48 protein-coding genes (2 of these 48 only partly in view) are annotated in these 57,671 nt (G+C 49.9%); 34 read left to right on the top strand and 14 right to left on the bottom strand.

Features of this window, described 5'->3' with window-relative positions:
- Positions 1-66 carry the 3' end of an acyltransferase family protein gene (locus tag KDM87_RS06615; protein WP_212678331.1) on the top strand. It extends 984 nt beyond the left edge of the window, so only the last 66 of its 1,050 coding nucleotides appear in the window; its start codon lies beyond the left edge, outside the window; the stop codon is at positions 64-66.
- On the opposite strand, the gene KDM87_RS06610 is transcribed toward KDM87_RS06615, so the two are convergent.
- On the bottom strand, positions 63-1,418 hold the full coding sequence (locus tag KDM87_RS06610; RefSeq protein WP_212678330.1) for an O-antigen ligase family protein: 1,356 nt from the start codon (positions 1,416-1,418) through the stop codon (positions 63-65). The two genes, KDM87_RS06615 and KDM87_RS06610, sit on opposite strands and share 4 nt — an antisense overlap.
- A 68-nt stretch (positions 1,419-1,486) precedes the next feature.
- On the opposite strand from KDM87_RS06610, the gene KDM87_RS06605 reads away from it, so the two are divergent.
- Complete coding sequence (locus KDM87_RS06605; protein WP_212678329.1) at positions 1,487-3,907, top strand: glycoside hydrolase family 5 protein; 2,421 nt, start codon at positions 1,487-1,489, stop codon at positions 3,905-3,907.
- Positions 3,908-3,980: 73 nt separating this feature from the next.
- Here the strand turns inward: KDM87_RS06605 and KDM87_RS06600 are convergent, their stop codons facing one another.
- Positions 3,981-5,201: a hypothetical protein gene (locus KDM87_RS06600; protein WP_212678328.1), complete on the bottom strand. Its 1,221-nt coding sequence runs from the start codon at positions 5,199-5,201 to the stop codon at positions 3,981-3,983.
- Between the two features lie 347 nt (positions 5,202-5,548).
- Positions 5,549-5,767, bottom strand: coding sequence for a DUF6500 family protein (locus tag KDM87_RS06595; protein ID WP_212678327.1), 219 nt, complete (start codon positions 5,765-5,767; stop codon positions 5,549-5,551).
- A gap of 398 nt (positions 5,768-6,165) precedes the next feature.
- Here KDM87_RS06595 and aceA point away from each other — a divergent pair, with 398 nt between their 5' ends.
- Positions 6,166-7,467: an isocitrate lyase gene (aceA, locus tag KDM87_RS06590; protein ID WP_212678326.1), complete on the top strand. Its 1,302-nt coding sequence runs from the start codon at positions 6,166-6,168 to the stop codon at positions 7,465-7,467.
- A gap of 121 nt (positions 7,468-7,588) precedes the next feature.
- Here aceA and KDM87_RS06585 read toward each other — a convergent pair whose 3' ends face one another.
- Entirely contained in the window at positions 7,589-8,401 is an 813-nt protein-coding gene (locus KDM87_RS06585) for a WecB/TagA/CpsF family glycosyltransferase (RefSeq protein ID WP_230407618.1), read from the bottom strand.
- Between the two features lie 121 nt (positions 8,402-8,522).
- Between KDM87_RS06585 and KDM87_RS06580 the strand changes: the two genes are divergently transcribed.
- The 16 genes from KDM87_RS06580 to bamC all read left to right on the top strand — a co-directional run bounded on the left by KDM87_RS06580 (position 8,523) and on the right by bamC (position 25,987).
- Positions 8,523-9,206 carry a phosphoribosylanthranilate isomerase gene (locus KDM87_RS06580; RefSeq protein ID WP_212678689.1) on the top strand — a complete coding sequence of 228 codons (684 nt, stop codon included), beginning with the start codon at positions 8,523-8,525 and terminating at the stop codon, positions 9,204-9,206.
- Between the two features lie 144 nt (positions 9,207-9,350).
- Positions 9,351-10,619 carry a tryptophan synthase subunit beta gene (gene trpB / locus KDM87_RS06575; RefSeq protein ID WP_212678325.1) on the top strand — a complete coding sequence of 423 codons (1,269 nt, stop codon included), beginning with the start codon at positions 9,351-9,353 and terminating at the stop codon, positions 10,617-10,619.
- Positions 10,620-10,869: 250 nt separating this feature from the next.
- Positions 10,870-11,667 (top strand): tryptophan synthase subunit alpha, encoded by a 798-nt coding sequence (trpA, locus tag KDM87_RS06570; protein ID WP_212678324.1) that lies wholly within the window; start codon positions 10,870-10,872, stop codon positions 11,665-11,667.
- A 103-nt stretch (positions 11,668-11,770) separates the two neighbouring features.
- Entirely contained in the window at positions 11,771-12,643 is an 873-nt protein-coding gene (accD, locus tag KDM87_RS06565) for an acetyl-CoA carboxylase, carboxyltransferase subunit beta (RefSeq protein ID WP_186897470.1), read from the top strand.
- Between the two features lie 57 nt (positions 12,644-12,700).
- Entirely contained in the window at positions 12,701-13,990 is a 1,290-nt protein-coding gene (gene folC / locus KDM87_RS06560; protein ID WP_212678323.1) for a bifunctional tetrahydrofolate synthase/dihydrofolate synthase, read from the top strand.
- 66 nt (positions 13,991-14,056) lie between these two features.
- On the top strand, positions 14,057-15,121 hold the full coding sequence (locus KDM87_RS06555; protein WP_212678322.1) for an SPOR domain-containing protein: 1,065 nt from the start codon (positions 14,057-14,059) through the stop codon (positions 15,119-15,121).
- A gap of 14 nt (positions 15,122-15,135) precedes the next feature.
- A complete protein-coding gene (locus tag KDM87_RS06550) occupies positions 15,136-15,624 on the top strand; it encodes a CvpA family protein (protein WP_212678321.1) in 489 nt (162 codons plus the stop codon).
- A gap of 22 nt (positions 15,625-15,646) precedes the next feature.
- Entirely contained in the window at positions 15,647-17,167 is a 1,521-nt protein-coding gene (gene purF / locus KDM87_RS06545) for an amidophosphoribosyltransferase (protein WP_186883453.1), read from the top strand.
- 437 nt (positions 17,168-17,604) lie between these two features.
- Positions 17,605-19,878 carry a TonB-dependent receptor plug domain-containing protein gene (locus KDM87_RS06540; protein WP_212678320.1) on the top strand — a complete coding sequence of 758 codons (2,274 nt, stop codon included), beginning with the start codon at positions 17,605-17,607 and terminating at the stop codon, positions 19,876-19,878.
- A 128-nt stretch (positions 19,879-20,006) separates the two neighbouring features.
- Complete coding sequence (locus KDM87_RS06535; RefSeq protein WP_212678319.1) at positions 20,007-20,861, top strand: 3',5'-nucleoside bisphosphate phosphatase; 855 nt, start codon at positions 20,007-20,009, stop codon at positions 20,859-20,861.
- Positions 20,862-20,925: 64 nt separating this feature from the next.
- The gene (gene htpX, locus KDM87_RS06530; RefSeq protein ID WP_212678318.1) at positions 20,926-21,801 is read left to right on the top strand and encodes a protease HtpX; all 876 of its coding nucleotides are present in this window, start codon (positions 20,926-20,928) and stop codon (positions 21,799-21,801) included.
- Between the two features lie 51 nt (positions 21,802-21,852).
- Positions 21,853-22,476 (top strand): L-threonylcarbamoyladenylate synthase, encoded by a 624-nt coding sequence (locus tag KDM87_RS06525; RefSeq protein WP_186883449.1) that lies wholly within the window; start codon positions 21,853-21,855, stop codon positions 22,474-22,476.
- Positions 22,477-22,533: 57 nt separating this feature from the next.
- Positions 22,534-23,193 (top strand): site-2 protease family protein, encoded by a 660-nt coding sequence (locus KDM87_RS06520; RefSeq protein WP_212678317.1) that lies wholly within the window; start codon positions 22,534-22,536, stop codon positions 23,191-23,193.
- Positions 23,194-23,211: 18 nt separating this feature from the next.
- The gene (locus tag KDM87_RS06515; RefSeq protein ID WP_212678316.1) at positions 23,212-23,769 is read left to right on the top strand and encodes a class I SAM-dependent methyltransferase; all 558 of its coding nucleotides are present in this window, start codon (positions 23,212-23,214) and stop codon (positions 23,767-23,769) included.
- Positions 23,770-23,861: 92 nt separating this feature from the next.
- Positions 23,862-24,746, top strand: a complete 885-nt coding sequence (gene dapA / locus KDM87_RS06510) for a 4-hydroxy-tetrahydrodipicolinate synthase (protein ID WP_186883446.1) — start codon at positions 23,862-23,864, stop codon at positions 24,744-24,746.
- Between the two features lie 80 nt (positions 24,747-24,826).
- The gene (gene bamC / locus KDM87_RS06505) at positions 24,827-25,987 is read left to right on the top strand and encodes an outer membrane protein assembly factor BamC (RefSeq protein ID WP_212678315.1); all 1,161 of its coding nucleotides are present in this window, start codon (positions 24,827-24,829) and stop codon (positions 25,985-25,987) included.
- A 124-nt stretch (positions 25,988-26,111) separates the two neighbouring features.
- On the opposite strand, the gene KDM87_RS18015 is transcribed toward bamC, so the two are convergent.
- Both KDM87_RS18015 and KDM87_RS06495 read right to left on the bottom strand, forming a co-directional pair.
- Positions 26,112-26,330 carry a hypothetical protein gene (locus KDM87_RS18015; RefSeq protein ID WP_370527162.1) on the bottom strand — a complete coding sequence of 73 codons (219 nt, stop codon included), beginning with the start codon at positions 26,328-26,330 and terminating at the stop codon, positions 26,112-26,114.
- A gap of 284 nt (positions 26,331-26,614) precedes the next feature.
- The gene (locus KDM87_RS06495) at positions 26,615-27,748 is read right to left on the bottom strand and encodes a cupin domain-containing protein (RefSeq protein WP_212678688.1); all 1,134 of its coding nucleotides are present in this window, start codon (positions 27,746-27,748) and stop codon (positions 26,615-26,617) included.
- Positions 27,749-27,826: 78 nt separating this feature from the next.
- On the opposite strand from KDM87_RS06495, the gene KDM87_RS06490 reads away from it, so the two are divergent.
- On the top strand, positions 27,827-28,360 hold the full coding sequence (locus tag KDM87_RS06490; RefSeq protein ID WP_212678313.1) for an FKBP-type peptidyl-prolyl cis-trans isomerase: 534 nt from the start codon (positions 27,827-27,829) through the stop codon (positions 28,358-28,360).
- Between the two features lie 69 nt (positions 28,361-28,429).
- Here the strand turns inward: KDM87_RS06490 and mutS are convergent, their stop codons facing one another.
- The 3 genes from mutS to KDM87_RS06475 all read right to left on the bottom strand — a co-directional run bounded on the left by mutS (position 28,430) and on the right by KDM87_RS06475 (position 33,741).
- Complete coding sequence (gene mutS, locus KDM87_RS06485; RefSeq protein WP_212678312.1) at positions 28,430-31,069, bottom strand: DNA mismatch repair protein MutS; 2,640 nt, start codon at positions 31,067-31,069, stop codon at positions 28,430-28,432.
- Between the two features lie 392 nt (positions 31,070-31,461).
- On the bottom strand, positions 31,462-32,847 hold the full coding sequence (locus KDM87_RS06480) for a DEAD/DEAH box helicase (protein ID WP_212678311.1): 1,386 nt from the start codon (positions 32,845-32,847) through the stop codon (positions 31,462-31,464).
- 87 nt (positions 32,848-32,934) lie between these two features.
- The gene (locus KDM87_RS06475; RefSeq protein ID WP_222611449.1) at positions 32,935-33,741 is read right to left on the bottom strand and encodes an inositol monophosphatase family protein; all 807 of its coding nucleotides are present in this window, start codon (positions 33,739-33,741) and stop codon (positions 32,935-32,937) included.
- A 158-nt stretch (positions 33,742-33,899) separates the two neighbouring features.
- Here KDM87_RS06475 and KDM87_RS06470 point away from each other — a divergent pair, with 158 nt between their 5' ends.
- From KDM87_RS06470 to KDM87_RS06460, 3 genes are all read left to right on the top strand, one after another.
- Complete coding sequence (locus tag KDM87_RS06470) at positions 33,900-34,655, top strand: RNA methyltransferase (protein ID WP_212678310.1); 756 nt, start codon at positions 33,900-33,902, stop codon at positions 34,653-34,655.
- A 241-nt stretch (positions 34,656-34,896) separates the two neighbouring features.
- Complete coding sequence (locus tag KDM87_RS06465) at positions 34,897-36,756, top strand: type IV pilus assembly protein FimV (RefSeq protein WP_212678309.1); 1,860 nt, start codon at positions 34,897-34,899, stop codon at positions 36,754-36,756.
- An 86-nt stretch (positions 36,757-36,842) separates the two neighbouring features.
- Positions 36,843-37,490 carry a glutathione S-transferase family protein gene (locus KDM87_RS06460; RefSeq protein WP_212678308.1) on the top strand — a complete coding sequence of 216 codons (648 nt, stop codon included), beginning with the start codon at positions 36,843-36,845 and terminating at the stop codon, positions 37,488-37,490.
- Positions 37,491-37,564: 74 nt separating this feature from the next.
- On the opposite strand, the gene KDM87_RS06455 is transcribed toward KDM87_RS06460, so the two are convergent.
- Complete coding sequence (locus KDM87_RS06455) at positions 37,565-38,365, bottom strand: PP2C family protein-serine/threonine phosphatase (RefSeq protein ID WP_212678307.1); 801 nt, start codon at positions 38,363-38,365, stop codon at positions 37,565-37,567.
- 82 nt (positions 38,366-38,447) lie between these two features.
- Here KDM87_RS06455 and KDM87_RS06450 point away from each other — a divergent pair, with 82 nt between their 5' ends.
- The 4 genes from KDM87_RS06450 (at position 38,448) to KDM87_RS06435 (ending at position 41,901) form a co-directional block, all read left to right on the top strand.
- The gene (locus KDM87_RS06450; protein WP_186883437.1) at positions 38,448-38,648 is read left to right on the top strand and encodes a YdcH family protein; all 201 of its coding nucleotides are present in this window, start codon (positions 38,448-38,450) and stop codon (positions 38,646-38,648) included.
- 48 nt (positions 38,649-38,696) lie between these two features.
- Positions 38,697-40,718, top strand: a complete 2,022-nt coding sequence (locus tag KDM87_RS06445; protein WP_212678306.1) for an ATP-dependent DNA helicase — start codon at positions 38,697-38,699, stop codon at positions 40,716-40,718.
- Positions 40,719-40,763: 45 nt separating this feature from the next.
- Complete coding sequence (locus KDM87_RS06440; protein WP_212678305.1) at positions 40,764-41,177, top strand: hypothetical protein; 414 nt, start codon at positions 40,764-40,766, stop codon at positions 41,175-41,177.
- Between the two features lie 88 nt (positions 41,178-41,265).
- A complete protein-coding gene (locus KDM87_RS06435) occupies positions 41,266-41,901 on the top strand; it encodes a hypothetical protein (protein WP_212678304.1) in 636 nt (211 codons plus the stop codon).
- Between the two features lie 343 nt (positions 41,902-42,244).
- Here the strand turns inward: KDM87_RS06435 and KDM87_RS06430 are convergent, their stop codons facing one another.
- Together KDM87_RS06430 and KDM87_RS06425 are read right to left on the bottom strand one after the other, a co-directional pair.
- On the bottom strand, positions 42,245-44,317 hold the full coding sequence (locus KDM87_RS06430) for a M13 family metallopeptidase (protein WP_408058698.1): 2,073 nt from the start codon (positions 44,315-44,317) through the stop codon (positions 42,245-42,247).
- 121 nt (positions 44,318-44,438) lie between these two features.
- Positions 44,439-46,478: a M61 family metallopeptidase gene (locus KDM87_RS06425; RefSeq protein ID WP_212678303.1), complete on the bottom strand. Its 2,040-nt coding sequence runs from the start codon at positions 46,476-46,478 to the stop codon at positions 44,439-44,441.
- 184 nt (positions 46,479-46,662) lie between these two features.
- On the opposite strand from KDM87_RS06425, the gene KDM87_RS06420 reads away from it, so the two are divergent.
- A complete protein-coding gene (locus tag KDM87_RS06420) occupies positions 46,663-47,349 on the top strand; it encodes an alpha/beta hydrolase (RefSeq protein ID WP_212678302.1) in 687 nt (228 codons plus the stop codon).
- On the opposite strand, the gene recJ is transcribed toward KDM87_RS06420, so the two are convergent.
- Both recJ and KDM87_RS06410 read right to left on the bottom strand, forming a co-directional pair.
- Positions 47,319-49,010, bottom strand: coding sequence for a single-stranded-DNA-specific exonuclease RecJ (gene recJ / locus KDM87_RS06415; RefSeq protein ID WP_212678301.1), 1,692 nt, complete (start codon positions 49,008-49,010; stop codon positions 47,319-47,321). The two genes, KDM87_RS06420 and recJ, sit on opposite strands and share 31 nt — an antisense overlap.
- A complete protein-coding gene (locus tag KDM87_RS06410; RefSeq protein WP_212678300.1) occupies positions 49,007-50,008 on the bottom strand; it encodes a hypothetical protein in 1,002 nt (333 codons plus the stop codon). The genes recJ and KDM87_RS06410 overlap by 4 nt, the downstream gene beginning before the upstream one ends.
- Positions 50,009-50,066: 58 nt before the next feature.
- Between KDM87_RS06410 and KDM87_RS06405 the strand changes: the two genes are divergently transcribed.
- The 6 genes from KDM87_RS06405 to KDM87_RS06380 all read left to right on the top strand — a co-directional run.
- Entirely contained in the window at positions 50,067-51,323 is a 1,257-nt protein-coding gene (locus tag KDM87_RS06405) for a lipoprotein-releasing ABC transporter permease subunit (protein WP_212678299.1), read from the top strand.
- Positions 51,316-52,008 (top strand): lipoprotein-releasing ABC transporter ATP-binding protein LolD, encoded by a 693-nt coding sequence (lolD, locus tag KDM87_RS06400; protein ID WP_212678298.1) that lies wholly within the window; start codon positions 51,316-51,318, stop codon positions 52,006-52,008. The genes KDM87_RS06405 and lolD overlap by 8 nt, the downstream gene beginning before the upstream one ends.
- 13 nt (positions 52,009-52,021) lie before the next feature.
- Complete coding sequence (locus tag KDM87_RS06395; protein ID WP_212678297.1) at positions 52,022-53,341, top strand: MATH domain-containing protein; 1,320 nt, start codon at positions 52,022-52,024, stop codon at positions 53,339-53,341.
- Positions 53,338-54,072, top strand: coding sequence for a polysaccharide deacetylase family protein (locus tag KDM87_RS06390; RefSeq protein ID WP_212678296.1), 735 nt, complete (start codon positions 53,338-53,340; stop codon positions 54,070-54,072). Before KDM87_RS06395 ends, KDM87_RS06390 begins: the two co-directional genes overlap by 4 nt.
- A gap of 175 nt (positions 54,073-54,247) precedes the next feature.
- Entirely contained in the window at positions 54,248-56,134 is a 1,887-nt protein-coding gene (locus tag KDM87_RS06385) for an MFS transporter (protein ID WP_212678295.1), read from the top strand.
- A gap of 4 nt (positions 56,135-56,138) precedes the next feature.
- Positions 56,139-57,671: the 5' end (the start) of an alpha-2-macroglobulin family protein gene (locus KDM87_RS06380; protein WP_212678294.1), read on the top strand. It continues 4,260 nt past the right edge of the window; 1,533 of the gene's 5,793 nt are visible here — the first part of the coding sequence; it begins with the start codon at positions 56,139-56,141; its stop codon lies off the right edge, out of view.

The raw sequence follows: 57,671 nt of genomic DNA, 5'->3' as shown, positions 1-57,671 counted from the left end.
GCTGACTTGTCGTGCCGCTGGATAGAAACGCCGTTTCTACGTTTGGGACGCCGGTATACGCATTAAGAAACAGAAGCCTGGTTTGATGCTGATTCCGATTCTGAATCAGGGGAATCTTTCTCCTGATTCAGTCTGCGTGTGGCCGAAGTGACGGCAACCAGCGCAAAGATAAAAAACACATTCTGAAAACCGAATCCGCGGAACAGACTGCTTTCCGTAAAATTGGTCACCACCACAACGAGCAGCATCGCGCTCCAGAATGCGGCCTGTGTTCTGTCTTTATGTGATAGCAAAACCAGCATTCTGATCTGTACCAGCAAGGTTAATATGCAGAGCGCCAGTCCTGTCAGCCCTTGTTCATTCAATATATCGAGATAGCCGTTGTGCGATTGCAGGGGAATCCAGTTCAGCGCATCAATCACGAATTGCGAGAGACTGTCCGGACCCAGCCAGAAAGCGCCATAACCCAGCCCAAGCACCCAGTGCCGCTCAATTTCCAGCCAGACCAAGTCCCAGATATCAGTGCGGCCAGTCAGATCCGAGCCTTTGCCGAAAATACCTGCGATCGGCGCAGAGATTTCCGGCCAGGTCGGAAAGCGCGATTCCTGCATATAAAAAATGTAGACCGCAACCAGACACACGCAAAGCAGACTCAGCAGCACGCGTGTGATCGAGTAATCAGAACTCAAGCGGCGTTTTCTCAGTAAATGAAAAATAGCGCTGGTCGATAAAGTGATGATCATGCTGGTTGAACTCTTACTCATGACCAGCATAAAAAAGCTGAACAGAATCACGAATAACAGCAGCTTAAAATCCACTTTTTCCAGACAGGCTTTTACCTGCCACAACAAGATAGACATCGCGGCAACCTGGCCTAATTCATTTTTTTGCGAGAGTGCGCCACGCCACGCGCCCCCCAATTCATAATCAATACCAATACTCGGCACGGCCACCGCCATCACCAGCGAGAGCGCCAGCATGCTCATCAGGGTATAAATTAAACAGTTCACAATCAGATGCAAAGGGCGTGGCGCAAGCTGTATGCTGAGACCGATCAGGACAATGCCATACAGTTGTATCGCCCGTTTGAATGTCACGGCAGGTAAGGGCGACCAGATGCTGGACAGCACGCACCAGATCAGCACCAGCACCAGAAAGGGATTCAAGGCACGCAGGTCTTTCACCACTTCCGGCAGATGTTTTGATAAAACGAACAGTGCAACCAGAAACAGACTGCCCCATTCTAATTTCGTGGTCAGCGACCCTTCCATCGTCAATGCAGATGTACCAGCATAATCCCAGGAAATACCGTAAGGCAGCAAAGAAAAGACCGCAAATAAGACCACCATGGCCCGCATGAGCAGGATTTCATAGTCTTGCATAGGATTAAATTGTTCTGAAACCGGCGGAATTGTCATTGACTCATATCTTTGTCATTTGTTTGTGCGATATTCTAATGTCTTGCTCTGTTGTCGCGATTTATTTCATGAACTATTTTCTGCATTTGTCCAAACACGCCTGGCGCTCATTGATTTTTCAGTTAATGCTGATGTCCGCCGCCTGTTCCGTCTTTGCAAGACCTGTCTTTGCCGCAGATACAGAATGGTTTCCGTTCAGCGTGAATGAAGATCAGCTCTCTGCGGTGACGGATTTCAGCGCAATGAATAATCCGCTGACGCACAGTGATCGTTTGTTTGTGAAACAGGCGCACTTTTATCGTATCGGTGCCGACAACAAAATCAATACCGCAGATGATCAGCGCATACGCCTGTTCGGTATCAGCCTCAGCGGTGCAGCGAATTTCCCGCCAGAAGAAGACGCCCCAAAAATCGCGCGGCGTTTGCGGCGTCTGGGTTTTAATGCAGTCAGATTACATCATCTCGATTCTGTGCTGAGCGACAGCGACGTACAGCCGCAGGGCATATTAAACAGCGGCGCATTTCCCAGCTTTAATCCGGTTGCTTTGCAGCGCTTGCACACACTGATCGAAGCGTTCAGGCAAGAAGGTATTTACGTTAATCTGAATCTGCATGTCGGCTACACCTTTCGCTATGCGGTTGACCGGCTGACACCGATGTTGCCAGGTGAAACCATGCCGTACGCGAGCCACCCGCTGCATGTATTCGAGCCGCGCATGATTGCGCTGCAAGTCGAATATGTGCAACAACTGATCCGGCGTTTGCAGCTCAATGATGACCCTGCGCTGGCGATGATAGAAATTAATAATGAATCCTCGCTGGCAGGCGCGTGGCAACGCAAAGAACTTGATGGACTCTCCGGCGAATACGAACGTTTGTTGCAGCAGCAATGGCAGCACTGGATTACGCGCCAGCATGGCAGTCTGAAGCAGGCATGCGAACTCTGGCGCAGTTGCGGTCTTACCAAACAAGGCGCCTTACTCGTCAAAAGCGATGAGGCGCGTGTTCTGGCGCATGGCGAAGGCTGGTTTGCGCGGTTTAAATATTTTTTGCAGCGTGTTGCCAGCAAATTAGGCTGGTCTTCGTCTGCGTTCTTTGAACAAGAGTATGAAATTCATGAGCAGGGTGCCGGTCGTCGTGTCCTCGATTTCACCCGCTTTCTGGTCGAGATGGACAAACAATATCTGGCGACCATGCGCAAAGCAATACGCGCAGAAGTAGGCCCGAATCTGCCGCTGACCGGTACGCAAGTGTACTTTGGCGGCTTGCTCAATACCGATGCTCAGCAGGAAATGGATTACGTCGACGAGCATTTTTATGTTGATCATTACGATTTTCCGCATCAGGCCTGGGACAGAAACGACTGGCGCATCCGCGATCACTCTGCCATGCGTGAAGGTTGGGAGCCCTTGTTGAAAAGGGCGTTTTATCGTGACGCCAGAAAACCATTTGTCGTCAGTGAATTTAATCAGGCGTATCCGAATCGCCAAAGCGCAGAAATTATTCCCGTCATGACCGCGATCGCCAGTGCGCAGGATTGGGACGGATTATTTTTCTTCCATTATGTCGATGGCAATAGCTGGCAAGCCTTGCCGGATAGCTTTGGCCTCAGCGGGCAGAGCGGGCAACTCGCCACAGTGGGCATGTCTGCCGCCATGTTCCGCTATTTTCAGATTCCGGTTTTGCGTGAACAGTTACGCATTCCCATCAGCGCAGAACAGCGGCAACTGTTTGGTGCGCTGGGCGATGGTGTCTCGTCTGCGGCGTATACCGATTATTTGAAAAGCAAACGTAACATCGATATCAAAGACGCTTTTTTCAAGCGCATTGCCGTCAGCGATGCGGCAGGTAACAATGAACAAACCTCGCAGCCGAAAGCAGAAACCACGGCATCAACCACGGACACTTCCGCAGTCTGGTCTGCCGCTGGTGGCGCTTTGCAGTTTCACACTGACGACCCGAATTTGCGCGTCACGACACCATACAGCGGCCTGTTTGCCGGGTTTAGCACAGCGGATAAAGCAGTTGCAGAACAATGGATGTCGCCCGTTTTTGCCAAAAACACGCGGCGGTTTGGTGTGATGCTGGCGATGAGCAGAGACGGCAAGCCTTTAAGTGTATCGCGCCGTGTCTTGCTGAGCCTGAGCGGCGCAACGATGGGCAGCCAGCCCGATGAAATTCCTACCCGCCCCAAGAAACTGGTGCCGTATGCCGGTGATCATCAATGGTGGACGCTTGAGCCGGACAGCCGCAATGCAGGCAAACCCTCAGGCCCGCGCGACGCCATCGGCCCGGTCTGGCAGGAACGGGTTGCAGCGACCATTTTCTATCCAACCAAAGCACATAAAATTCAGGTTTACCCACTCGACGGCCAGGGCCAGCGCCTGAGCGCGATTGCGGCAAACGACATCAGCCGTGTTGCTGGCGGTTTTCAGATCACGTTGAATAAGTCAACGGTGTGGTATGAGGTGTTGATTGAGGGGCGGTGAGGTTAAGAAAAACTACATTGGAGCGGAAATATCTGAATGTGCCAACAGCTGAAAGCCATTGGCTCTGGAATACTTAAGCTGTTGTGCTAGCTTCGACAAGACCTTCAAGCCATTCAGAACAAGTTTCAAGCGTATCATCGGAAAACCAAAGTACGCCAATATCAAGCCATTCAAGCAATTTTTTTATATCTTCATCAGGTTGGCTCGGAACGAGTATTGCAAGATGAGGATCCGACTCTCCATTTGTTCTAAGCCAATAATCAAATACCTGTCCAATAGCCATTCTTATGTGAGCGATTTCTGAAGAGCTTTTAACCTCAATAAGGAGGTCGTTTTTATCTTCGTCATAGTTCTTCACTAGCACATCAAACATCGCATGTTTGTCGCAACCCTCAAATAACGTGTAGTTGGAAAGCGAGTGTTTAATCTTATTTGTCAAGATATTATGCAGACGTTTATTTGTGATTGATCTGGCCTCTTGGATAGAGACTATATCCGACTCATCTTTTAGCGGCAGTTCGGTTTCGTTAGAAGATGGCTTGTTTTCTAAAATTTTTTTTGTGGCCTTCTTTCCTCCAATATTTACAAAATCAGGAAGATCTCTTCCAATTTGATCAAGGTCTGCGGCATCATTGATTCCACCTGTCCCATACAGGCTAATCATGCTCATGTACTGCTCTTTAAGTGGGGCATTATTTACATTGAGTTTGGATAATAGATTTTTAACGCCCTCATTCCCATTGATTAAAGGAAACCTAATTCGACTGTCCAGCGCAAAGAATGCAGGAGTAATTAGATATTCTGGCCGCATTCCTTGATCTTCATGATTTGCTTTTGGAATCAAGGGTAACCTTCCTACTTTATCTATCAGCGCCAGACCTTGCTCGTCACTAGATAGCAAGAAGGCTTCTTTAAATAATGGCAGAAGTGTTTTTATATTGTCGTCTATCCATACTGATGAGCTATTTCTATAGGCTTTATAAAAGTTTGTGAAACCGGTTGGTAAATTAATAAGCTCGTTAACATCATTATCAAGAATGTACGATATTTTTTTTGCTACTTTTTCTATGGGAACCTCAGAAAAATCCGTTTGAAATATTGAGGATAGAGCTGGAATTTTTGTACTTTTAATGTATGCAGGATTTGTTCCGCTATAACTATTTGTGATCCATGTCAATTTGCATAGGCCATAGATCTGTTCTGATAAAATAGACTCTTGTTTAAAAATATACTCTGCCACTATTCTTGCGAGTCGATTCGTGCGGCGCTGACGTTCTGCCCAATTTTCTGACATGTAGTGATAACCTTTTTAAGAGAGTTAACTTTTGGCTAAATTAAAAATTAGTAATCGAAGTTAACATGTTTGTGTAAAAGTAACAACTTGGTTTTAATACCGCACTCGTCGGTGTATCAATTTTTTTTTCTCGCAGATCGTCCCATATAAGCGGTTTTTTGAAAAATAGAGGAGTATGTTCAGTTTTCACTCTATTCTCAGCGTATTCATTGGGCTTTTAAATATACTCCCCCCCCAGTATATTTTGGCCGTTAACAGGCAAAAAAACGATGAAGCCGGTGCCATTGCCAAACTGAGCGGCTTTTCAGGCAGGTGTGTGGATTGTGGATTGACAAGCGCAGGCGTACTCAGAGCGTTGCCTCAACCATGCGTTTGATCTTTGCTGCTTTTTCAAAGTGATCTAGTTTGTTTTCCAGTATCCACCACTTTGCCGCCTCCATGAGCAGTTCAGGGTCGTCGTTTTTGTTGGCAAAGAAAGCATAAAAGGACAGGCCAACACTGTCGCCTTTACTCTCGATCTTCTCATCACAGATTTTGATGATCTTTCTTTTCAGTGCGTCTCTCATGTGCTCAGTATTCCTGCGTGTGTTTGGCTGGCCGGGTTAGCGGTGAAGAGATCGACGTTAACACGCTTGTGTGAAACTGACAACGCAGTCCACGCTGATACAAAAGGCTGGCATGCATGACTTGCTGTTATTTAGTTGACCGCACGATCTGTGGCGTGCAGAAATACCGTGATATGAAATCGGCGTGCCGCATTATGGGAAGCTCTGTTCTGGCGCATCAATTTGCTTTCTCATTTTGAGAAAAACAATTCCGCATCGCGAAATTAAAAATGTAGATCATTGATTTTAAACGGGTAAATATATGTTTTCTGTCTTATATAAGACATTGTTGCTGCGCAAAAAAACTCCTATGATTTATATCAATAGAAATCGAATTTCATTGATCAGCAGGGGATAGTATGAGTACGCGGGAACAGCAAATTGCTGCTTTACAGGCAGACTGGGATGCCAATCCACGTTGGCAAGGCATCAAACGCAATTACACGGCAGCGGACGTGGTGCGGCTGCGCGGGTCAGTGCAAGTGGAACACACGCTGGCGAAAAACGGCGCGCTTAAATTGTGGGATCTGCTGCACCGCGAGCCGTTTATTCATGCACTCGGGGCGATGACAGGCAATCAGGCGATGCAGCAGGTAAAGGCGGGTCTGAAAGCGATTTATCTGTCTGGCTGGCAAGTGGCGGGCGATGCGAATGTCGCTGGCGAAATGTATCCGGATCAATCGCTGTATCCAGCGAATTCGGTGCCGCTGGTGGTCAAGCGCGTGAATAACACGCTGACGCGCGCCGACCAGATTCAATGGGCGGAAGGGAAAGATGAAATTGATTATTTCGCGCCGATTGTTGCCGATGCGGAAGCCGGTTTTGGCGGCGTTCTGAATGCGTTTGAATTGATGAAGGCGATGATCGATGCTGGTGCGGCAGGCGTGCATTTTGAAGATCAGCTGGCGTCTGTAAAAAAATGCGGCCACATGGGCGGCAAAGTTCTGGTGCCAACGCGCGAAGCGCTTGAAAAGCTGAATGCGGCGCGGCTGGCGGCGGATGTGATGGGCGTGCCGACCCTGATACTGGCGCGCACCGATGCGGAAGCTGCCGATTTATTGACATCGGATATTGACCCCAACGACCAGGCTTTTTGCATCGGTGAGCGCACCGTCGAGGGCTTCTATAAAACCAAGCCCGGGCTGGCACAGGCGATTTCCCGTGGTCTGGCGTATGCAGAATACGCCGATCTGATCTGGTGCGAAACCGGCAAACCTGATCTGGCTTTTGCGCGGGCGTTTGCCGAAGCGATACACGCGAAATTCCCTGGCAAATTGCTGGCGTATAACTGCTCACCTTCGTTTAACTGGAAGAAAAATCTGGATGACATCACGATCGCCAAGTTTCAAAAAGAACTGGGCGCGATGGGTTATAAATTTCAGTTCATCACACTGGCCGGATTCCATGCGCTGAATTACGGCATGTTCCATCTGGCGCATGGTTATGCGCGCCGTCACATGTCTGCCTTCGTTGAATTGCAGGAGCAGGAATTTGCCGCCGCCGCCCGAGGTTTTACTGCGGTGAAACATCAGCGCGAAGTGGGAACGGGTTATTTCGATGCAGTGACGCAGGCGATACAACAAGGGCAGTCGTCAACCACTGCTTTGCATGGCTCGACTGAAAATGAGCAGTTTTCGGAAGAGCTGACACAGATTGCGTGATTGAAGAAGGGCGTCCATGAGTAAGGACATCAATTGATGGCCTGCAAACGGTAGCATTATTATCAGGAATAAAAAAAGACCGCGCTGCTTATGATGCGCGGTCTTTTTTTGCGATGCGTGTTCAGGACTGGCGTCGCAGCGCCTGCTGTGCGCGGCGTTCGCGTAACAGGATGCCGATATATTTTGAGCCTTGCGTTGTGTAACGCTGCCACAAGCGGCGCGGTTCGCTGGCGAGACGCCAGAACCATTCCATGCCGATTTTTTGCATCCACAGCGGCGCACGTTTTTTCTGGCCCAGCGCAAATTCCATCGCCGCACCGACGCACAGCAACAGCGGGGCATTGCGGCTGGTTTGTTCGCGGCGATAGCGGAAGGCGAAGTATTCCTGTTTCGGCATGCCAAGACAGATGAATACGATATTCGGTTGTGCCTGCTGTATCAGGTCAATCGCGGTATCGGCCTCGCTGCCATCCGGTGTGAATTGCATTGACGGGCAGAAGATAGAGACTTTCAGCCCCGGGTAGGTCTGGGCGAACGCCTGCAGCAGCATGTCTTCCTGACCCGGCATGCCGCCGACGACAAAGATGGACATGTTTTTTTCAACGCAGCCCTTGCATAAAGAGACAAATAAATCCGCGCCGGTCACGCGCTCTGGCAGCGGGTTGGGCGACATTTTGCTGGCCCAGACGACAGGCATGCCATCGGCAAAAATGTAATCAGAGGTTGTGTACACCTGTTTGAATTCGGGCTGACTGTCGAGCCGCACCACGTGATCGACATTCGGTGTGACCACCACGCGTGCCGGATGCTGGCGATCGGCGGCAACGTCTAACAAATGCTGATTCGCCTCTGCAAACGACATATTGTGGATGTTAAGCCCGAACAGGTGCGTGCAGGAATTGCCGGTGGGGGATTGCGATGCGGTGTTTGTCATAATGCTGAGCCTGAAAAGATGGCCTGATTATCTCAGAACTCTGCTGTTTTGCCGCGTTATCCCAGCTGAAAAACATGAGCGAAAGAGTAAAATAAGTTTTCCTCCATTTTGCGGGCAGATGATGCGACACGGAACCAGAATTAAAATTTGCGGGCTGACTAATCTTGCGGATGTCAACACGGTCGTTGCCAGCGGTGCCGATGCGCTGGGATTGGTGTTTTATCCGCCTAGCCCACGTTATGTCGAGCCTGATGTGGCGGCGACGTTGTTGCAGGCGTTGCCGCCGTTTGTGGTGTCGGTGGGTTTGTTTGTGAATGTGACTGAACAGGATTTACAGGCCACGGTAAAAAAAGTGCCGCTGCAGTTGTTGCAATTTCATGGCGATGAAACGCCGCAACAATGCGCCGCGCTGGCGGCCAGTGTGCAGCGGCCGTTTATCAAAGCTTTTCGCGTCAGACCTGACACGAGCGCAGATGATTTGTTAGAATGTGAGCGTTCATATCGTGACGCAAGTCCTTTATTTAACGGTTTGCTGCTGGATACTTTCGTCGAAAGTTACGGTGGTAGTGGAAAGGTTTTTGATTGGTCTCTCATCCCAAAAGAGCTCGCGCCTCGGGTCGTTTTAAGTGGTGGCTTGAGCGTTCAAAATGTGACTGGCGCAGTTAGTCAGGTGCGTCCGTTCGCGGTCGATATCAGCAGTGGTGTCGAGTTATCGAAAGGGCGCAAGGATGAAGTCAAAGTACAAGCGTTTATCGCTGCGGTGCGTAGCGCTGATAACGCTGATATCGAGACTCAGCGAAACTGATCAGTCATCTGCTGACGGATATGCCGCACATATTGATGCTGCGCGTATCGCTGAAAAAACTACCATGAACTCCGGTGCTGGTTCTGACGTGATGATTCACGAGGAATGCATGACCGGGCTCAGCAAAAGAAATAAAGGAATGACATGAAAAACATCGTACCGGGCAGCGCCCATTCTGAATATCCCGATGTCGCCCATCAAGCGATTTACCAATCTTCCGATTACCATTTACCCGATCAGCGCGGTCATTTCGGCCCGTATGGCGGCACTTTCGTTTCTGAAACGCTGACGCATGCCTTGAATGAGTTGAAGGATGCGTACGCCAAGTTTCACAATGATCCGGATTTCATTGAGGAATTTCGCAAAGAGTTGAAATATTTTGTTGGTCGTCCATCACCTGTGTATCACGCCAAACGCTGGTCTGATCTGATGGGGGGCGCGCAGATTTACTTCAAACGCGAAGATCTGAATCATACCGGCGCACACAAAATCAATAACGTGATTGGCCAGGCCTTGCTTGCCAAACGCATGGGAAAACCGCGCGTGATTGCGGAAACCGGCGCTGGGCAACATGGCGTGGCGACTGCCACGATATGCGCCCGCTTTGGTCTGGAATGCGTGGTGTATATGGGTTCGGAAGACGTGAAGCGGCAGGCGCAGAATGTGTATCGGATGAAATTGCTGGGGGCGACGGTGGTGCCGGTGGAATCCGGTTCCAAAACCCTGAAAGATGCGCTGAATGAAGCGATGCGCGATTGGGTTGCGAATGTCGATGACACGTTTTACATCATCGGCACGGTGGCTGGCCCGCATCCTTATCCTATGATGGTGCGCGATTTCCAATCGGTGATCGGTGAGGAATGCCTGTGGCAAATGCCTGAGCAAACCGGTCGTCAGCCTGATTATGTTGTGGCATGCGTCGGTGGCGGCTCGAATGCGATGGGGATTTTTTATCCTTACATCGATCAGAAAGACACAAAGCTGATCGGCGTGGAAGCGGCGGGTGAGGGCGTTGACACCGGCAAGCATTCCGCCTCGCTGACGGCAGGTTCGCCTGGCGTTTTGCATGGTAACCGCACCTATCTGTTGCAGGATGCGAATGGTCAGGTCATCGAAACGCATTCAGTTTCCGCCGGACTGGATTATCCGGGCGTTGGCCCTGAGCATGCATGGTTAAAAGACAGTGGCCGTGCCGAGTATGTGACGATTACAGACGACGAAGCATTAAAAGCCTTTCACGATTGCTGCCGCATTGAGGGCATCATCCCTGCTTTGGAATCGAGTCACGCCCTGGCGTATGGCGCGAAACTGGCGGCGACGTTGCCAAAAGATAAGATCGTGCTGGTAAATTTGTCGGGGCGCGGCGATAAAGACATGCATACCGTGGCAGAACGTGCCGGGCTGAAGTTTTAATTACAGTCTTTGTCAGTAGCGTACAACTGGGTGTAAAAAAGGCAGTAAATAAGGTTGAAATCAGATACTCCCCCATAAATTTTGATTTTCTCGCTTGAAGTCAGCATAAATAAAGGGCTTCAGGATATACCCGGGGGAGTATCTGGATGCCTGTTTTGAGAGCCCGGATTGCACTATCTTTTGTCCGGACGGCATTGCTGGTCAGTGATGTGATGACGTGCCGCCACCGTTCACTTTCTTATTTCATATTATGTCAAAAATTCAAGCTACTCTCGCCGCGCTCGCGGCGCAGCAAAAAAAAGGTCTGATCCCATTCATTACTGCCGGTGACCCTGCGCCTGCAATGACCGTGCCGCTGATGCATGCGCTGGTCGAAGGCGGTGCCGATATCATCGAACTGGGTGTGCCGTTTTCTGATCCTATGGCGGATGGCCCGGTGATTCAGCGCGCTTCTGAGCGGGCGCTGCAATTTGGAATTGGCTTGCGTGATGTATTACAATTCGTCCGCGAATTTCGCCTGAGCAATCAGACAACCCCGGTGGTGCTGATGGGATATGCGAATCCGATTGAGCGCATGGGGCAGGATGTCTTCATTGCGCAAGCTGCCGAAGCCGGTGTCGATGGCGTGCTGGTGGTAGATTATCCGCCCGAAGAATGTGAAGACTTTGCCGCCAGAATGCAGCAACAAGGCATGGATACGATATTCCTGCTGGCACCGACCTCGACCGATGAACGCATCGCGCTGGTTGGTAAAATTGCCAGTGGCTATGTGTATTATGTGTCCCTGAAAGGGGTAACCGGTTCCGGCAATCTGGATCTGGATGCGGTGGCAGAGATGATTCCGCGCATCAAGAAACACGTCAAAGTACCGGTGGGCGTTGGTTTTGGTATCCGCGACGGGGCGACCGCCAGAGCGATTGCCTCGGTATCGGATGCGGTGGTGATCGGTTCGCGTATCATTCAGGAATTAGAGAATACGCCGCATGAAAACGGTGTTGCCGCAGTAAAAAGTTTTATTTCTGGTGTCAGACAGGCCCTGGACGAGTAAAATACGCGCCGAACGTACCTGAAAGTACACCATGGTTCCTGTATCAGAATGAACCAGATGCCGGTTTGCAGCGATTGCAGACTGGCTGTTACGAGGAGAAAACATGAGTTGGTTAGAAAAATTGTTACCACCGCGCATACAGCGCTCGGAATCTGCAAATCGCAAATCTATCCCCGAAGGCCTGTGGGTAAAATGCCCCTCCTGCGAGGCAGTGCTGTACAGATCAGATCTGGAAGCCAATGTTCATGTCTGTCCTAAATGTAGTCATCACATGCGTATCGGCGCACGTGAACGTCTTGATTCACTGCTGGATGCCGGCGGTCGTTACGAAATCGGTCAGGAAGTTTTGCCTGTCGATACGCTGAAATTCAAAGATAGTAAGAAATACCCTGATCGTCTGAAAGACGCCCTCGAAACGACGGGTGAAACCGATGCGATGGTCGTCATGGGTGGCTCGATTATGTCGATTCCCGTTGTCACCGCTTGTTTTGAATTCCAGTTCATGGGCGGCTCTATGGGCTCCGTGGTCGGCGAGCGCTTTGTGCGCGGTGCTCAGGCTGCGTTAGAGCAAAAAGTGCCATTTATCTGCGTGACAGCTACAGGCGGCGCGCGTATGCAGGAAGGTTTGTTGTCGCTGATGCAGATGGCGAAAACGACTTCGATGCTGACAAAATTATCTGAAAAGCGTCTGCCTTTCATTTCTGTGCTGACTGACCCGACGATGGGCGGCGTTTCTGCTTCATTTGCCTTCCTTGGTGACGTCGTGATCGCTGAGCCAAAAGCGCTGATCGGTTTTGCTGGCCCGCGTGTGATTGAAAATACCGTTCGTGAAAAATTGCCGGAAGGCTTCCAGCGTGCGGAATTCCTGCTGCAAAAAGGCGCGATTGATATGATCGTTGACCGCCGTAAAATGCGCGAAGAAATCGCCCGTTTGCTCGCGTTGCTGCAAAATCAGTCGGCCGATGCAGTTGCTTAATTAATTTAAATTTTCTCTATAAGCCCGACATCATGTTGTTCGGGCTTTTTTTATCCTATGTCCAATTTGCCTGCGAGCCTGCCTGAATGGCTGGCTTTACTCGAAACGCGCCACTCCAAAGAAATCGATATGGGATTGGAGCGTGTTGCGTCCGTTAAAAACCGTCTGGGTTTGCAGTTTTCCTGCCCGGTCATTATGGTCGGCGGTACCAACGGGAAAGGCTCCACTTGTGCGATGCTGGAAGCGGTGTATCTGCAGGCGGGTTATCGCGTAGGTTTATACAGTAAGCCGCATTTTCTGGATTTCAACGAGCGCGCCCGCATCAATGGTGAAAACGTCGATGATGCCAGCCTGATCAAGGCTTTCACCGCCGTTGAAAACGCCCGTGAATCGACCTCGCTGACCTATTTTGAATTTACCACGCTGGCGATTTGCCAGTTACTCGCAGAGGCGCCGCTCGATGTCGTGATACTGGAAGTTGGCCTCGGTGGTCGTCTGGATGCGGTGAATGTGATTGATGCGGATGTGGCGATTGTCACCAGCGTTGATATTGATCACACCGATTATCTGGGCGATACGCGGGAAAAAATCGGCTTTGAAAAAGCCGGTATTTTCCGTCCGGGCAAAGCCGCCATTTGCAGCGACCCGGTGCCGCCGCAATCGCTGATCGATCATGCGAATGCGATCGGTGCAGATTTATGGCTGTTTGGTCGCGACTTTAATTACGCTGGCGATAAGCAACAATGGAATTTCGGTGGCCGTACCCAGCGTCGCAACTCTCTTGGTTATCCCAGCTTACGTGGTGCAAATCAACTGCTGAACGCATCCGGTGTGCTCGCGGCGTTAGAGGTACTGCGCAATGAATTGCCTGTTGGCGCGCAGGAAGTGCGTACCGGGTTGGTGATGGTGGAATTACCCGGTCGTTTTCAGGTGATGCCGGGGCGTCCTGCGGTGGTGCTGGATGTTGCGCATAATCCGCACGCAGCGGCAACGCTGTCGCAGAATCTCGATAACATGGGCTTTCACGCGTACACCTATGCCGTGTTCGGTTCCATGCTGGATAAAGATATTGACGGTGTGATCGCGCAGTTGAAAGATAAAGTCGATCACTGGTATGTGACTGGTTTGCCTTTGCCGCGTGCTGCAACGGCGGAACAACTGAAACAAAAATTGCTGGATGCCGGTGTTTTGAGTGACCCTGAAAAAAGCATCGTCGCTTTTGCATCGCCGGAAGCCGCTTACGCAGAAGCCATCAGCAAAGCGGGTGAAAATGATAGAATAGTGGTCTTCGGTTCTTTCCTGACGGTCGCCGGTGCAATGCGCGCCAGAAGGACTGCACTGCATTGATGTGATTTTGTTGGTTTGCTGCGGATTTTCCGGGCAAACAACGCTAACTAACCAGATTATTTGCACATGGGTTTGCTCTCGCGCTTTAAACAGAAGCAAGAAACTTCCGACAGTCAGGACAGCGGTGAATTCCGTTCCCGTTCTGAGGAGGACAGTGTTCAGTCCCGGGCTCGCAGTAAAAAGACAGAGAGTGCCCGTAAAAATAAGATCAACGACCCGATACTTCCGGAAAAAAAACGTGCACGTCGCCGTCTGATCGGCGCGATGGCATTGGCACTGGCAGCGATTATCGGTTTGCCGATGATTCTCGATTCCGAGCCTAAGCCGCTGGCTGATGACGTCAATATCCGCATTCCGGCAAAAGACAAAGTGGCAGATATCGCTGCGAATCAGGTCGCTGAGCCAGTTGCCCCGCGTAAATCTGCGGTCACCAACAGTGATGCTGTAGAAGAAATCATCGAGCCTGTCAGCAGCGCTAAAAGCAAGCCAGCAGTTGCTGATGTCGTCAGCAAGGTCGCGCCAGCGAAAACCGATGTGGCGACAGTAACAGCCAATACCGACAAGCCTGCCAATGCACAGCCACGGCCTGAGCGCAAAGTCGAAACAAAAGCGGAAGTGAAGCCAGAAGCGAAGTCAGAAGCTAAGCCGGAAGCCAAGCCAGCAGCAAAAAACGCTGAGAAAACGGCTGAGAAACCGGCAGAGAAAGATGCAGCAAAAGCTGAGCATAAAACAGAGCCTAAGCCTGAACCTAAGTCTGAACGCAAAGCCGATACCAAACCGGAACCAAAAGCTGAAACTAAGCTGGTGAAAACGAACGGTAACGATGACGATGCTGCGCGTGCATTAGCAATTCTCGAAGGTAAGGCACCACCCAAAGTAGCGAAGCCGGAAGCGGCTGATAAATCGTCCTTCATCGTGCAGGTCGCGGTCTTGTCCACGCAGGAGAAAGTGGATGAATTGCAAGCCAAGTTGAAGAGCGGTGGCATCAAATCTTACACACAAAAGGTACCAACCGCCTCTGGTGATAAAACCCGTATCCGCGTTGGCCCGTTTGAATCCAGAGACGAAGCAGAAAAAATGCGCGCCAAACTGACGAAATTAGGTTTAAGTGGTTCGCTGGTGCCGAACTAAGCGGGGCGCTGATCTTGACTCTGTTTGACTGCGTCGTGCTGGTGATATTGATTTCCTCGATAGTGATCAGCACGATGCGTGGATTAATCAAAGAAATTTTGTCATTGGTCAGCTGGGTTGTCGCCTTTGTGGTCGCCAATGCATACAGTGAAACGCTGGCAGGGTGGTTACCCGCCGTGTTTCCCGGGCAGATTATCAGGCTGATCGTGGCTTTTCTAGTTTTGTTCATCGGTGTGCGCCTGTTGATGGCGCTGGTGATGATGGCGGTGGACGCGGTCATCAAAGCCAGTGGCTTATCGCTGGCGGACCGTGGACTCGGTGGTTTATTTGGTCTGGCGCGCGGTTGTGTGCTGGTGTTGGCAGCAGTGCTGGTGTGCGGGATGACAAGCATGCCGCAGCAGGCATTCTGGAAAAATGCCTTGTTCAGCCCGCTGGCGGAAACCGCGGCACGTACGGTGATCCCGTTTCTGCCTGCGTCGGTGTCAGATCATGTCCGGTTTTAATTTGTCTTTTTAGGAGTCCACCATGTGTGGCATCGTCGGTGTAGTTTCAAATAGTCCTGTCAATCAGCTCATTTATGACGCATTGCTGTTACTCCAGCATCGTGGTCAGGATGCGGCTGGTATTGCCACCAACCACGGCAATAAATTTGCCATGCATAAAGCGAATGGTCTGGTGCGCGACGTTTTCCGTACCCGCAACATGCGCTCTTTGCCGGGCAATGTCGGCATTGGTCAGGTGCGTTATCCGACCGCTGGCTCGACCAGCGAAGAAGAGGCGCAACCGTTTTATGTCAACGCGCCGTTTGGTATCGTGCTGGCACACAATGGTAATCTGACGAACGCGGTTGAACTGAAAATCGAATTATTCAAAAATGACCGTCGTCATCTGAATACCGATTCCGATTCGGAAGTCTTGCTGAATATTCTGGCGCATCAGATTCAGGAAGTGACCAGCGGTTATTCGCTCGACCCTGAAGGTTTGTTCCGTGCGGTGTCCATGCTGCATCGCCGGGTGCGTGGCTCGTATGCTGTCGTGGCGCAGATTTCCGGCTACGGCTTGCTGGCTTTCCGCGACCCGCATGGCATCCGTCCTTTATGCCTGGGTATTTCTGAAAATGCTGGTGGCACCGAATACATGATCGCCAGCGAATCCGTGGCGCTCGAAGGTCTGGGTTTCAAGTTTGTGCGCGATGTCGAGCCTGGCGAAGCCTTGTTCATCGACCTCGATGGCAAGCTGTATCAGCAACAATGTGCAGATAATCCCAGCCTCAATCCATGTGCGTTCGAATACGTGTATCTGGCGCGTCCGGACTCGATCATCGATGGCGCGTCGGTGTATCTGACCCGCCTGAAAATGGGCGAATATCTGGCTGAAAAAGTCCGCAAGCAATTCAATCTCGGCGATATCGATGTCGTGATGCCGATTCCGGATTCTTCACGTCCATCGGCAATGGAACTGGCGGAAAAACTGAATCTCGATTATCGCGAAGGCTTCATCAAAAATCGCTACATCGGTCGTACTTTCATGATGCCGGGTCAAGCGGTGCGCCGTAAATCTGTGCGCCAGAAACTCAATGCGATCAGCTCTGAATTCAAAGGCAAGAGCGTGTTGCTGGTGGATGATTCCATCGTGCGCGGCACCACCAGCCGCGAGATCGTGCAGATGGCGCGTGAATCCGGCGCGAAACGCGTGATTTTTGCTTCTGCTGCGCCACCGGTGCAATTCCCTAACGTCTATGGTATCGATATGCCGACCCGCAGCGAACTGATTGCCTTTGGCCGTTCCGAAGAAGAAGTCTGCCGCGAAATTACGGCCGATGCGCTGGTGTATCAGGATGTGGATGCGATGAAGCGTTCTATTTCTGACGTCAATCCGCTGCTGAAAAACATCGAAGCATCCTGCTTTGACGGTTTTTATATCACCGGCGATGTGACACCGGCGTATCTCGACAAGCTGGAAGCAGCGCGTAACAGCCCGCGTCCGGACACCGAAGATTTGCTGCGTTCGCAACTGAATCTGAATCTGGCGGCGCGCGCAGACTGATCATTTGTTTTCATCGTTGCACCGTTTTAAAAAAGCCTGCCCGGGTATTTTCGGCAGGCTTTTTTTATGGGGATTTATCTGCAATTTTGGGGAGTATATGCAAAAAATGCCTTTATCTCCTTATAAATAAAGGGCGTTTAAATATACTGGGGGGAGTATATTTTTATCGAAAAACGCTGAAAAATGGGTTTCTGTATGCTTACTGCGTGTCTGTCCGCGGCTGCGGGCGGAGGCAGGGTGGGTGTGAAATTCGCTCCGGCACATTGCTTACGTATCGCAAAGTATCAGTGTCGGCGCTGGTGTTTCAATTCCATACAAAACTGACCCGGCTGCGGGTGGCGCACGAGACGGTATAAAAATACAATCATCTTGTCTGCGCAGAGTTTTGTGCCGAGTTCTCTGTAGCTCTTTTTTTATCCGCTCATTTTTTTTACATCATGCCGATACCATTTCGTTTTTCTCCTGTTGCAATCGCAGTTGCTGCCACATTTGTTTCTTCGGCTTATGCGCAAACCGAGGCGGTGAAGCCTGTCATTGCCGATGAGACTGGAAAAACAGCAACATCGTCGACCAAAGCGGCGACGTTGCCGTCACAAAAAACAGAAGCACCGGTCAAAGAGAACGTGCAGAAAGTAACGATCAGCGGTGGCCGTTCCGATATCGATGAGCGTCGTCAATCCACGGCGGCAAAGCTGATTTTTGGTCGTGAAGAACTCGACCGGAATGGCGATACCAATATCGGCGACGTGCTGAAACGCTTGCCCGGCGTGACTATCGGTGGACGTCCCGGACGTGGTGGCGATATCCGCATGCGCGGCATGGGCAATGGTTACACGCAGATACTGATCAATGGCGAACGTGCGCCGCGCGGCTTTTCCATGGATTCGCTGACACCGGATCAGGTGGAACGCATAGAAATCGTTCGCGGCGCGGTGGCCGAATTCAGTACGCAGGCGATCGCCGGTACGATCAACATCGTTTTGCGCGAAGAATATAAGCAGAAAACAACCGATCTGAAATTTTCTCTGGGCTCAGAACAAGGCAGACTGGCGCCGAATGTTTCCATCACCATGCCGGGAGAAATCGGGAATCTCAGTTACGCGTTCAGCGGCTCAGTTTTCCAGAATCGTCAGCATGATGAGAGTACAACGTTCACCTCTGAAAAAGACGCAAACGGGCAAGATGCTTTAATGCAGAATCAGGCCGATCAGACGAACCGGCAAACCACCGGCATTAATCTGGCGCCGCGTCTGAATTACCGCTTTGAGAATGGCGACACGCTGATGTTGCAACCGTTTTTAATGCACTCGCGCAGCGATTCTGATAGTCGCAGTGAAGTGGATCAGCTATTCCGTTCAGATACGTATCGGGGCGCGACACCGTATGCGCTGGCAAACGCCAATGCGCATGCCGAGACAACGTTCCTGCGTGGCTTTGGCAACTGGCAGCATCGCTTTGAAAATAATGCCAAGCTGACTGTGCGTTTTGGTGGTGGCTTAGGCAAGATGGATAATGCGTCTACCCGCACACAGTTTGATACCAGTGGTAAGCAAATTGATCTGATTACCGATGTCAACAATACCCGTGACAGCAGCCTCAATACCAGCGGCAAATACATGTTGCCATACGGTGAAGGGCATACGCTGGCAGCAGGATGGGACATGGAATTCGGCAGACGCGAACAGACGCGCGTGTCTTTGGATAATGGCCTACCGCAATTTGCCGAGTCTGGCGACAACCTTGATGCGCGCACTCGCCGTCTTGCCGCTTTTGTTCAGGATGAATTTGATATCAATCCGCAGTTCGCTGCGTATGCAGGTGTGCGCTGGGAGGGAATCCACACATCAAGCACGACCGCCAAAGGCGTAGTGACGAATGACAGCACCGTGGTGAGCCCGATTGTGCAAGGCGTCTGGCGTATTCCAGATTCAAAAGATCAGATTCGACTTGGTTTCAGCAGCACTTACCGCGCACCGGCATTGAATGATCTGATTGCCTTGCCCAGCATTTCTAATCTGAATACGCCGACGCGCCCTGATCGCACCGGTAACCCGAATCTGAAGCCGGAATTATCGAAAGGCATCGATCTGGCTTTCGAACATTATCTGAGCCGCGCCGGTATCGTCAGCGCAAACCTGTTTGTACGGAATATTGATGACCTGATTCGCCGCACTACTGAGCCTGTGGTGACGGCACAGGAAACGCGCTGGGTATCGTCGCCGAAAAATATCGGACATGCGGTTACCAAAGGCATAGAACTCGAAGCGAAATTCCAGTTACAGGAATTTTTCCCGGACGCGCCATCGGTTGATTTTCGTAGTAATTACAGCCGTTTCTGGTCTAAGGTCGATGACATTCTGGGCTCCAATAATCGCCTCGATCAGCAGCCTGCGCAAACGGCTAACTTCGGTGTTGATTATCGCCTGAGCCGCTTGCCGCTGACTTTGGGCGGCAATGTTAACTGGACGCCAGCGTATTACACCCAGGCCACGAACGCACAGTTAAATTACACCGGCATTAAACGTCAGCTGGATTTGTATGCATTATGGAAATTCAATCCGAATCTGCAAGTGCGTCTGTCAGCGAATAATCTGACGGCGAACGATTCCATCAGCAATAGTCTGGTCACGACTGGCGGCATCAATCACATCGACTACAACGACGCCAAGACCTATAAAACCTTGACGTTGCGCGTGGAGATGAAGATTTAATTCGCCTGACGCTTTGTGATGTCAGCAGGGAATACGCATACATTTTGCATTGCAGCAGTTTGCGAAAGCTGAGAGTACAATAAGGCGATGATTACATCGGATGCTTTTTGTTACGCTGGCTGAATATTATGTCGATTCTTACTCTCAATGCTGATTTACACAGTCACTCCACAATATCGGACGGCGTGCTGGCGCCTGCCGCTCTGGCCGAAAGAGCGAAAACTAACGGTGTCGATGTCTGGGCGCTGACGGACCACGACGAAGTCAGTGGCGTCGCAGTCGCCCGCGAAGCGGCGCGCGAGCTTGATATGGGCTTTATTTCTGGCGTTGAAATTTCTATCACCTGGGCCGGTAAGACTATCCATATCGTCGGGCTGAATATCGACGAAAATAATCCCGATTTAATTGCCGGACTGGCCAAGACGCGCTCCGGGCGTGAGCGCCGGGCGCAGGATATGGCTGCCGATCTCGCGAATAAAGTCGGCATCAACGGTAGTTTTGAAGGTGCGCTGAAATATGTCGGCAATCCTGATTTGATTTCCCGCTCGCATTTTGCCCGCTATCTGGTCGAGATTGGTGCAGCCGCTTCAGTTTCCGATGTCTTTAAACTCTATCTGGCCGAAGGCAAACCCGGTTATGTGCCACATCGCTGGGCGACGCTGGCCGAGGCAGTTAAATGGATACGTGGCGCAGGTGGTGCCGCAGTCGTCGCGCACCCGGGGCGTTATGATTTGAGCCCGGTTGCATTCGATAGTTTTTTCCGTGAATTTAAGGAATATGGCGGCATTGCGATTGAAACGGTGACCGGCAGTCATACCGTAGATCAGTACGACGAATACACAAAAATTGCGAATCAATACGGATTTCTGGTATCGCGCGGTTCAGACTTCCATTCTCCGGAAGATGCTGAAGTGGATATCGGCAAATTACCTTTACTGCCTAAATTTTCCAAACCCGTATGGGAAAATTGGCTGAGCGCTTGAAATTAACAATATTGCCTATATCTTCCTAAAAGATTAACTTCTTTCCCCTGGCTGGAGATCCTGTATGAAACGTATCGTCTTATTCTTGCTGACTAATCTTGCGGTGATGGCCGTGATGTCTGTCGTTCTGTCTGCATTAGGCGTTAATCGCTATCTGACAGCAAACGGCCTGAATATGGGCATGTTGATGGTGTTTTCTCTGGTGGTGGGTTTTACCGGTGCGATTTTCTCTCTGTTGATCAGTAAGCCTATGGCTAAATGGTCAACGGGTGCCCGCGTCATTGACGCGCCGTCTTCTTCGACTGAATTGTGGCTGGTGAATACCGTGAAAACGCTGGCGGAGCGCGCTGGCATCGGGATGCCTGAAGTTGCTATTTACGAAGGTGAGCCAAATGCGTTCGCAACCGGCGCATTTAAAAATTCGGCTTTGGTCGCGGTCTCAACAGGTTTGTTGGAAGGAATGACAAAAGAAGAGGTTGAGGCTGTTCTGGGTCATGAAATTGCCCACGTTGCCAATGGCGACATGGTGACCATGACGCTGATTCAGGGTGTGGTGAATACCTTTGTGGTCTTTCTGGCGCGCGTGGTCGGTTACGCGATCGACAAAGCCGTGTTCCGCAACAATGACGATGACAGGCCAGGTATCGGTTATATGATTACCGTCTTTGTATGCGAAATTATTTTCGGTATTGCTGCATCGATGATTGTCGCCTGGTTCTCGCGTCAGCGTGAATTCCGTGCCGATGCCGGTTCAGCGCAATTGTTGGGCAACCGTCAGCCTATGATTCATGCTCTGGCTCGCCTCGGCGGTATGGAGCCGGGCGAGTTGCCGAAGTCGATTGCGGCTGCGGGTATCAGTGATAAACCGGGATGGGGTGCTTTATTTTCCTCACATCCTCCGATGGAACAACGTATCGCTGCGTTGCAAAATCTGAAATAATGTTGCACTAATTTATATAGCGGTAGCGGTTGCTACCGCTTTCTTCTTTTTATGACCCAATTTTTCCAGATTCATCCAGAAAACCCGCAATTGCGTTTGATTAAACAATCGGTCGAAGTGGTGGAGAAGGGCGGTATTGTCGCTATCCCTACCGACTCATGTTATGCGCTGGTATGTCGCCTTGACGATAAAGATGCGGTGACGCGTTTGCGGCGCATCCGTGGCGTCGATGAAAAGCATCACCTGACCTTGTTATGCCGTGATTTGTCTGAAATAGCCTTGTATGCGAAAGTCGATAACCGTCAATATCGTTTGTTGAAAGCGGCAACCCCGGGGCCGTACACAATGATATTGGAGGCGACTAAAGAAGTGCCTCGTCGCCTGAGCCATCCTTCCCGTAAAACCATAGGTTTGCGGGTGCCCGAAAACAATATCACGCAGGCCTTGCTGGAAGAGTTGGGGCAACCTTTGCTGGCAACGACGCTGATTTTGCCAGACGAGGACGAGCCATTGACTGATCCTGAGCTGATTCGTGAAAAGCTGGATAAAATAGTTGATCTTGTGATTGACGGTGGCGCCTGTAGCCTGTCGCCAACCACGGTGATTGATATGACGGGCGAGATGCCGGAATTGGTCAGACAGGGCAGAGGCGATGCCAGCCTGTTTGGTTTGTAATGTTCATTCACGCGAACGCAGATGTAAGCTGAGTGACAGAATATTTAAAAGACTTCCATGAATGAATTAATACAGACGGTACTGATTTACGCTTTGCCGGTGATTTTTGCGATTACTCTCTATGAGGCAGCGCGGGGATATATGGCGCGTCACTTTGGTGATACCACCGCGCAGGCGCAAGGGCGTTTGAGTTTTAACCCCATGGTGCATATCGATCCGCTAGGTACAATAGTTATTCCTGTGGTGTTGTATCTGGGGACCAACGGTGCCTTCCTATTCGGTTACGCGAAGCCTATGCCCATTAATTACGGGCAATTGCGTGATCCCAAGAAAAACCTCAAGTGGATCGCACTGTCCGGTCCCGCAGCAAACTTTGCCATGGGTTTTGCGTGGCTGTTGCTGTCATTGATTTTGATGTCTATGAAGGTTGAAGAGTCTTTCTTTTTGCAAATGGCACAGGCAGGGGTTTGGACCAATCTGGCGATGTTTGCCTTTCATCTGATCCCTATCCCGCCGTTGGCAGGGGGGCAGATTTTGTTGAGCTTGCTGCCCCATCAGATGGCATATAAATTCGCCAAAATAGAACCATATTGCTTTTTCATCGTGATGGGCCTGGCGTTACTGCGCATGCTGCAGTACTGGATGTTGCCCTTGATGGTGGCAGGTGAGGCGATCTTGCGCATACTGATTACCCCCTTACTCTTGTTGCTGAGTTAAGTGAGCCTTGATCGCATCATGAACCAGCCTTCAGCTTGGTTGCAAAGACATATCCAGTTGCTGCCGTCAGGACAGGTTCTTGATCTGGCTTGCGGCGGCGGCAGAAATTCCCGGTTTTTACTGGCTGAGGGATTTGCTGTGACCTGCCTCGACAGGGACGGTAGCTCGTTTGCTGATCTGGCGTCTCGCGGAGCTAAAACGATTCTGCATGATCTGGAGCCTGATGCAGAAGAGTGCGACTGGCCGTTTCCTCCAGCGTGTTTTGCGGCAATCGTTGTTTGTAATTATCTGCACCGCCCTTTGTTTCCTCGCTTGCTGGAGAGCTTACAGCAAGGCGGACTGCTGATATATGAAACCTTTGCCGTTGGTAACGCGCAATTTGGAAAACCATCGAGCCCACGTTTTCTTTTGCAAGCCGGTGAGTTGCTGCGGCAAGTGAATGCATACCCAGAATCGTGTATGCATGTGATTGCCTACGAAGAAGGTTTTATTGCTGAACCAAAGCCTGCAATGGTGCAGCGTATATGCGCCAGAAAAGCCGTTGGCTCTGCACCGGAAGATAAGCTCTCGTTTTAGTTGAATGAGGATGAAATCTAATTCCATCTATTTGCGCCCCGACTGTCGGTCTATCCGCTACAATCAGGGTTTTACTTTTTTCTTGCACTAACATGACAAAGATACAGGGTAGTCTGGTCGCGATTGTGACCCCTATGCATGAGGATGGCAGTCTTGATTTGCCATGCCTGCGCAAATTGATTGACTGGCATATTGCTGAAGGCACCGATGGTATCGTTATCGTCGGTACGACTGGTGAGTCGCCGACGGTCTCTGTCGAAGAGCACTGTGAACTGATCCGTGTCGCTGTAGAGCATACGAATAAACGTATTCCTATCATTGCCGGTTCTGGTGGTAATTCGACCGCGGAAGCGATAGAGCTGACCCGATTCGCGAAAGACATCGGTGCTGACGCCTCGTTGCAGGTGGTGCCTTACTACAATCGCCCGACGCAAGAAGGCATGTATCAGCATTTTAAGAAAATCGCCGAGTCGGTTGATATTCCTGTGATTTTGTATAACGTTCCGGGTCGTACGGTTGCGGATATGTCGAATGACACGATTTTGCGACTGGCACAAATTCCTGGCATTATCGGCGTCAAGGATGCAACTGGTAATATTGGCCGCGGAACCGATTTAATTCGTTTGGCGCCGTCCGATTTTGCTGTGTATTCAGGCGATGATCCAACAGCAATGGCGTTGATGTTCTGCGGTGGTAAGGGCAATATTTCTGTGACGGCCAACGTCGCGCCGAAAGCGATGAGCGAGTTGTGTGCTGCCGCAATGCGAGGCGACATTCAAGGCGCGATTGCAATTAACAATCGTATGCTGCCGCTGCATAATAAGTTATTTGTTGAACCTAACCCACTGCCAGTAAAGTGGGCGATGGTTGAAATGGGATTGATTCCTGCTGGCATCAGATTGCCTCTGGTTCCGATGGCTGCCCCATATCATGAAGTGGTTCGGGCAGCTTTGCGCGAGTCAGGTGTATTACAATAAGCACCATTCTGAGCGGGTCTGTGACAGCCCCGCTTGCTCCACGTAGTTTTTGATTGACGATAATGAGTAGGGACTTTCACATGGCAAAAAGCTTTGTTGCTAAAAATGGGATCATTGGCGCAGTAGCGTTAGTTGGATTGACTGGTTGCAGCTCTATTAGCAATATGATTGAGCCGAACAAGATTGATTACAAAAGTGCAGGTAAGGTAACAACCGCGTCCCTGGAAGTCCCTCCTGATCTGACTCAGATCCGCCGCGATAATCGCTTTGCTATTCCTGATGCAAATAAAAGCAGTGCAACTGCATCGGGCTACAATCTTGAAAAAGGTGTAAAAGCCTCCTCTGTTGCCGCGACGATTGCGCCAACGCAGATTAAAGGTATGCGAATCGTTCGTGACGGCTCACAGCGCTGGTTGGTTGTTGGTCAGACTCCTGAAGTACTGTGGCCGCAAATTAAAGATTTCTGGCAAGAGTCAGGATTCTTGATTAACGTCGAAAATCAGGAAGCCGGTGTGATGGAAACTGATTGGGCTGAAAATCGCGCCAAAATTCCTCAGGATATTATCCGCAGTACTTTGGGTAAGGTGATTGACTCCTTGTATTCGACTGGTGAGCGCGATAAATTCCGTACCAGACTGGAGCGCGGAGCGAATGGCGAGGTTGAGATTTACATCAGCCATCGTGGCGCGCAGGAAGTATTGACTGGCGCACAAAAAGATAGTGCTACCTGGACATCCCGTCCTGCTGATCCTGATCTGGAAGCAGAGTTCTTATCCCGGCTGATGGCACGTTTGGGTACTGATGCTGACGTCGCCAAGGCGGCTGTCAAGGCGCCGGCTGTGAATGTAAAACCGCGCGCTCAGCTGTTGAAGGCCGGTGACTCAAGTTATGTTGAGGTCGATGAGGGATTTGATCGTTCCTGGCGCCGTGTTGGGCTGGCTCTGGATCGTGTCGGCTTTACTGTGGAAGATCGTGATCGTTCACAGGGACTGTATTTTGTTCGCTATATTGATCAGGATATTGATGCAAAAACCAAGGGTGCAAGCGAAGGTTTCTTCTCGAAATTATTCTCTTTCGGTTCCAGTGATAAAACAAACGATGCTAAAAAATATCGCATTCTGGTAAAGAACGCATCGAATGGAGCTGTCAGCCATATTTCTGTGCATAACAACGAAGGTAAAGTTGATTCGTCACCCGTTGCAACTAAAATATTGCAGTTGTTAAATGATCAGTTAAAATAATTCTGTTCTTTATTCAATAAAAAAGCACAGGAAACCCTGTGCTTTTTTGTTTTTATGTCTGCAAAAACATGTTTCAGACATAAAAAAAGCCGACCCGAAGGTCGGCTTTATAAGTAATTAAAAATTACTTAGATGCTGGAGCTGCTGTAGCGGAAGCTGCTGGAGCTGCTGCTGCATCAGATGCTGCTGCTGGAGCTGGAGCTGCTGCTGGAGCTTCTACTGCTGGTGCAGATGCTGGAGCTGCTGCTTCAGTTGCTGCTGGAGCTGGAGCTGCTTCTTCTTTTTTGCCGCAAGCAGCCAAAGCGATTGCTAACAGGGATACGAGCAAGAGTGATTTTTTCATGTTTTACTTTCAAATAAGTAGATCAAAAATGAGATCAAAATTTTGCGATGAATAATTACCGGTAATTATCGCTCTATAGGCTTACCCGAAGGCTCCGAAATACTAACCGTTACCTTCGAAAGTTTCCTAACCCATGATTATAATGATTTTTCCGGCAATGGAATAGGTCTTGCTGTCGAATTGCACTTAATTTCCTGAATATTTGCAATAAAGAACTAAATTCAGTGATATTTTTTGACGAAATTTTCAATTCTCTGACTTTAGTCAACGCCGAAAAAGACCAGTTATCGTAATTCCAACCATCCATCTTCATACCACAAGCAAAATGCTTCCATAACGTCTGCTGACGCGGAAGATAATTCTTCACCATCAAGGAAACGCTGATTCGCCAGTTTATTTAAAAGGATTTTGTCATCTTTGCTGACTGCAAATGACTCGCCGTTTATAAAAACGTGCTTACCTTTGTATAACATCGATGACTTTAACGATAACTTAATTCCTTTTTTTTGCGCTGCCTGCTCAAAGCGCTTAGGAGATAAGGGTTTTTCCGGAGACGTGAAAAATACCGAAGGCTTAGGTTCGGATAAATATTCGCCCAGAAAAATAGTAATATCGTCAGCGGTAAACTGAACTTTGGCGATTTGTTCTGCCACTGTCTCCAGTAATTCGTTCCCGATTTCGGCAGGTTTTGTTGTTGCTTTCAATTCCGGGTCGCTATAACGACCGGGTAAGTCTATCGATTCAGACATAAAGTGAAGGAAAGCTTCACCCAGTTCCTGAAACGCCGGAGCACGGAAGCCAATCGAATATGTCATGCATTCGCCAATGGCAACGCCATCGTGCGCATATTGCGGCGGCAAGTACAACATATCTCCCGGTTCGAGAACAAATTCCTCTTCAGGTTTAAAGTTGCTAAGAATTTTGAGCGGCATTCCTTCTACAAGAGATAAATCTTGTTGCGCACCGATCTTCCAGCACCTTTGACCATGCGCTTGTAATAAAAAGACATCGTAGGAATCATAGTGTGGACCGACGCCACCGCCATCTGCTGCATAGCTGATCATCAGATCATCAAGGCGCGCATCTGGTATGAAACGGAATTGTCGCAACAGCTCATCGGCTTGTTGATTGTGCAGATTGACGCCCTGAACTAATAGCGTCCAGTCTTTTTTTTCTTTAACCGGAACCTGTTTTATCGGGCCCGATTTCATTTCCCAGTGTTTCTTAAAGAAGGTGATTAACCTTGACTCAGTATCTTCTTGTGACGCGAGCTCAAATAATTCTTCCGGGGTCAGCAATGCTTTAAAACCGGGGATTGCCTGGCGAATAAGTAATGGCTTTTTATGCCAGTAGTCACGCAGGAATTGTTCCGGGCTGATGTTGCCCAGCAGGGCGAGGGGGGCGGTGGTTTTTTTCATTCCGGCATTATAGGCTTGCCTGCGCCGCTGTTCCAGACAGGTATAATCGTGCATGAATATATTTTTTAAGGATATCGTATGAAGATTGTCAAAAATTCGGTTGTTACTGCGCGTTATACATTAAAAGACGCACAAGACAATCTGATCGAGGAAGGTCAGGAACCTATGGTTTACCTGCACGGCGGCTACGATAATATTTTCCCGAAAATCGAAGAGGCTTTAGAAGGCAAGGAAGCTGGTTTCAGCACTATTATTCAATTAAATCCTGAAGATGCATTCGGCGATTATGATGCTGCACTGGTCAAAGTGGAGCCGCGTAACCGCTTCCCATCACCTTTGGAGGTTGGTATGCAATTCGAAGGCATGCCGGAAGAAACCGAGGAAGAGGAAGCGCTTATCTTTACAGTTACTGATATTGCTGAAGATAAGGTTGTGCTGGATGGCAATCATCCGCTTGCAGGGATTGCGCTGCGATTTTCCCTGACAGTTGAATCTGTGCGCGAGGCTTCGGATGAAGAGGTGGCTCATGGTCACGTTCATGGTGCTCATGGTCATCATGACGATGAAGATGACGGCATGGGGGATGAATACCGCAGCCATCAGATACATTAATCATTGCGTCACGCTGACACAGTTTTTTCTGTTTGCACATAAAAAAACCGCACCTGAGTGCGGTTTTTTTTAATTGGCTGATCTGATCAGTGATTTCAGTTCATAGAGCGCATCAAGTGCTTCTCTGGGTGTCATTCTGTCGGGATCAATTGAGTCTATCGTATCCTGTAATTCTTGTAGCTCCGCAGGAATCACCATGACCTCTGTCTCCGTTTCGGTTGAAACAGATGGAGATGAAAATAAATCAAATTGTGATGTCGATTGTATTGAGTGTGCTTCCAGTTCGGTCAGGTGTTTGCGGGCAGAGCGTATAACGCTTTGTGGAATTCCCGCCAATTGCGCAACTTGTAAGCCATAGCTTTGTGATGCAGGCCCTGGTTGTACCGCATGCAGAAAGACGATATTTTCCTTATGCTCGACTGCAGATAAGTGAACATTCTCAGCACTTGGGTGTAGCTCCGGCAATTGAGTTAACTCAAAATAATGCGTCGCAAACAAGGTGTAGCTTTTCGATACCTGGATTAAATGTTTCGAGATTGCCCAGGCAAGAGCAAGTCCGTCGAATGTCGATGTGCCACGCCCGACTTCATCCATCAGCACCAGAGAATTTTCTGTCGCGCCGTTCAAAATTGCGGCAGATTCCGTCATTTCCACCATGAACGTCGAGCGTCCGCCAGCCAGATCATCAGCGGCGCCTATGCGAGTAAAGATGCGGTCAATCGGCCCGATCACCGCAGAGCTCGCAGGCACATAGCTACCGATGTAAGCGAGCAGGGTGATCAGCGCAACCTGCCGCATGAAAGTCGATTTACCGCCCATATTCGGGCCGGTAATTAATAACAGTTTCCGTTGTTCGGAAAGGTCGCAGTCATTCGCGATAAAGCGTTCGATCTGATTCTCTACAACAGGATGGCGACCTTGCTTAATTTGCAGAATAGGCTCATTAACGAGTTGAGGTGCACACCAGTTGTTTTTGCTTGCGTGTCCGGCGAGACTGACCAGCGTATCGAGTTGAGCAATGGCATGTGCGATGGCCTGCAGAGAGCTGATGTGGGGTAACAGCTCTTGCAACAATTTTTCATACAACATTTTTTCGCGCACTAAGGCACGTTCCTGGGCGGATAGCGCCTTGTCTTCGAATGCTTTGAGTTCGGGCGTGATGTAGCGCTCGGCATTTTTCAGCGTCTGACGACGGCGATAGTTGTCCGGCACTTTGTCGCTCTGACCATTTGTTACTTCAATGTAGAAACCATGTACCCGGTTATATTCGACGCGCAGATTAGCAATGCCGGTGCGTTCCCGTTCTGAGGCTTCCAGTTGCACCAGGAACTGACCTGCATTTTCAGATAAAGCACGTAATTCGTCTAATTCGGTATCAAAACCATTCGCGATGACGCCGCCATCCCTGACCATGGTGGATGGTAAAGGCATCAGACCGCGCTCTAATAAATCAAGACAATCCACAGGCGTCGCTAAATCGGACAATATCTTTGTCAGCACACTGGTCTGATTATCAGCAATGCACATGCTGACGTAATTGCGCAGGTTAGGCAGATGTTGCAGGCCATCCCTGAGTGCGGATAAATCGCGTGGGCGTGCCGACTGCAACGCTATTCTGGTCGTAATCCGTTCTATATCCGGTATCGCATTCAGGGTTGTGGCCAGCCCATCGGTAGAGTCCGCCTGAATTAAGGCTTTGATAGAACTGTGTCGACCCGCTGCGATACTCTGGTCGCGTTTCGCGTGATGCAGCCAATGTCTGAGTAAACGCGAACCCATCGCGGTGCGGCAATGGTCTAACAGTGAAAACAGGGTTGGTGATTCCTGACCGCGTAAAGTTTCAGTGAGTTCCAGATTACGCCGCGTTGCGGTATCAAGACCGATGAACTCATCTTCACTTTCGACACTAAGGCTATTAACGTGTTTCAAACCACGGCCTTGTGTATTTTCAGCGTATCGCAATAATGCCCCGGACGCACCGAGTGACGCGCTCAGATTTTCTGCGCCGAAACCTGTCAGCGTTGTGGTGCCCATTTGATCTTGTAAGGCTTTTTGCCCTTGCTTGAGATCAAAGTGCCAGTCTGGAACTTCGGAGAATTTTCCCGGTAACTGTTCGTAGTGTTCATCCAGCAAAAGGGTGCCAGCCGATAGTAAAATTTCAGCCGGAGAAATGCGTTCTAATTCTTGTTGCAGGCGCTGGAATAAAGATTTTTCGTCGGTGGAAAATTCCATCAGCTTCAGCGAGCCACTCGCTAAGGATAGCCATGCCAGCCCTGCAGTGACGGTTTTCCGGTGTTGCAACAGGCAGAGCGAAAGCAGTGGTCGTTCTGATTTTTCAGGCAGTAAATCGGTATCGGTCAGTGTACCCGGGGTGATGATACGCATGACCTTGCGCTCCACTGGGCCCTTACTGGTGGCTGGGTCGCCGATTTGCTCGCAAATCGCTGCAGATTCCCCCATTTTCACCAGTTTGGCGAGATAGGGTTCTAAGGAGTGAAATGGCACGCCTGCCATTTTGATAGGATTCCCCCCGGAACTTCCGCGTTGAGTCAGCGTGATGCCAAGCAGGCGTGAGACTTTTTCGGCATCGTCAAAAAAAAGTTCGTAAAAATCGCCCATGCGATAGAACAGCAGCGTGTCTGGGTGATCAGCTTTGATCCCCAGATATTGCATCATCATCGGGGTATGTTGCGTTTCTTTTGCGGTCATATTGCTTATTTTTATTCGATTTATTTTCTTGGTTTCGTCTGTCCGGATTTACCGGGGTGTCAGAGCAAATTTGTTGCGCACCTTATCATAGACGATGGCAGTGGTCTATGCTTGTACCTGAAAACGGTTGATCGGGTTCTGAATGCGAAAAATTTTTCGTTAGTCGGGCATGTTTGCGTCGGCGTTGTGTGCAGGCGAGTCAGGATGTTATTAACTTCGAGGCGCACAATGCGCGCTGCACGTTGGAGTAGAAAGAGAGTAGTGGCTGACATAGGTGCAGCAGATAAGACGCGAGCGAAATGTATCGGGATGCGAGTTCAATAGCGACGAAGGGAACAGGAAAATGTGTTTCATCTTCCTGTTCCCTTCGTTTTGCGATATGAGTTAAATAATTAACCGTTACCGCGGCCGCCAGAGCGGCGAGGTGTTGATTGTTTTACTGCCGGACGGTTACCTTGTGGGCGAGGCTTTCCCGCGGCGTCACGCGTAGGTGCAGCACTGGATGTCTTGCCTGGTGTGCGTGCCTGCGACGGCTTGTTACCTGCTGGCGAACGCGATCCCCTGTTTGCGGGTGAATTTCCGCGCCCCTCAAAGCTACGCAATTGAATTGGCTGTGCTTTTGCGTGCGGATCAGGAATGAAGCCATCGATAATTTCTTGCGGAATCTGACGCTTGATAAACTTTTCAATATCAGCAAGTAATTTGAACTCGTCCACGCAAACCAGTGATACCGCTTCACCACTCGCACCGGCACGGCCAGTACGCCCGATGCGGTGTACGTAATCTTCGGGCACATTCGGCAGGTCGTAGTTGACGACATGCGGTAATTGGTCGATATCAATGCCGCGCGCAGCAATATCTGTGGCGACTAATACGGGCAAGCTGCCATCTTTGAATTCGGATAAAGCCTTGGTGCGTGCAGACTGACTCTTATTGCCGTGAATCGCCATCGCAGCGATACCGTCTTTGGCTAATTGCTCTACCAGCTTATTGGCGCCATGTTTGGTGCGCGTAAATACCAGCACCTGCGACCATGCGTGCGTCTTGATGAGATGGGCTAGCAGCGGATGTTTTTTATCTCTGTCAACCGGATGCACTTTTTGCGCAATCACTTCGACTGTTGAATTGCGACGGGCAACTTCTATCATCGCCGGATTATTTAACAGCCGGTCAGCGAGCGCTTTGATATCATCAGAAAACGTCGCAGAAAACAGCAGGTTCTGGCGTTTTGGTGGCAGGATCGCCAGCACTTTTTTAATGTCGTGGATGAAGCCCATATCCAGCATACGATCAGCTTCATCCAGTACCAGGATTTCGATATTGCGCAGATCTATCGTTCCCTGCTGATGATGATCCAGAAGTCGACCCGGTGTCGCGACCAGAATATCGACGCCATGCTTCAATACCTTGATTTGCGGATTGATTCCCACACCACCGAAAATCACTGCCGATGTCAATGGAAGAAACTTGCCGTAAAGTTCTACGCTTTCCTGTACCTGGGCTGCCAGTTCCCGCGTTGGTGTCAGCACCAGTGCACGGATAGTGCGACGGGCTGTTTTGTCCTTAGGCGCATTGGCTGAGGTCGACAGACGCTGCAAAATCGGCAGCGTAAAACCAGCTGTTTTACCAGTGCCGGTCTGTGCACCAGCCAGCAAATCCCCGCCTTGAATGACTGCTGGAATTGCTTGTTGTTGAATTGGCGTTGGGGATGTGTAACCTTGTTCGCTGACAGCGCGAAGAATGTCCTCGGATAATCCGAGTTCGTTGAATGAGGGCATGTGTTTCTGTAGATTTTCTTTAAAACCCGGACTGGTTATTGCCAGTCCGGTGACGATGGCGTTCCTGCATCCGGAACGTAAGAGATATTATTTTGTTGCCGATGCTGCAAATGGCTGCAATAAATTAACCATCTGTCCGAAAACTTTTGGTGTGCCCGCAAGTACATCACCTTTGTACAGATAATCTGATTCGCCAGAGAATGTTCCGACAATACCACCGGCTTCCGTAATCAGCAAAGAGCCGGCAGCAACGTCCCACGGTGCCAGTCCTTTTTCAAAGAAGCCATCAAGGCGACCCATCGCGACATAAGCGAGATCCAGTGCGGCAGAGCCTGGTCTTCTCAGGCCCTGGCATTTACCTGTCATCACTTTGAACATCTCCATGTACTGATCGAGGCCTGATAAGTCCCGAGAAGGAAAACCTGTGCCGATCAGCGCGTCTGCGATCTTGTCGCAGCGGGTGACACGGATACGTTTTTCATTCAGGAACGCACCTGCGCCTTTGCTAGCGGTGAATAATTCGTTGCGGGTAGGGTCGTAGACGACAGCTTGCGTAATGATGCCGCGATGTTGCAGGGCAATCGAAACGCAGTATTGTGGAAAGCCGTGGATGAAATTAGTTGTTCCATCGAGGGGATCAATGATCCAGACATAATCATTTTCGTCGTGCAAATTAGCGGAAGCACCTGATTCTTCTGCGAGTATTGCGTGATCAGGGTAGGCTGTCTTCAGCACCTCAATGATGGCGGCTTCAGCTGCCTGATCAACTTCTGTGACAAAATCATTGAAATGTTTTTCAGTGACACTGACGCGGTCGAGGTCAAATGAAGCGCGGTTGATTAATGTCGCGCCGCGACGAGCGGCTTTAATCGCCGTATTGAGCATTGGGTGCATATAGTTTCCGATAAAATGACGGCAAACGAAATCTCTCATCTCAATAATGAGAGAAACTGGTTTGCTACACAAAAATGATAAAGAGCGTGCGCAATTGTCTTTTGCCCGGCGAAAGCACGTAACCAAAAAATAATCAACGCTGAATGATGCTATTTTAAATGAACTTGACTGAAACTGACACATCTCTTTTTCAACGCCTGCGTTTTGTACTGGTGGAAACCAGTCATCCGGGCAACGTCGGTGCCGCGGCAAGGGCGCTGAAAACTATGGGTTTTACGAATCTGGTGCTGGTAAGGCCACGATATCCGGACGTGCTGAGTCATCCTGAGGCAATCGCTTTTGCCAGCGGTGCGCAAGATATTCTTGAATCTGCCCGCATCGTTGATACTGTCGAGGAAGCGCTTGCTGGTTGTGATCTTGTCGCGGCTGTCAGTGCCCGTCTGCGTGAGTTTTCCCCGCCTGTCGTTACGCCAAGGGAATTGGCGGAGAGCGTCGCCCATCGTCAAGGTGGTGATGTTGCCTTTATTTTTGGCAGCGAGCGCTACGGTTTGCCGAATGAGGTTGTTATGAACTGTCAGGCATTAATCAATATACCTTCCAACCCCACATACTCATCGTTAAATCTGGCGCAGGCAATACAGTTGCTGGCGTACGAATCCAGAGTTGCGATGCAATTGACTGTGGCTGATCCTCAAATCGGATTTCAAGGGCAAACAGCGAGCAATGAGGCTGTCGAAGGCATGTATTCCCATCTTGAACAGGCATTGGTCGCGATTGATTTTATCGATCCGGCACATCCAAAAAAACTGATGCCACGTTTGAAGCGGCTTTTTTCCCGCGCTCGTTTAGAGTTGGAGGAAGTGAATATTTTGCGCGGGATTGCCAAGAAAATTCTGGATCAGCAGCAAAAGTAAGGTGATTAATGGAATAGAGGCGGCTTTCAGATCATTTGTTATTTAAATTGTTGTCTGAATTGATAAATATCATGAAATCACTTGCTTTAAAGCTAGTTTGTTTCCTGTTTAGTATTTTCAGTTGTAACTAGTTTTGTTATAACGACAGTAAGATTGTGATTTAAACATATCGTCAAAATGCTGTTCCATTTTCGTTGAGGAAATTATTATTTTTGCTCCCTTTCCAAGGTCGTCCCTTTCCTTGATATGTGCCAGCGTCATCGCGGCCAGTTCGGCAGGGTCGGCTCATGCTCTTGGTGTTGGTGGCTTGCGGGTTCACTCGGCTTTAGGGCAGCCGCTGAAGGCGCAGTTGGATGTGACTGGTGCCGATGCGCAAGATGCTGATATCCACTGTTTTAAAGCGCTGATTGAGACTACCGACGGCGACTTACTGTCTGTAGTTAACCTGGGAATGTCCACTCAGGGAAATAAGCGCATTCTCAGTTTGTCGACACGAAAAAATCTGTTAGAGCCTGCACTGAAGGTGGTCTTAAGCGTCGGCTGTGAAGTTCAGTTACACCGCGATTATCTGATATTGCTTGATCCGCCGGAATTTAGTTCCAGTGGCAGAAATCTTAATTTGCCTTTGCTGAGTCAGAATGATGGCATGGCATCCAGCACTGACGTCCCGACGGCTAAAGAGTCCAGGCGAATCAGAAAAGAATCACAGCGCCCCTCACTTGCAGTAAATCCTGCGCCAGAAATAAAAAAGAGCACCACCCAGGGCGTGCAGAAAGACCGTTCAGTACTGGCATCCAGTCCCACTCGGGACGCGTTAAAACTGTCTGATGAAGCTGACGTTCAACTGCTTCCTGCCGGACTGAAAATGGCGGACAGCTTGTCTGTTGTATCTGACGAGCAGCGCAAGGCGGATGCCCCAAATATCGCGGAACTGCGTCTCGCGCAGGCACAATTTGCCGCGATGTTGCGCGGAGAAAATCCGCCTGCCTTTACAGAAAAAAATACTGTGGATCAGAAGAAGATACAAATTCTTCAGCAGGAAGCAATTCAGTTAAAGCGCACGATTCAGCAAGACAAAGCGGCGCTCGAAAAAATAGAGGATGCCGCTGTCACCAAGCCTTGGTTCTACGTTTTCAGCGCGTTGATACTGGCTGGACTGACGATTATTGGTTTGCTTTTTGTATATATTCGACGCTTACACAAACGCTATGCGTCAACCTGGTGGGAACAGGGCGAACCGAAACATGGGCAGGAACAGAAGAGAAATATAGAAGAACTGGTGAATGATGTTCAGGCGAGCTATGGGCCAACGACGGTCAATGGGATGAACAGTTCTGTTCTGTTAAAAAGCTTATCTGAGCAAGCTGGAGTGGCTTCGGTTCCTGCATCAGTCAAAACAGAGCCGGCAGATCATGCAGCGACGCTCGGTGCTGTGTCAGGAACTGCTCGCGCTTTTACACCTTCGCTTGAAGATACTAATAGCAGCACCTTTAATTTCTTCTCTTCACGGGCCAGCTCTTTGAAAGTCGAAGAAATTTCGGATGTGACACAGGAGGCCGAGTTCTGGATGTCGGTGAACGATCCTGAGCGTGCGATTGAAATTCTGGAGCCACAAGCTGAGCAAGAGCGCCCTGATTCCCCGGTGCCCTGGTTATATTTGCTGGATCTTTACCGGGTGACGAAAAATAAGGAAAAATACGACGCGTTGCGCGATCGCTTTATTGTTTTCTTTAATGCGAACGTCCCCGAGTTTGAAGTTGATCCGCTGAGTTTACCAACTCGTCATCTGGATGATTTTGAACATCTGATGAATAAAATATGTACACTTTGGAATACCAGCAACATATTGCCTTTCCTTGAGAGTTTGCTGGTTGATGATCGCGATGGTAAGCGTATGGGATTTGAGTTGCCCGTGTATCGCGATATTTTGCTGCTGATATCCGTTGCCAATGAGTTAGACCGGATGAGACCCGACAAAGACACGTCAGGCTGGCAAAAAGTAACGAATGTCGAGTTGCATGCGGACGCTGTGAAAGCGGAACCGGATGCTGACATGAATGTGATTAATTTTGAGACTATCGATTTCAAAATAAATCCATAAAATCTATTTGGCGAAGCTGTTTCAGCTTCGCAACCCTATCAAAATGTATTAATCCGTATCGTCCGTCTCAGTTACGAGGTCAGAACATGATTAAGCTCTGTGGTTTTGCAGTCAGTAATTATTACAATAAAGTGAAACTGGCTTTACTTGAAAAAGATATCCCGTTCGAGGAAGTTCTTGTCTGGACTGATCGTTCTCCGGACTTGCTTCGAAAATCGCCCTTGGGCAAAGTTCCTTACATCGAAACTGAGCAGGGTGCGCTGTGCGAATCTCAGGTCATCCTTGATTATTTAGAGCAAGCGTATCCAGAAAAGCCTTTGTTGCCAACAGATGCGTTTGCAGCGGCAAAAGTCAGGGAGCTGATCGTGTTTATGGAGCTACATCTGGAGTTGCTTGCACGCGAATTGTATCCACAGGCATTTTTTGGCGGACAGGTCTCAGATGAAGTGAAAACTCGCGTGGAGAAACAACTGACACGACATATTTCTGCATTTTCCCAATTGGCGAAATTTGAGCATTTCATCGCAGGAGATCAATTCACCATGGCGGATTGCGTTGCAGTGTGCCATTTGCCATTGATTTCCCTGGCGACGAAAGCGATTTACGGACGTGATTTTTTGGCCGATTTACCCGTAAAAGATTATCTGGCAAGAATGAATGCAAGACCGCACATGCAAACCGTCAATGCTGATCGTAAAGTCAATCAGGCTTTATTCGCGAGTAAGAAGAAATAGAAGTAGAAGTCGGTCAGATTGTGGCGAAAAAAAAGGAAGCAAGATTGCTTCCTTTTTTATTTGTAATTTCAAGCTTATATCGCTCTGCGCATCTTTTGTACGGTATAGTTTTTGACCTCAGCTGGCGGCACAACTAATTTGACAATCGCAAATGTGCAGTTGTCGCCGCGTGGTGCGCCGCGGTCGCGGGCTTTTCTGATCAGTAATTCAGATGCCTGTCTTGGTGAGTTTGCGGCAACAGCAGCAGAGAGCTCCGCATCATCGAAATAATGCCAGAGGCCATCGGAGCAGAGTAAAAAGCTGTCGTGCGCTTTTAAACCATCGTATTGACCAAAGGTGATGTAAGGCGGTGTGGTGGTAGAGCCAAGCACATTCGTCAGTATGTTCGACAATTTATGCGTCTTGGCTTCCTCGGGAAGAATTTTTCCTTCTTCGACGAGTTGTTCCACATAAGAATGATCACGGGTCTTTTCGACAAAATTAGGGCCACTGAAACGATATAGCCGTGAATCGCCAGCATGCGCCCAGATCGCTTGTTGCTGTGGTGTGATAACCATCGCAACAAAGGTGCTGTGTGGTTCTTTCTCTGAAGAGACTGCAGATAATTTGATAACGGTGTGTGCTTCGTTCAGAATGTTTTCGAGTAATGCATGGACATTATTGCCTGGATAAAAGTCATCAAATAATTGTTTGGCCGTACGGACGACTTGCTCTGCTGCGAGCGCGCCGCCGCTTTTTCCGCCCATACCGTCAGCAACCACGGCCATCATGTAGCCTGGTGCGTTGGTGGCGGCAAATAAGCCGACACGGTCTTGTTGTTCCTGGCGGTCACCGATATGTTGTCCGGTGCCAGCTTCGATCTTATATTGGCTCATACGTCTCGGTAGATTACACTAACGGAATTCAGCCTGTGCTGATTTCCAAGAATTCATCCTATTTTACTTTAAGCTGAAGGCTATGAGCCATCCTGAACAAGTGCGACAACGAATAATTGAGTTAGAGGTTGAACATCGCGATCTCGACATGGTAATTAACACGTTGACCACAGATCCTGCACACGACGAATTGCAATTGCGTCGCCTGAAAAAACGTAAATTGCAACTCAAAGATCATATTACTCTGCTTAAAATGCAAATGATGCCCGATGTGCCTGCCTGAGTTATTTTTACCAATAATATTACTGTTTTAGCTTCTGATTGCCGCATTTTGATTGAAAATACTCCCACCAGCACGATAAATACCAACGTATCGTATGATGCCGAAGTCGAGCAGATTTTCGGTTCCACAGGGCCGCTCAGTAACAGCATTGCCGGCTATCGTCCGCGTCAGGCACAAACAGAAATGGCGAAATCTGTGGCGGCTGCGATCGCCGGCCAGAAGACCTTGCTCGCTGAGGCGGGAACGGGAACGGGTAAAACCTACGCCTATCTGACGCCGGCTTTGCTTTGGGGTGGGAAAGTAATTGTTTCAACTGGTACAAAAAACTTACAAGATCAGTTGTTTTTACGTGACATTCCCATGATTAAAAAGGTCTTGCGGGCACCGGTTTCGGTCGCTTTGCTCAAAGGCCGGGCCAACTATCTGTGCCATTATCATCTGGAACGTACGCTGCAAAACGGTCGTCTGAGTTCGCGTGAAGATGTCGGCTACCTGCGCGACATCGCACGTTTCATCAAGACCACCAGTAGCGGTGATAAATCTGAACTGTCACGCGTTCCTGAAAATGCCAGCGTATGGAGTCTGGTGACATCGACTAAAGATACCTGCATGGGATCAGAATGTCAGTACTACCAGGACTGCTTCGTCATGAAAGCGCGTAAGGAAGCGCAACAGGCCGATGTGGTTGTTGTGAATCACCATTTGTTTTTCGCCGACGTTGCGCTGAAAGACACCGGTATCGCCGAATTACTGCCGTCGGCCAATACCGTGATTTTCGATGAGGCTCATCAGTTACCTGAAACCGCGACGCTGTTTTTTGGCGAAACCGTTTCTACGTCGCAAGTGCTGGAGCTTTGTCGCGACGTCCTCGCTGAAGGCTTATCACATGCCCGCGACGGTGCCGAATGGGCGAAGCTGGTAGCGCCTGTTGAACGCGCCGCCCGCGATTTACGTCTCGCATTTCCGCAGGATATCGTGCGCCTTTCTATCGATCAGATTGCACCTTCCAGCCCGTTTTTTGAAGCGCTCGATACGCTCAAAGCCAGCATGAGCGACATGATCGCCGTGCTGGAAAAACAGGCAGAACGTGCTGAAACGATAGAGCAATGCCGTGCCCGGGCGATCATGTTGAAAGATCAGATCGACGATTGGAATGCCGAACCGAAAGGCAAAGAAAAAGAGGGCGATTACGTTTTATGGGTCGAAGCTTTTTCTGTATCACTACAACTGCATCGCACCCCGTTATCGATTGCACCGATATTCAATAAGCAGCGCGAAGGTGTTCCGCGCGCCTGGATATTCACCTCGGCGACGATGGCGGTGAAAAATGATTTCAGCCATTTTGTCTCGCAAATGGGCTTATGGAACGAACCTGCACATACCTGGCCGAGCCCGTTTAATTATCAGGAACAAGGTTTTTTATATGTGCCGAATGGCATGCCTGAGCCGAATTCACGGGACTACGCAGAAGCGGTGGTCGAAGCGGCATTGCCGGTGATCGCGGCGGCGGGTGGCCGCACGTTTTTGTTATGCACCACGCTCAAAGCGGTGAAATTCAGTGCCGAGCGATTTAAAGAAGAATTTGAAAAACGCGGTTTGAATTTTCCCTTGTTTGTTCAGGGCGATGCCGGGCGTACCGAGCTACTCGATCGTTTCCGGGCCGCTGGCAATGGCGTGCTGATCGGCAGTCAGAGTTTCTGGGAAGGCGTGGACGTGCGCGGTGAAGCGTTGTCATTGGTGATTATCGATAAATTGCCATTTTCGCCGCCGGACGATCCTGTGCTGGCGGCACGTATCACAGCGATGGAAAAGAAGGGGCTGAACGGTTTTGTGCATCACCAGTTACCCGAAGCGATTATTAATCTGAAGCAGGGAGCAGGGCGTCTGATCCGGGATGAAACTGATCGCGGTGTGCTGATGATTTGCGACCCGCGTCTGATTTCCAAACCGTATGGCAAACGTATCTGGCAAAGCCTGCCTTCGTTTGCACGAACCCGCGCAGAGGCCGATGTAGTCAGCTTTTTTGAGAAACTGCATGTCGCCAGAACGACCACAGTCACACAGGAATAAAGCATTTCACCCTATATCATCGAACGAATTGAAAAAGGATAAGTCATGTTTCTGACTCTGTTACTGGTGACTTTTGCGGTTGCCATTGCTGTTGCTTTACTCGTTTCCCGTATGTTCACGCAGCCGATCGATATGATCCTAAAGCGCATCATCGCTGATGCGATCAGTGCTGCCTGGCTGAAATACATGAAGTTTGCGATTCTGGTGGTCGGCATTTCTTCGGGTGTGCGTATTTACGAGCTGGAAAAATACATCGTGCCAGCGAGATTCGATAAGGAAAACAAACTGCTGGAACTGACTTCAGAGCGTTGGATACTCGAAATCTATCGCACCATCATCGCGACCTTGCAAGGCATTGCGTGGATGTTGCTGCTCTTTTTTGTCTGTGCACTGATTGCGTATGTGATTGTTCGTGTCGCAGAAATGAAGCGGCGTCAGATGGACAGCGAATCACAGTAAAGCGGGCAGATGTCGCAATGACGCTGCCTGTACTGGCGCTCGCTGTGCAGCGCATGATGAGAGATAAAACAGGTATTGGTGAGGGACGATGAAGACGATAGTCGGGGCTGAAATTCTGGATCACGACAGGTTTGCCACCTGGTTACCGATATTGCAGGCGTGGGGTGCTTGTCACGTTGAATTCGCGCAGCAAGTCGACGATGCCGCGTATTGGTACACCGAACGCAGCAATGTCGGCGTACTGGCGCAGGCAGCCTGGCGTTCAGGGCGGATGGCACTGGAAGAATATCAGGCCAGAAAATCCCGCCAGCACGGTCATGCAACCAAGGAGTGGCTAGGGCGCTGTGATTTGTGGATTTCAGATGCGCAGGGCGGTGAGCTGATCGAGGCGAAACAGGAATATTTGGCGCTGCGTTCACGGCAGGCTGTTTTTCTGGCGAATAGAATTCTGGCGTCAGCAGTCAAAGATGCCAGTCATACCCGTAACGACTTAGATTCAGCGGCCTGCGGCATCGCATTTTTACCGGTCTACTTGCGGGCAAGCTGTGCGCCGACAGCCGAACGACTGGCCGATGATATCGTGGAGTTGATCTCCGCTTTGCGCACATCGGATGCGGGCATGATGGCGTGGAGCTTTCCTGCCGAAACCCGCGAATACCTTGGTGCAGATGGACGCAATCTGATTCCGGGAATTATCTTGCTGGGCGCTTCTGCGATAGTCTAAATCAAGCAGAAGCCAAGCTGAATCTAAGCTGAAATCACCCTGAATATCCCTGAATATCCCTGAAAAAATGCATTTGAAGGGGAGTATCTGGGTTTTTAGCCTTTATGTCCTTATAAATAAAGGGCTTTAAAATATACTCCCCCCAGTATTATTTAGCTCATATTTAGTCTTTATCTGCCCGCTGGGCACTGTCAAACGGAGTTCGACGATGCCGCGACACCATGTGAGTGCATGTCCGCAGGTACGCAAACTTGGTACTTCAGACGAAAAAAAGCCGGGCATATTGCTATACCCGGCTTTTTTTAGAATTACCGCTGCCGTATCGCAGCGGGATGGTCGCTGATTACCAGATCGTCACGCGTTCTGCTGGCGGCAGATACATCTTGTCGCCTTCTTTCACGCCGAACGACTGATAGAACGGTGTCATGTTACGCAGCGAGCCATTGGCGCGGAATTCGCCAGGGGAGTGCGGGTCAGTCTTGATGCGGATAATTGCTTCCTGTTCGCGCAACTTGCCACGCCAGACCTGACCAAAACCAGTGAAGAAACGCTGGTTGCCGGTTAAACCGTTGATGACTGGCGCAGGTTTGCCGCCAAGCGACAACTGATAGGCTTTGTAAGAAATCGCCAGACCGGAATTATCCGCGATATTTTCACCCAGCGTCAGTTCACCATTGACGTTGTAGCCGGGAACCGGGCTGAACGCATTGTACTGTTTGACCAGTGCTGCTGTTTTCGCAGCGAACTTAACGTGATCTTCTTTTGTCCACCAGTCACGCAGATTACCCGCGCCATCATATTGTGCACCCTGATCATCGAAACCATGACTGATTTCATGCCCGATGACGGTGCCGATACCACCGTAATTCACGGCATCGTCTGCTTTCGGGTTGAAGAACGGTGGTTGCAGGATCGCAGCCGGGAAGACGATTTCGTTCATCTCTGGGTTGTAATACGCATTCACGGTTTGCGGTGTCATGCCCCATTCGTCGCGGTCAATCGGTTTGCCGAGTTTATTGAGTTCGGTTTGTGCAGCGAAACTACGGATAGCACGCAGATTGCCGACCGCATCGCCTTTGGTGATTTGCAGCGCGGAGTAATCTTTCCACTTATTCGGATAGCCGATTTTAGGCATAAATGTCGCCAGCTTTGCCTGTGCTTCTTTCTTCGTTTCAGGGCTCATCCAGTCCAGCGTATCGATACTTTCCTTGTACGCTAACAACAGATTCGCGACCAGCTTTTCCATTTTTGCTTTACTGTCAGCAGGGAAGTATTTCGTCACATACAGTTTGCCTAAGCTTTCGCCCATGCCGGAATCGACCAGACGTACACCGCGTTTCCAGCGGATTTCCTGCTCAGGAACGCCGCGTAGTGTTTTTGAAAAGAATGCGAAATTCTCGTCGCTGTATTGCTTAGGCAACTGGCTCGCAACCGAGCTCAGTAAATGCCATTTGAAGTAGGCTTTGATGCTGTCGAGCGAGGTTTCCTGCAATACCTTGTTCATACCGACCAGATAGCTTGGCTGACCGACAATCACATAATCAATTTTGCCGGTGACGCCGAGTTCTTTCAGATACGCATTCCAGTCGTAGCCTGCAGTGAGTTCATTGATTTTACTGATCTCAACTTTATTGTAAGCCTTGATCGGGTCGCGCAAATCGACTTTGGTCCATTGTACTTTCGCGAGTTCTGTTTCAAATGCCAGAATCGCCGCCGCATTTTTTGCGGCTTCTTTGTCGCCCGACATCGTCAGCATCGTTTCGATATGCTTCAGATATTTGGCGCGCGTATCTTTCAGTTTGGCATCGTCGTCTTTCAGGTAGTAATCACGGTCAGGCAAAGCCAGACCGGATTGACCGATGTCGAGCACGTATTTGGTCGAATCTTTATTATCCTGATGCACCTGAATATCGTAAGGTGCAGTTACGCTGATGCGATTCAGCCACGCCATCAACGCTGGAATTTGCTTTTTATCGGTCAGCGCATCGATTTTGGCAAAATCCGCCTGCAATGGCTTCAGACCAGCGGCTTCTATGCTTTTCATATCCATGAAGCTGGCGTACAGATCGCTGATTTTTTGCGCATCTGATCCGCTGGCATTCTTGGCTTTTGCCAGACCATCGATGATGGCATGCAGACGTGGCACAACTGCTTCACGCAAATCCATGAACGCACCGGCAGAAGAACGATCTGATGGGATCTGGGCATTTTTCAGCCAGGTGCCATTGACGTGACGGTAAAAGTCTTCCTGCGGTTTGACGGATTTGTCGTTGTACTGAACGTCAATACCCGACTGCAAGCTCGCGACTTTGGCAGGTTCTGCCGCAGATGCACTGGCAGCCCCAGCGATCAGTAATGCAATGGCGCTCAATACTTGCGCTTTGAATGTTGGTGTTTTAATTGCTTGAGTTTTCACTTTTGGTGATCTCCTGTCGGTGGGTGGAACTAGAAAAATATCGTCGCCTTACGGCTGCGATAGAAATAAACAGATGGGGTTTTAGTGATCGGTCGCATCTGATATTCGCATAAGCTACCGATCATTTTAACGGCGTGAGTATTTTCGATAGCCGGTCTGGAATAAGATTATTCCGTACTAATGCCGGGTATTTTAATCCTTCAAAATAATCGAGTCTGATCGTCCGGTAGTAGTCGCCATGTCTGACGATCAGCTCAATTGCTTGCTTTTGCGTCTTGGCATTGGTGATCGCTGATTTCAGCGCCTCTGCTTTATAGCTTTTGCCATTAACCGCGATGATCACGCTGCCGCTCAAAATATTCGCTTTTCCCGCTGGGCTGTTGAATAGCAATCGGCTGATCTTGCCGGTTTTATCCAGACTGAATCCAAGGGAATACAGAAAGTCATTATCGTGTGACGCATCTTCGCTTGCTTTTGCATACTCAGACGGCTTCTCGGTGTAGACCAGTTTCCAGCCAGCCAGTTCCAGACTCGCGGTTGGGGTTTTGCTTTGCAAGCCTTCGACACGCTCTTGCAGGAAATGTCCCCAGTCAAATGGCTGTATGTCATTGAGAGTGCGGATAATATCGTTCAACTGGTAGCTGAGCGGCGTGGTACTGCCGTCGTTGACACCAAAAAACTTGCTGGCAAAATCATTCAGCGAGCGTTTTTCTTGCGAAAGTGCGCGCAACTGTGCGTCAATTTCCAGCCAGAGTAAGGCGCCTTCGCGGTAATAATCTTCATCCCGCTGATAATCACTCCAGGCCTGACCGCGACGGTTCACAAACACGGGATTATTAGTCGTGTCCTGTAGATTGCGCCAGCTGCGTCCGCTCTGATGATCGTAATAAGCTGCCACGTTTGCCAGCACGTCGCGGATGTGTTCCTGCTTCATTAGTCCCGAACGTGCCGCCAACACATAGCCCCAGTACTGAGTCTGCCCCTCATACACCCACAACAGACTATCCTGCATTGGTGTGTTGAAGTGCGGCGTCAGCAGATCTGCGGGGCGGCGGAATTTTCCGTTCCATGAATGCGTGTATTCATGCGCGAGCAAATCGCGACCGCTGGATTTTTTTGTCCAGTCGCTGAAATAACCGGGGCGCACGCCATTTTCGCTGGACTGGTGATGTTCAAGCCCGATACCTGAAAATTCATCGCTGAGAGACAGTAAAAAATCGTAATGGTGATAATGTTGTGAGCCGAACAGGATAGTCGCTTGCTGCACCAGCACCTGATGCGCAGCGATTTGTTCCGGCGTGGCATTCAGCGATTCAGGTTTATCCGCTACCACATTCAGGTGTACCGGTATTTTTGCACCGGGATTGAGATCAAAACGTTTGAAATACTTTCCTGCAAAGACTGGCGAATCGACCAATTGTTCCAGCGTAACGGGCTTGAACTGAAACTCGTTTTGACTTTGACTTTGACTTTGACTTTGACTTTGACTTTGATTTTGACTTGGGCTCAGCTTCTCATGTTGTTCTGCAAGCTCCAGTGCGCTGCCGAATTGAAATCCGGTTGGCAAAATCAGGGTGGGCTGAATGTGTATCTGGTCAGACGCTGCGCCCGCCGGATACAAAATCATATTATTCCATTGCACACCGATGATTTCCGGCGTCATCGTAACGCGTCCGAATTTATCATCCGTCGGTGACAGGAACTGATATTCCGCATTGAGCTGACTGACCCCCGCAGGAATCTGTAGGTGAAACGCATACATATTCAATGGATCACGCTTCCATGCGATCACCTGCTGGTTGCCGCTGAAACGCAGCCCTGCGAGCTGGTTCAATGCACCGTTGGTGCCATGTTTGCCTGGCAGCCATTCGGGGAAATACAGTGTCAGCGGGCCCGCCTGTACCGGAATACTGGCGCGGATGTTAAAAATTTTCCTGTCCAGATCGCTGGCATCAACGATCAGTTGCACGACGCCCGGATAAGCTTTATCGTCGGCAGATTTCCCTGTGTTGACCTGAGTCTTGTCAGCGGCGGCGTTTTCTGTCGCTGCAAGAGCGCCATTCGCTATGACGAAACCGCTGAATAGCGGTGCGACGATTGGAGCGATGAGTGCGAGCAGTGCGGTCGCTGATGATAATGATTTGCTGGCGGGCAATCTCATGTAATTGGTTCTTTTCGTCTTTCAGGTCGTTGAGGATCTTTTTTGTTTTTGACTTGGGTAATATTGGTTACCTATCAATACATGGACTGCATAAATGAAAATTAGTTTCCAAAACTAAGTTACTATTTAATTGAAAATTAGTCAAAACTTAGTCAAAATCAATTAAATCTAAAACGATAGAAACATGACTTATGTCGTCGATTTTCCTGCTGGTAGCGGTCCTTTTCCTGCAATCGTGATTGCCCCGGGATTGCGTTATGCCATGCACAGGGAGTTATTCAGCTTGCTGGCGGATAAGGCGGTCGCAGCAGGATTTGCGGTAGGTCGTTTTAACTGGCGTTTCTACGAAAGCGATCCGCTCGCCGGCCAGCCATCATCCGCATTACAGGATGAGTTGCAACAGCTAAAAGAAGTAATAGGGCAGTTACGGGCAGAATCACGCGTATTGCCAGCGCAAGTGCATGTCGTCGGAAAATCATTTGGCAGCATTATTGCCTGGCAGGCATTGCGCGACGACGCAGAATTGAAAAGCGGCGTGCTGATAACGCCTTTATTCGATGAAATGCAGGATGGGAAGCTGTGCGATGTCAGTGCGACACATTATCCAGGTCTGCTCGCAGAAACCCGCCCTTTGCAGATCGTCTGCGGCGACAATGATCCTCATTGCACGGTTGCGAGTCTGCACCGTATTATGGATCAGGCGGCAGCAAACCTCACTTTGAGGCTGCTGCGCGGTGATCATCTGCTGCAAATTCATACGCCGGATATGCAGTTACTTCCACATGCATCAGCAGAAAACTTGGCGCTGGCAGCGGATGCCGTCGTGCAGTTTTTGCTAAGTCAGCACTCAATATGCTCGATCAGTAACTGAACTCTGGTGACGCCGTTGTATTCATTGGCATCCAGGCGGAATGCGACATGCACATGTTCGCTCAGATTGTCGGTATGACCAAACCAGATCGCGTCATAACGAACACCATTTTTTTCCAGCACCAGTTTTAAATGACGCTCTTTCAGAATACGTTGCGAGATCAGTTTAAAGTCATCGCAAAACACCGGTGGCGGAAAACCCTGACCCCAGACCTGACTGTCCATTAAGGCGATAAAGTCGGTGCTGAAATAGGCTTCTTCGAGTGCGCCATCGGTTTCTATGATGCGTTCCAGTTGATGATGTTGCAACCAGCTTTTTCCTACGGCTTCAAACGCTTGCTGGAATGCCGGTAAATCGTCGTGTCGTAAGGTCAATCCCGCTGCCATTGCGTGTCCGCCAAATTTTTGTATCAAGGTCGGGGAATGTTTTGAAACAAGATCAAGCGCGTCACGCAAGTGAAAGCCTGGAATGGAGCGGCCCGAACCTTTGATCAGGCCATCGTCACCGGGCGCGAAAGTAATCGTCGGCCGATAAAACTTATCTTTGAGTCGCGAGGCGACAATGCCGATCACGCCCTGATGCCAGCTTTCGTCAAAAACGGTAATCGTATGGCTGGTTGCTGGCTCAAACTGATCGAGATGCAGCATCGCGACGTCTTGCATGTCGCGCTCTATGTCTTTGCGTTCGGCATTGATGCTATTGAGTTCTTGCGCAATTTGCCAGGCGCGGCCTTCATCATCGGTGGTCAGGCATTCTATGCCCAGCGACATATCGGCAAGACGGCCTGCGGCATTTAAGCGCGGGCCAAGCGCAAAGCCCAGATCAAAAGGGCTGGCGTTGCGCGGTTCGCGACCTGCGACCCGGAATAAAGCTGCTATGCCCGCGCAAACACGTCCTGCTCGCATGCGTTTAAGGCCTTGCGCAACGAGAATACGATTATTCGCATCAAGTTGCACTACGTCGGCAACCGTGCCCAGCGCAACCAGATCAAGCAAGGTATCAAGCTTGGGCTGGTGTTGCTGGTCAAATACGCCGCGTTTGCGTAATTCTGCCCGCAGTGCGAGTAACACATAAAACATCACGCCGACACCCGCCAGATGCTTACTGCTGAAAGAGCAATCGGGTTGATTCGGATTGACGATCACTTCGGCATCGGGCAACTGCTCACCGGGTAAATGATGATCGGTCACAAGGACGGCGATACCCTGCGCCTGCGCTGCGGCAACGCCGTCAACACTGGCAATGCCATTGTCAACGGTGACAATGATATCCGGTGATTTTTCGCGTATGGTCAGCGCGACGATTTCGGGTGTCAGGCCATAGCCGTATTCAAAACGATTCGGCACGATGTAATCAACATTCGCGTCCAGCATACGTAAGCCGCGAATGGCGACCGCGCAGGCCGTCGCGCCATCGCAGTCATAGTCGGCAACGATTACCAGCTTCTTACGTGCAGCGATCGCGTCTGCCAGAAAGACCGCTGCTTTTTCTATCTGCAATAAGCCTGACGGCGGCAACATGGCACTTAATTCTGTACTCAGCTCCGTTGCGCTGTGCACGCCACGCGCCGCATAAAGACGCGCCAGTACGGGATGCATGCCGCTTTGTCGCAGCATTTCCGATTCGCGCAGGGAATAGGGGCGGGTGGTAATGCGTGTCATGCTGGTTTCAATGTGAAAAGTGCTTGCAGGCTGGGTTTGATCCAGAATTGACGCAGCGACCACGGCGTCAACCTGAAGCTGGCTAGCCGATGTGCATCAGAGCAAAACAGCGTGACGCTGTCGAGCTGGCGGTTTTTTAATGCAGCGAGTACAGGCGCAAACCATTCGTTTTCCAGTGTCTGTATCTGCGACAGCCATTGTCCCCAATCGCTGTTAATCGCGGATTCGGTTAACTGTTCAAGTAAGACGCATACGACGTCTGTGGAGCTTGCATCTGAACCAGTAAGTAAGTCACCAAATGAATGTGCTGTATGTGTCGGTTTGTTTTGCCTCATCAATGTGCCGGCACCACCAGATAGCCAGACTGAGTTGATGACTTTTTTACCCAGCGCTTCACGCTCATCGTTCAGAGTGTGGGTGAACCACAGCATCTGAATTTCATTTTGCAGTTTGCGCCACGCTCTGGCGTGTTCACCATCCGGCATCCAGATATCGACATTGTGGCCGCAGGCCGCGTCGGCACTGGCTGTTTTTAAGCCAGCCCAGCCATCCGCGCGCAGAAACCAGGTAGATGCATCGCCATACTGCAGAGTCATACCTGCTTCGTCGGCCGCTGTTTTTGCAATGTCAAACAAGACGCGTGACTCTGGTTCGGAAATGTCGAGTCGTCGTTGGTCGGTCAGCACTAAATGATCGCGGGCGATATGAATATGCACCGGTTGCAGCGTGAACCAACGTCCCTCAGTTAGTTGCAAACCCATGTCCTGCATACGGTTTAACGTGACTGGCGGGTCGCAGTCGTGTGCGCCCTGCAGTTCGTCTGCCAGCAAATATTCATGGATCAGTGCTTTGGAAAATGGATCAATGGCCGTGATTGGCATGCGCTTTGCAAATGCAATTAAAGTTGCCAATGCAGGCGTCTGCATCGCTTTAAGCAGGTCATTTTCCAGTCCGGACGGGGGAATGCTGAACGGCAATATCAGTTCTAAATTTTTCATAGAGCGCTATTGTATGGCAAACTTCTGTCTGCCTTAATTTCTTGAAACGACATTTGCAGTGAAAAATCTCTCTTTTGAATGGCTGGTGGGGCTGCGTTACACGCGTGCCGGACGTCGCAGTGGTCGTAACAGCTTTATTTCCTTCATTTCCATGATTTCTATGTTCGGCATCGCACTCGGTGTCGCCGCGCTGATTATTGTGCTGTCGGTGATGAATGGATTTCAGAAAGAAGTCCGCGATCGTATGTTATCGGTGCTGTCGCATATTGAAGTATTTGATGCCGCCGGTTCGATGCCGGACTGGAAAAATACTGCACTTCAGGCACAGAAGAATTCTTCTGTGGTTGCCAGTGCGCCGTATGTCGATGGTCAGGCGATGATTATCCGCGATGATGTGATGCGCGGTGTGATTTTGCGTGGCGTGTTGCCTGATCAGGAACCTAAAGTGTCGGAAGTGGCGACAAAAATCAAAGTCGGACGGTGGGAAGACCTGAGGCCGGGAGAGTTCAATATTATTCTGGGTACTGCTTTAGCGAGCAGCCTGCATGTCCGGGTCGGCGACAAGGTGACACTGGCAGCACCCGAAGGGCAGATGACGCCAGCAGGAATGGTGCCGCGTCTGAAAGCATTTAACGTGGTCGGTATTTTTGATGCCGGACATTATGAATTCGATTCAGGCATGGGATTTATGCAGATCGAAGATGCGCAAAAATTTTTCCGCCTGCCTGCACCTTCTGGTTTGCGTCTGCGTATCAAGGATATGTTAAAAGCGCCTCAGGTCGCGTTGGAATTGTCGCAAACCTTGACCGGCGATTTACTGATACGCGACTGGTCGCAACAAAACCGTAACTATTTTTCTGCCGTCAAAACAGAAAAAACGATGATGTTCATTATCCTGGCGCTGATTGTGGCGGTTGCCGCGTTTAATCTGGTGTCCACGCTGGTGATGACTGTCACCGATAAACAGGCGGATATTGCGATTCTGCGGACTCTGGGGGCGTCACCTGGGTCGATTATGAAAATATTTATGATACAAGGCGGACTCGTTGGTCTGATCGGTACCGGTTTAGGTGTCGCGCTCGGCGTTCTGGTGGCCTTGAACATTGATGTGATTGTGCCTGTGATCGAACATCTGTTAGGCGTCAATTTCCTGCCGAAAGATTTGTATTTCATCAGTGCCTTACCATCGGATCTGCGTTGGGCGGACGTCTGGCAAATCAGCAGCATGGCGGTTGTATTGGCATTTGCCGCAACTATTTATCCCAGCTGGCGAGCAGCCTGCGTTAAACCGGCGGAGGCCTTGCGTTATGAGTAATTTCACAGAGAAAGCAATTTTAAGTTGTACCCAGCTCGGCAAAACCTTCAATGAAGGCGCGGAAGCGGTCAAGGTATTGCAGGGAATTGATTTGACCGTCAATGCCGGTGAACGGGTGGCGATTATCGGTGCTTCTGGCTCAGGTAAATCGACGTTGTTGCATCTGTTAGGCGGCCTCGATACGCCGACGATAGGTCAGGTTTGTCTTCTGGGTGAGGATCTCGCCAACTTGAGCGAGTCTGTGCGTGGCGTGATGCGTAATCGTTCTTTGGGCTTTGTGTATCAGTTTCATCATTTACTGCCGGAATTTTCTGCACTTGATAACGTCGCCATGCCTTTGCTGATCCGCCGTATGCCGCGTGCGGAGGCGCGTCAGCAGGCGCTGGCGATACTCAGCAAAGTAGGATTGGAGCACAGAGTCACGCATGTTCCTGGTGAGTTGTCTGGTGGCGAGCGACAACGGGTTGCACTGGCACGTGCGCTGGTGACGCAGCCAGCCTGTGTGTTGGCCGACGAACCTACGGGTAATCTCGACAGTGGTACCGCGCAACAGGTTTTTGCACTGATGCTGGAATTATCCAAAACATTAGGCACCGCTTTTGTGATCGTGACCCATGATGCCGGGCTTGCCGGACGTTGTGATCGCGTGTTCCGTTTATCGGAACAGGGCCTGCAGCAGCAATAAGGTTGCTGAGTCTATGAAGCGGACGGCGATGCAGTTCAATAGCAAGTACAAAAAAACGGGTGTGGCTTGTCTGTTGGTGCTGAGTTCATGGCCTGCGTTCGCGACTACGGAACTGGTACTGCAATTAGAAACTTCGCTCTCCCGGGATACGAATCCCTTCCGCTTTTATGACGACCAAGGCAGAGGCGGGCCAAAGCAGGAGCAGATACAACGTCTGACCGAGACTGTGAATGCAAGCGATATCCGCGCCGGAGCTATCATCCCTTTGTTGTCTGATCAGACGCGCCTGACTCTCAGCGGCTCTCTCGGCAATCGCCATTACAAGGAATACCGTCAGCTTGACCATCAACCAGGCGCGGCGGACGCCGCTTTCGATTGGCAGGCGGGTAAATCCCTCAGCGGCAGGGTATATGCCGGCAAAGATAAACGCTTGTTTGAATACATTAATGGCAGCCTGACGGAGCGGGATATCGCGCATACGCGCCGCGCCGGTGCTGACGTCAGACTAAAACCAGATGACGACTGGATGCTTAGTGCAAGTCTGTTTCGAAATGCGCTGAACTACGATCTCGATCTGAACCAGTTATATAACTTTGATGAACGCGGCCGGCAACTTGGACTGCGTTATATGTCGCCAACGGGTTCCAGTATCGAGGCAGGAACACGTTTATCTGAGACCAGTTTTCCCGATAGAACGCCACCGCAAGTGCGGGATCTGGATAAAAAATACAAAGAGACGGAGCTGTATCTGGACGGTGAGTGGCGCTACAGCATCAAGACCATCACCAGCGCCCATCTGGGACTGATACGCCGTCGCTATGATGTTCTGAATGAGCGTGATACCCGTTTATTCAACGCGATCTGGCGCGGCACTTATCATTACTCAACAATGTTAAGGCTGGATTTGCAGCTATTCGACAGACCATTTACGATCGTTGATCCATCCATTCTGTATGTGGTCAGTAAAGGCGCACGCGTTGACGCGTTGTGGAAATGGTCGGATAAAACGAACGTTAATTTTTCAGCCTTGCTGCAGAATAGTGATCAGGAACTCATTCCCAGATTAATCAGACCCGACAATAATTCTTCCCGCAAAGAGAAATTGCAACGCATCGGTGTTGGCGCGAGTTACCAGTTTGAACGCGGTTTCCGGCTGTTATTCGATAGCTTTTACGAAAAAACCGATAGGGCTGCCGATGACGTCAAACTAAGGCAAGGGGTGGTTCGTCTTGGCTTAGAATATACATTTGAAAATCTTCCCGGCAGCGCTGCACGATTGGGTTTGCAGCGTTATCAACAATCTTTGAGCGCTACAGAACCGATACGCGAATGATGACCTTGTACAAAAAAGCCAGCCGTTTTGCCGCACGCCATCTCGCAGGGCGGTGGATCGATTTGCGCAAGCAACAAGGCGTCGTCAGTTTTTCATTTGACGATGTGCCTGCCAGCGCTTGTCATGCCGGCGCAGAAATTCTGGAGCGTTATCAGGCACGTGGCAGTTTTTATGTTTGCGGCAAATTAACAGACGGTACAGAGCAAGGGCAGACCTGCCACAGCGTCAAAGATTTGCAGAAGCTGGTTGCAGATGGTCATGAAATTGGCTGCCATACTTATTCGCACATGAATTGTGCCAATCATCCTCTGTCTGCGCTACGACAAGACTGGCAGCGTAATCAGGCATTTTTTGAAGAACACCATTTGCCGAACAGGGGCTTTGCTTACCCGTTTGGCGCTTACGATTTGCCAAGCAAAATAGCCGCTTCGGAACGATTCTTGTATAACCGCATCACCGGTGGCGGCACGCACATAGGAAAAGCGGATTTATCAGCCTTGCGCGCACAAGCCTTGTATGCGGATAAGACAGATGCTGATACGGTATTGCAACTGATTCAGCAAACTGCAAATGAAGGTGGCTGGCTGATTTTTTATTCTCATGAGGTCAGGAGTGAGCCTGGTCCTTGGGGCACAACCCCCGAACAACTGGAAATGGCATTGCAGATCGCAACGCAATCCTCTTGCCGCATTCTGACCGTTGAGAAAGCGATCGCTTTTTTTCAATCCTGAATCCCATTGCGGCGTCCCGACTGCATACCATGCCGCCGCGTTGTCTCTGAGCCCAGTCACAGATCAACCGGTCACGCTTATTCATTGTTGCTGAATTTACAGATGCTTACTTATTTTGCAATCTTGTCAGTTACAATCTCACACTTCCTTTCCGCCTTTTTTAACGAGCAACTTTATGAGCAAACACAGTCAGTTCGCGCTGCTTACCCAACGACGTTTTGCCCCATTTTTTTGGACGCAATTCTTTGGGGCATTTAACGATAATTTTTTCAAAATAGCGCTGTTGACTATCTTGACTTACGACGCGTTGAATTGGGCGAACATGGATGTTGATTTGCTGAATAATCTCATCCCCGGCTTATTCATTTTGCCGTTTGTTCTGTTTTCTGCGACATCAGGGCAGTTTGCCGACAAGTTTGAAAAAGGCGGCATGGCACGAAAAATCAAGCTGCTGGAAATTATCATTATGCTGGTTGCAGCATTTGGCTGGATGAGCCATAACCTGTGGGTGCTGATCGCTGCAGTGGCTGGCATGGGCATACATTCAACCTTGTTTGGCCCCGTGAAATACGCGTATTTGCCGCAGCATTTGCAAACCGACGAGTTGGTCGGTGGTAATGGCTTGATAGAAATGGGAACGTTTGTAGGCATTTTGCTGGGAGAGATTCTGGGGGCAATGCTGGTTACCCACAAACCATGGGGCGTAGAACTGGTTGCGGCTGGCGCGGTGATTGTTGCGGTGATTGGTTATCTGACGAGTCGCAGAATTCCGTATTCACCTGCACCGGAACCGGAATTGAAGATTAACTGGAATGCTGCCACGGAAACGGTGCGCAATATCAGTTTCAGCAAACAGAACCGGCCTGTGTTTCTTTCCTTACTGGGCAATTCTTGGTTCTGGTTTTACGGCGCGATATTGCTGGCGCAATTTCCTTCGTATGCCAAAAATTATCTGCATGGTGACCATAGTGTTTTCGTGTTGTTACTCACATTTTTTTCGTTTGGGATAGGCGCTGGTTCCTTGCTGTGCGAAAAACTGTCCGGTCATAAAGTGGAAATTGGTCTGGTGCCGTTTGGCTCTATCGGTTTATCGGTGTTTGGCTTTGATTTGTATTTATCCAGCGTTGCCTATATCAATACTTCCGGCGTTGATTTCTTGCAGTTTATAGATCAGACCGGCAGCTTGCGCATCTTGTTCGACATCGTCATGATCGGTATCTTTGGCGGCTTTTATATCGTCCCCTTATTCGCCTTAATTCAGACACGTTGCGACCCGAAACATCTGTCGCGGACTATTGCCGGCATGAACATTCTGAATGCGCTGTTCATGGTCGTTGCGTCATTGTCCGCCATGCTGATGCTGAAGAATGGTTTTACGATTCCACAGATTTTCATGGCGACCGCGATTCTGAATGCGATTGTCGCGATTTACATATTCAGTCTGGTGCCTGAATTCCTGATGCGTTTTGTGGCATGGCTGCTGATTCAGACTGTGCATAGAGTCAAAACTGTGAATACTGACCGTATTCCGTTGGAAGGCGGCGCGGTGCTGGTCTGTAATCACGTGTCCTATATGGATGCGATTGTGATCGGAGCATCCAGTCCGCGTCCGATTCGTTTTGTGATGGATCACAGAATTTTTAAAATTCCGTTTTTGTCATGGATATTCCGTACGGCGAAAGCGATTCCGATTGCACCGGCCAAAGAAGATCCGTGGCTGATGGAAAAATCCTATATTGATATCGCTCAGGCGCTGCATGAAGGGGAATTAGTTTGTATTTTCCCTGAGGGTAAGTTGACGCATACCGGCGATATGAATGAGTTCAAAGGTGGGATTATGAAAATTCTGGAGCGCTCGCCAGTACCAGTTTATCCGATGGCGCTACGCGGATTATGGGGAAGTTTTTTCACGCGCGACAAAGGCAATCCGTTTGAGCGTGCATTCCGGCGCGGGCCTTTTTCAAAACTGGAATTAGTAGTTGGTGAAGAAATGGCGGCGTCAGAAGTAACACCGTTAGTACTGCAAGCAAAAGTAGAACAATTGCGTGGCGACTGGAGATAAACAGATGGCTGGCCTGATGAAATCAATATGCACGTTTGCCACTTTGCTTGCCGTTGGCAATCTGCCGCTGGCTGAAGCAGCAACGGTATCGCGTTTTACGCCACAAGGCGAGGTAGCGCAGATCAGGCAAGTCAGAGCGACTTTCTCAGAAGCAGCCGTCGCATTTGGCGACCCGAAAGCCGGGGAGCCATTTAACATCAAATGCAGTGGCGATGGCGTCAGCGGCAGCGGTCGGTGGGCTGATGAGCGCAACTGGGTTTATGATTTTATCCAGGATTTACCGGTCGGCAGCCAGTGTTCATTTACGCTGCAAACTGAGTTTAAAACGAAGTCGGGAGCGGCGCTGACAGGTAAAACGGGTTTTCAATTCAATACCGGTGGGCCGGCAGTGGTACGCACCAATCCTTATGCACAATCGGATATTGAAGAAGACCAGATTTTCATCCTCCATCAGTCGGGAGCAGCCACTGAGGCTAGTCTGCGTCAGCATGTGTACTGCGAAATCGAGGGCATACACGAGCGGGTCCCGGTTAAATTCGTTACAGGCGAAACACGTCATCTGCTGCTCAAAGAGTTTGCCCAGAAAGAGGACGCGAATAAAATTTCGACTATTCAATGTCAGCAAAAATTTCCTGCTGAAGCCGGAGTGAAAATTGTCTGGGATAAGGGAATCGTCAGCACCAGCGGTATCGTCGCTACGCGCGCACAAAGTTTCCAGTTTAAAGTGCGCCCGGCATTCACTGCGAGTGTTTCTTGTGAGCGTGAAAATGCCAATGCTGCTTGTACGCCGATTTTGCCGATACGGATGAATTTCAGTGCAGGCATACAGCGCAAGTTTGCTGAAAAAATCCTGTTAAAAAGTGCCAAGGGATCTGTAAAACCTGAATTACCCAAAGAGAATGGTGAAAATCTGATCACCTATCTCAGTTTTAAACCACCTTTTGCTGAGAAATCTGAGCTGAGCATTGAGTTGCCTTCCGGCCTCAAGGACGATAGCGGTCGCAGTTTGTCGAATGCGGCGCAGTTTCCATTAAAGCTGATGACCGCTGATTTTCCCCCACTGGCAAAATTCCCGGCGGCGCCGTTCGGCATCGTTGAACTCAATGCCGACGCGACCTTGCCCGTTACATTGAGAAATGTCGAAGCTTCATTAGTTGCGCGTTCGGCGAACGGAAAAGTCGCCCCCGGTCAACTCGCTAATCTGAAAGTGGATGAGGATGCTGCGATTATTGAATGGCTTAGTAAGCTGAATCGTTATCATGAGTCGACGATTAGTAAGAACAATCAATTGATAGAAACCCGCAGTATAGGACTGCTAAGTAAAGAAGCAAAAGCAAGCAAGCTGGAATTGCCCGCAACAAATACAGATAGCGTCCGGCCATTTGAAATTGTTGGTATTCCATTTAAAGCGCCGGGTTTTTATGTACTTGAACTCGAGTCGCAAAGATTAGGTGCAGCTCTGCTCGGCAAGCCTGCACCGATGTTTGTGCGCACCAGTGCCTTAGTCACGAATCTGTCAGTCCATCTGAAATCAGGC

It is taken from the genome of Cognatundibacterium rivi (genome assembly GCF_018139565.1).
Taxonomy (GTDB): domain Bacteria; phylum Pseudomonadota; class Gammaproteobacteria; order Burkholderiales; family Burkholderiaceae_D; genus Undibacterium; species Undibacterium rivi.
This window is presented reverse-complemented; position numbering and strand designations above follow the sequence as displayed.

What these genes read in the sequence shown, in the direction of transcription:
- KDM87_RS06610 (WP_212678330.1), bottom strand. Translation starts at nt 1,418, where the DNA reads ATGACAATTCCGCCGGTTTCAGAACAATTTAATCCTATGCAAGACTAT.
- KDM87_RS06605 (WP_212678329.1), top strand. Translation starts at nt 1,487, where the DNA reads ATGAACTATTTTCTGCATTTGTCCAAACACGCCTGGCGCTCATTGATT.
- KDM87_RS06600 (WP_212678328.1), bottom strand. Translation starts at nt 5,201, where the DNA reads ATGTCAGAAAATTGGGCAGAACGTCAGCGCCGCACGAATCGACTCGCA.
- KDM87_RS06595 (WP_212678327.1), bottom strand. Translation starts at nt 5,767, where the DNA reads ATGAGAGACGCACTGAAAAGAAAGATCATCAAAATCTGTGATGAGAAG.
- aceA (WP_212678326.1), top strand. Translation starts at nt 6,166, where the DNA reads ATGAGTACGCGGGAACAGCAAATTGCTGCTTTACAGGCAGACTGGGAT.
- KDM87_RS06585 (WP_230407618.1), bottom strand. Translation starts at nt 8,401, where the DNA reads ATGACAAACACCGCATCGCAATCCCCCACCGGCAATTCCTGCACGCAC.
- KDM87_RS06580 (WP_212678689.1), top strand. Translation starts at nt 8,523, where the DNA reads ATGCGACACGGAACCAGAATTAAAATTTGCGGGCTGACTAATCTTGCG.
- trpB (WP_212678325.1), top strand. Translation starts at nt 9,351, where the DNA reads ATGAAAAACATCGTACCGGGCAGCGCCCATTCTGAATATCCCGATGTC.
- trpA (WP_212678324.1), top strand. Translation starts at nt 10,870, where the DNA reads ATGTCAAAAATTCAAGCTACTCTCGCCGCGCTCGCGGCGCAGCAAAAA.
- accD (WP_186897470.1), top strand. Translation starts at nt 11,771, where the DNA reads ATGAGTTGGTTAGAAAAATTGTTACCACCGCGCATACAGCGCTCGGAA.
- folC (WP_212678323.1), top strand. Translation starts at nt 12,701, where the DNA reads ATGTCCAATTTGCCTGCGAGCCTGCCTGAATGGCTGGCTTTACTCGAA.
- KDM87_RS06555 (WP_212678322.1), top strand. Translation starts at nt 14,057, where the DNA reads ATGGGTTTGCTCTCGCGCTTTAAACAGAAGCAAGAAACTTCCGACAGT.
- purF (WP_186883453.1), top strand. Translation starts at nt 15,647, where the DNA reads ATGTGTGGCATCGTCGGTGTAGTTTCAAATAGTCCTGTCAATCAGCTC.
- KDM87_RS06540 (WP_212678320.1), top strand. Translation starts at nt 17,605, where the DNA reads ATGCCGATACCATTTCGTTTTTCTCCTGTTGCAATCGCAGTTGCTGCC.
- KDM87_RS06535 (WP_212678319.1), top strand. Translation starts at nt 20,007, where the DNA reads ATGTCGATTCTTACTCTCAATGCTGATTTACACAGTCACTCCACAATA.
- htpX (WP_212678318.1), top strand. Translation starts at nt 20,926, where the DNA reads ATGAAACGTATCGTCTTATTCTTGCTGACTAATCTTGCGGTGATGGCC.
- KDM87_RS06525 (WP_186883449.1), top strand. Translation starts at nt 21,853, where the DNA reads ATGACCCAATTTTTCCAGATTCATCCAGAAAACCCGCAATTGCGTTTG.
- KDM87_RS06520 (WP_212678317.1), top strand. Translation starts at nt 22,534, where the DNA reads ATGAATGAATTAATACAGACGGTACTGATTTACGCTTTGCCGGTGATT.
- KDM87_RS06515 (WP_212678316.1), top strand. Translation starts at nt 23,212, where the DNA reads ATGAACCAGCCTTCAGCTTGGTTGCAAAGACATATCCAGTTGCTGCCG.
- dapA (WP_186883446.1), top strand. Translation starts at nt 23,862, where the DNA reads ATGACAAAGATACAGGGTAGTCTGGTCGCGATTGTGACCCCTATGCAT.
- bamC (WP_212678315.1), top strand. Translation starts at nt 24,827, where the DNA reads ATGGCAAAAAGCTTTGTTGCTAAAAATGGGATCATTGGCGCAGTAGCG.
- KDM87_RS18015 (WP_370527162.1), bottom strand. Translation starts at nt 26,330, where the DNA reads ATGAAAAAATCACTCTTGCTCGTATCCCTGTTAGCAATCGCTTTGGCT.
- KDM87_RS06495 (WP_212678688.1), bottom strand. Translation starts at nt 27,748, where the DNA reads ATGAAAAAAACCACCGCCCCCCTCGCCCTGCTGGGCAACATCAGCCCG.
- KDM87_RS06490 (WP_212678313.1), top strand. Translation starts at nt 27,827, where the DNA reads ATGAAGATTGTCAAAAATTCGGTTGTTACTGCGCGTTATACATTAAAA.
- mutS (WP_212678312.1), bottom strand. Translation starts at nt 31,069, where the DNA reads ATGACCGCAAAAGAAACGCAACATACCCCGATGATGATGCAATATCTG.
- KDM87_RS06480 (WP_212678311.1), bottom strand. Translation starts at nt 32,847, where the DNA reads ATGCCCTCATTCAACGAACTCGGATTATCCGAGGACATTCTTCGCGCT.
- KDM87_RS06475 (WP_222611449.1), bottom strand. Translation starts at nt 33,741, where the DNA reads ATGCACCCAATGCTCAATACGGCGATTAAAGCCGCTCGTCGCGGCGCG.
- KDM87_RS06470 (WP_212678310.1), top strand. Translation starts at nt 33,900, where the DNA reads ATGAACTTGACTGAAACTGACACATCTCTTTTTCAACGCCTGCGTTTT.
- KDM87_RS06460 (WP_212678308.1), top strand. Translation starts at nt 36,843, where the DNA reads ATGATTAAGCTCTGTGGTTTTGCAGTCAGTAATTATTACAATAAAGTG.
- KDM87_RS06455 (WP_212678307.1), bottom strand. Translation starts at nt 38,365, where the DNA reads ATGAGCCAATATAAGATCGAAGCTGGCACCGGACAACATATCGGTGAC.
- KDM87_RS06450 (WP_186883437.1), top strand. Translation starts at nt 38,448, where the DNA reads ATGAGCCATCCTGAACAAGTGCGACAACGAATAATTGAGTTAGAGGTT.
- KDM87_RS06440 (WP_212678305.1), top strand. Translation starts at nt 40,764, where the DNA reads ATGTTTCTGACTCTGTTACTGGTGACTTTTGCGGTTGCCATTGCTGTT.
- KDM87_RS06435 (WP_212678304.1), top strand. Translation starts at nt 41,266, where the DNA reads ATGAAGACGATAGTCGGGGCTGAAATTCTGGATCACGACAGGTTTGCC.
- KDM87_RS06425 (WP_212678303.1), bottom strand. Translation starts at nt 46,478, where the DNA reads ATGAGATTGCCCGCCAGCAAATCATTATCATCAGCGACCGCACTGCTC.
- KDM87_RS06420 (WP_212678302.1), top strand. Translation starts at nt 46,663, where the DNA reads ATGACTTATGTCGTCGATTTTCCTGCTGGTAGCGGTCCTTTTCCTGCA.
- recJ (WP_212678301.1), bottom strand. Translation starts at nt 49,010, where the DNA reads ATGACACGCATTACCACCCGCCCCTATTCCCTGCGCGAATCGGAAATG.
- KDM87_RS06410 (WP_212678300.1), bottom strand. Translation starts at nt 50,008, where the DNA reads ATGAAAAATTTAGAACTGATATTGCCGTTCAGCATTCCCCCGTCCGGA.
- lolD (WP_212678298.1), top strand. Translation starts at nt 51,316, where the DNA reads ATGAGTAATTTCACAGAGAAAGCAATTTTAAGTTGTACCCAGCTCGGC.
- KDM87_RS06395 (WP_212678297.1), top strand. Translation starts at nt 52,022, where the DNA reads ATGAAGCGGACGGCGATGCAGTTCAATAGCAAGTACAAAAAAACGGGT.
- KDM87_RS06390 (WP_212678296.1), top strand. Translation starts at nt 53,338, where the DNA reads ATGATGACCTTGTACAAAAAAGCCAGCCGTTTTGCCGCACGCCATCTC.
- KDM87_RS06385 (WP_212678295.1), top strand. Translation starts at nt 54,248, where the DNA reads ATGAGCAAACACAGTCAGTTCGCGCTGCTTACCCAACGACGTTTTGCC.